The 57,671-nt window shown below is 48.4% G+C and carries 53 protein-coding genes (1 of these 53 running past the window's edge); 20 read left to right on the forward strand and 33 right to left on the reverse strand.

Features of this window, described 5'->3' with window-relative positions:
• Together DWB84_RS06460 and DWB84_RS06465 are read right to left on the reverse strand one after the other, a co-directional pair.
• On the reverse strand, nt 1–349 hold a 349-nt coding region (locus DWB84_RS06460; RefSeq protein ID WP_187408973.1), incomplete at its 3' end, for a hypothetical protein.
• A 10-nt stretch (nt 350–359) separates the two neighbouring features.
• A complete protein-coding gene (locus DWB84_RS06465; RefSeq protein ID WP_187408974.1) occupies nt 360–1,532 on the reverse strand; it encodes a hypothetical protein in 1,173 nt (390 codons plus the stop codon).
• Nucleotides 1,533–1,966: 434 nt separating this feature from the next.
• Between DWB84_RS06465 and DWB84_RS06470 the strand changes: the two genes are divergently transcribed.
• A complete protein-coding gene (locus DWB84_RS06470; RefSeq protein ID WP_187408975.1) occupies nt 1,967–2,314 on the forward strand; it encodes a hypothetical protein in 348 nt (115 codons plus the stop codon).
• 141 nt (nt 2,315–2,455) lie between these two features.
• Here DWB84_RS06470 and DWB84_RS06475 read toward each other — a convergent pair whose 3' ends face one another.
• Nucleotides 2,456–3,952 (reverse strand): carbohydrate-binding domain-containing protein, encoded by a 1,497-nt coding sequence (locus tag DWB84_RS06475; RefSeq protein WP_187408976.1) that lies wholly within the window; start codon nt 3,950–3,952, stop codon nt 2,456–2,458.
• A gap of 152 nt (nt 3,953–4,104) precedes the next feature.
• Here DWB84_RS06475 and DWB84_RS06480 point away from each other — a divergent pair, with 152 nt between their 5' ends.
• The 5 genes from DWB84_RS06480 (at nt 4,105) to DWB84_RS06500 (ending at nt 7,943) form a co-directional block, all read left to right on the forward strand.
• A complete protein-coding gene (locus DWB84_RS06480) occupies nt 4,105–4,530 on the forward strand; it encodes a hypothetical protein (protein ID WP_187408977.1) in 426 nt (141 codons plus the stop codon).
• An 11-nt stretch (nt 4,531–4,541) separates the two neighbouring features.
• Nucleotides 4,542–5,141 (forward strand): hypothetical protein, encoded by a 600-nt coding sequence (locus DWB84_RS06485; RefSeq protein WP_187408978.1) that lies wholly within the window; start codon nt 4,542–4,544, stop codon nt 5,139–5,141.
• A 240-nt stretch (nt 5,142–5,381) separates the two neighbouring features.
• Nucleotides 5,382–6,605: a lytic polysaccharide monooxygenase gene (locus DWB84_RS06490; protein ID WP_187408979.1), complete on the forward strand. Its 1,224-nt coding sequence runs from the start codon at nt 5,382–5,384 to the stop codon at nt 6,603–6,605.
• Nucleotides 6,606–7,188: 583 nt separating this feature from the next.
• Complete coding sequence (locus DWB84_RS06495) at nt 7,189–7,653, forward strand: hypothetical protein (RefSeq protein WP_187408980.1); 465 nt, start codon at nt 7,189–7,191, stop codon at nt 7,651–7,653.
• On the forward strand, nt 7,650–7,943 hold the full coding sequence (locus DWB84_RS06500) for a hypothetical protein (protein WP_187408981.1): 294 nt from the start codon (nt 7,650–7,652) through the stop codon (nt 7,941–7,943). Before DWB84_RS06495 ends, DWB84_RS06500 begins: the two co-directional genes overlap by 4 nt.
• Nucleotides 7,944–8,608: 665 nt before the next feature.
• Here the strand turns inward: DWB84_RS06500 and DWB84_RS06505 are convergent.
• Complete coding sequence (locus tag DWB84_RS06505) at nt 8,609–9,145, reverse strand: hypothetical protein (protein ID WP_187408982.1); 537 nt, start codon at nt 9,143–9,145, stop codon at nt 8,609–8,611.
• On the opposite strand from DWB84_RS06505, the gene DWB84_RS06510 reads away from it, so the two are divergent.
• Complete coding sequence (locus tag DWB84_RS06510; RefSeq protein ID WP_187408983.1) at nt 9,132–11,525, forward strand: RICIN domain-containing protein; 2,394 nt, start codon at nt 9,132–9,134, stop codon at nt 11,523–11,525. The genes DWB84_RS06505 and DWB84_RS06510 overlap by 14 nt on opposite strands.
• 229 nt (nt 11,526–11,754) lie before the next feature.
• Here the strand turns inward: DWB84_RS06510 and DWB84_RS06515 are convergent, their stop codons facing one another.
• Both DWB84_RS06515 and DWB84_RS06520 read right to left on the reverse strand, forming a co-directional pair.
• Nucleotides 11,755–13,677 carry a family 43 glycosylhydrolase gene (locus DWB84_RS06515; RefSeq protein ID WP_187408984.1) on the reverse strand — a complete coding sequence of 641 codons (1,923 nt, stop codon included), beginning with the start codon at nt 13,675–13,677 and terminating at the stop codon, nt 11,755–11,757.
• Nucleotides 13,678–13,693: 16 nt separating this feature from the next.
• The gene (locus tag DWB84_RS06520; protein WP_187408985.1) at nt 13,694–13,915 is read right to left on the reverse strand and encodes a hypothetical protein; all 222 of its coding nucleotides are present in this window, start codon (nt 13,913–13,915) and stop codon (nt 13,694–13,696) included.
• 361 nt (nt 13,916–14,276) lie between these two features.
• Here DWB84_RS06520 and DWB84_RS06525 point away from each other — a divergent pair, with 361 nt between their 5' ends.
• The 3 genes from DWB84_RS06525 to DWB84_RS06535 all read left to right on the forward strand — a co-directional run bounded on the left by DWB84_RS06525 (nt 14,277) and on the right by DWB84_RS06535 (nt 16,334).
• Entirely contained in the window at nt 14,277–15,188 is a 912-nt protein-coding gene (locus DWB84_RS06525) for an alpha/beta hydrolase (protein ID WP_187408986.1), read from the forward strand.
• Nucleotides 15,189–15,287: 99 nt separating this feature from the next.
• A complete protein-coding gene (locus DWB84_RS06530) occupies nt 15,288–15,794 on the forward strand; it encodes a hypothetical protein (RefSeq protein ID WP_187408987.1) in 507 nt (168 codons plus the stop codon).
• Nucleotides 15,795–16,124: 330 nt separating this feature from the next.
• Nucleotides 16,125–16,334, forward strand: a complete 210-nt coding sequence (locus tag DWB84_RS06535; RefSeq protein WP_187408988.1) for a cold-shock protein — start codon at nt 16,125–16,127, stop codon at nt 16,332–16,334.
• A 146-nt stretch (nt 16,335–16,480) separates the two neighbouring features.
• On the opposite strand, the gene DWB84_RS06540 is transcribed toward DWB84_RS06535, so the two are convergent.
• The gene (locus DWB84_RS06540) at nt 16,481–18,025 is read right to left on the reverse strand and encodes a glycoside hydrolase family 11 protein (RefSeq protein WP_187408989.1); all 1,545 of its coding nucleotides are present in this window, start codon (nt 18,023–18,025) and stop codon (nt 16,481–16,483) included.
• A gap of 62 nt (nt 18,026–18,087) precedes the next feature.
• The gene (locus DWB84_RS06545; protein WP_187408990.1) at nt 18,088–19,584 is read right to left on the reverse strand and encodes a glycoside hydrolase family 11 protein; all 1,497 of its coding nucleotides are present in this window, start codon (nt 19,582–19,584) and stop codon (nt 18,088–18,090) included.
• 570 nt (nt 19,585–20,154) lie between these two features.
• On the opposite strand from DWB84_RS06545, the gene DWB84_RS06550 reads away from it, so the two are divergent.
• On the forward strand, nt 20,155–20,397 hold the full coding sequence (locus DWB84_RS06550) for a hypothetical protein (protein WP_187408991.1): 243 nt from the start codon (nt 20,155–20,157) through the stop codon (nt 20,395–20,397).
• 970 nt (nt 20,398–21,367) lie between these two features.
• Here DWB84_RS06550 and DWB84_RS06555 read toward each other — a convergent pair.
• A complete protein-coding gene (locus DWB84_RS06555; RefSeq protein ID WP_187408992.1) occupies nt 21,368–21,553 on the reverse strand; it encodes a hypothetical protein in 186 nt (61 codons plus the stop codon).
• On the opposite strand from DWB84_RS06555, the gene DWB84_RS06560 reads away from it, so the two are divergent.
• Nucleotides 21,528–22,649, forward strand: coding sequence for a malectin domain-containing carbohydrate-binding protein (locus DWB84_RS06560; RefSeq protein WP_187408993.1), 1,122 nt, complete (start codon nt 21,528–21,530; stop codon nt 22,647–22,649). The two genes, DWB84_RS06555 and DWB84_RS06560, sit on opposite strands and share 26 nt — an antisense overlap.
• Nucleotides 22,650–22,777: 128 nt before the next feature.
• Here the strand turns inward: DWB84_RS06560 and DWB84_RS19340 are convergent, their stop codons facing one another.
• The 4 genes from DWB84_RS19340 to DWB84_RS06580 all read right to left on the reverse strand — a co-directional run bounded on the left by DWB84_RS19340 (nt 22,778) and on the right by DWB84_RS06580 (nt 28,603).
• The gene (locus tag DWB84_RS19340) at nt 22,778–23,164 is read right to left on the reverse strand and encodes a PPC domain-containing protein (RefSeq protein WP_370589697.1); all 387 of its coding nucleotides are present in this window, start codon (nt 23,162–23,164) and stop codon (nt 22,778–22,780) included.
• A complete protein-coding gene (locus DWB84_RS06570) occupies nt 23,077–24,663 on the reverse strand; it encodes a S8/S53 family peptidase (protein WP_187408995.1) in 1,587 nt (528 codons plus the stop codon). The genes DWB84_RS19340 and DWB84_RS06570 overlap by 88 nt, the downstream gene beginning before the upstream one ends.
• A gap of 460 nt (nt 24,664–25,123) precedes the next feature.
• Nucleotides 25,124–27,163: a glycoside hydrolase family 97 protein gene (locus DWB84_RS06575; protein ID WP_187408996.1), complete on the reverse strand. Its 2,040-nt coding sequence runs from the start codon at nt 27,161–27,163 to the stop codon at nt 25,124–25,126.
• Between the two features lie 285 nt (nt 27,164–27,448).
• Nucleotides 27,449–28,603: a glycoside hydrolase family 5 protein gene (locus DWB84_RS06580; protein ID WP_187408997.1), complete on the reverse strand. Its 1,155-nt coding sequence runs from the start codon at nt 28,601–28,603 to the stop codon at nt 27,449–27,451.
• 443 nt (nt 28,604–29,046) lie between these two features.
• On the opposite strand from DWB84_RS06580, the gene DWB84_RS06585 reads away from it, so the two are divergent.
• A complete protein-coding gene (locus DWB84_RS06585; RefSeq protein ID WP_187408998.1) occupies nt 29,047–29,367 on the forward strand; it encodes a hypothetical protein in 321 nt (106 codons plus the stop codon).
• 27 nt (nt 29,368–29,394) lie between these two features.
• On the opposite strand, the gene DWB84_RS06590 is transcribed toward DWB84_RS06585, so the two are convergent.
• From DWB84_RS06590 to DWB84_RS06620, 7 genes are all read right to left on the reverse strand, one after another.
• Nucleotides 29,395–30,708 (reverse strand): HlyD family efflux transporter periplasmic adaptor subunit, encoded by a 1,314-nt coding sequence (locus DWB84_RS06590; RefSeq protein ID WP_187408999.1) that lies wholly within the window; start codon nt 30,706–30,708, stop codon nt 29,395–29,397.
• Nucleotides 30,709–30,739: 31 nt separating this feature from the next.
• A complete protein-coding gene (locus DWB84_RS06595; protein ID WP_187409000.1) occupies nt 30,740–32,932 on the reverse strand; it encodes a peptidase domain-containing ABC transporter in 2,193 nt (730 codons plus the stop codon).
• On the reverse strand, nt 32,932–34,116 hold the full coding sequence (locus tag DWB84_RS06600) for a hypothetical protein (protein WP_187409001.1): 1,185 nt from the start codon (nt 34,114–34,116) through the stop codon (nt 32,932–32,934). The genes DWB84_RS06595 and DWB84_RS06600 overlap by 1 nt, the downstream gene beginning before the upstream one ends.
• Nucleotides 34,117–34,175: 59 nt before the next feature.
• Nucleotides 34,176–34,388 (reverse strand): hypothetical protein, encoded by a 213-nt coding sequence (locus DWB84_RS06605; RefSeq protein WP_187409002.1) that lies wholly within the window; start codon nt 34,386–34,388, stop codon nt 34,176–34,178.
• 394 nt (nt 34,389–34,782) lie between these two features.
• Entirely contained in the window at nt 34,783–37,383 is a 2,601-nt protein-coding gene (locus tag DWB84_RS06610) for a glycoside hydrolase family 9 protein (protein ID WP_187409003.1), read from the reverse strand.
• 310 nt (nt 37,384–37,693) lie between these two features.
• Nucleotides 37,694–38,101 (reverse strand): hypothetical protein, encoded by a 408-nt coding sequence (locus tag DWB84_RS06615; RefSeq protein WP_187409004.1) that lies wholly within the window; start codon nt 38,099–38,101, stop codon nt 37,694–37,696.
• A 67-nt stretch (nt 38,102–38,168) separates the two neighbouring features.
• Nucleotides 38,169–38,762 carry a hypothetical protein gene (locus tag DWB84_RS06620; protein ID WP_187409005.1) on the reverse strand — a complete coding sequence of 198 codons (594 nt, stop codon included), beginning with the start codon at nt 38,760–38,762 and terminating at the stop codon, nt 38,169–38,171.
• A gap of 343 nt (nt 38,763–39,105) precedes the next feature.
• On the opposite strand from DWB84_RS06620, the gene DWB84_RS06625 reads away from it, so the two are divergent.
• Nucleotides 39,106–40,161, forward strand: coding sequence for a glycoside hydrolase family 43 protein (locus tag DWB84_RS06625; protein WP_187409006.1), 1,056 nt, complete (start codon nt 39,106–39,108; stop codon nt 40,159–40,161).
• 77 nt (nt 40,162–40,238) lie between these two features.
• On the opposite strand, the gene DWB84_RS06630 is transcribed toward DWB84_RS06625, so the two are convergent.
• From DWB84_RS06630 to DWB84_RS06660, 7 genes are all read right to left on the reverse strand, one after another.
• Entirely contained in the window at nt 40,239–41,321 is a 1,083-nt protein-coding gene (locus DWB84_RS06630; RefSeq protein ID WP_187409007.1) for an acyltransferase, read from the reverse strand.
• A 479-nt stretch (nt 41,322–41,800) separates the two neighbouring features.
• Entirely contained in the window at nt 41,801–42,721 is a 921-nt protein-coding gene (locus tag DWB84_RS06635) for a hypothetical protein (RefSeq protein WP_222868069.1), read from the reverse strand.
• 19 nt (nt 42,722–42,740) lie between these two features.
• Nucleotides 42,741–43,571, reverse strand: coding sequence for a hypothetical protein (locus DWB84_RS06640; protein WP_222868070.1), 831 nt, complete (start codon nt 43,569–43,571; stop codon nt 42,741–42,743).
• A gap of 20 nt (nt 43,572–43,591) precedes the next feature.
• Nucleotides 43,592–44,017 carry a DUF6152 family protein gene (locus tag DWB84_RS06645; RefSeq protein WP_187409008.1) on the reverse strand — a complete coding sequence of 142 codons (426 nt, stop codon included), beginning with the start codon at nt 44,015–44,017 and terminating at the stop codon, nt 43,592–43,594.
• 24 nt (nt 44,018–44,041) lie between these two features.
• A complete protein-coding gene (locus DWB84_RS06650; protein ID WP_187409009.1) occupies nt 44,042–44,632 on the reverse strand; it encodes a cytochrome c in 591 nt (196 codons plus the stop codon).
• 7 nt (nt 44,633–44,639) lie between these two features.
• Complete coding sequence (locus DWB84_RS06655) at nt 44,640–45,119, reverse strand: hypothetical protein (protein WP_187409010.1); 480 nt, start codon at nt 45,117–45,119, stop codon at nt 44,640–44,642.
• A gap of 4 nt (nt 45,120–45,123) precedes the next feature.
• Complete coding sequence (locus DWB84_RS06660; RefSeq protein ID WP_222868071.1) at nt 45,124–45,666, reverse strand: hypothetical protein; 543 nt, start codon at nt 45,664–45,666, stop codon at nt 45,124–45,126.
• A gap of 192 nt (nt 45,667–45,858) precedes the next feature.
• On the opposite strand from DWB84_RS06660, the gene DWB84_RS06665 reads away from it, so the two are divergent.
• Together DWB84_RS06665 and DWB84_RS06670 are read left to right on the forward strand one after the other, a co-directional pair.
• Nucleotides 45,859–46,113, forward strand: a complete 255-nt coding sequence (locus DWB84_RS06665) for a DUF2164 domain-containing protein (RefSeq protein ID WP_187409011.1) — start codon at nt 45,859–45,861, stop codon at nt 46,111–46,113.
• A 146-nt stretch (nt 46,114–46,259) separates the two neighbouring features.
• A complete protein-coding gene (locus DWB84_RS06670; RefSeq protein ID WP_187409012.1) occupies nt 46,260–46,853 on the forward strand; it encodes a hypothetical protein in 594 nt (197 codons plus the stop codon).
• Between the two features lie 25 nt (nt 46,854–46,878).
• Here the strand turns inward: DWB84_RS06670 and DWB84_RS06675 are convergent, their stop codons facing one another.
• Nucleotides 46,879–48,228, reverse strand: coding sequence for a GGDEF domain-containing protein (locus tag DWB84_RS06675; protein WP_187409013.1), 1,350 nt, complete (start codon nt 48,226–48,228; stop codon nt 46,879–46,881).
• A gap of 381 nt (nt 48,229–48,609) precedes the next feature.
• Here DWB84_RS06675 and DWB84_RS06680 point away from each other — a divergent pair, with 381 nt between their 5' ends.
• Nucleotides 48,610–49,197, forward strand: a complete 588-nt coding sequence (locus DWB84_RS06680) for an outer membrane beta-barrel protein (protein ID WP_187409014.1) — start codon at nt 48,610–48,612, stop codon at nt 49,195–49,197.
• 79 nt (nt 49,198–49,276) lie between these two features.
• On the opposite strand, the gene DWB84_RS06685 is transcribed toward DWB84_RS06680, so the two are convergent.
• The 4 genes from DWB84_RS06685 to DWB84_RS06700 form a co-directional block, all read right to left on the reverse strand.
• Nucleotides 49,277–49,717 (reverse strand): hypothetical protein, encoded by a 441-nt coding sequence (locus DWB84_RS06685; protein ID WP_187409015.1) that lies wholly within the window; start codon nt 49,715–49,717, stop codon nt 49,277–49,279.
• 22 nt (nt 49,718–49,739) lie between these two features.
• Nucleotides 49,740–51,170, reverse strand: coding sequence for a GMC oxidoreductase (locus tag DWB84_RS06690; protein ID WP_187409016.1), 1,431 nt, complete (start codon nt 51,168–51,170; stop codon nt 49,740–49,742).
• Nucleotides 51,171–51,451: 281 nt separating this feature from the next.
• Nucleotides 51,452–52,777 carry a sorbosone dehydrogenase family protein gene (locus DWB84_RS06695; protein ID WP_187409017.1) on the reverse strand — a complete coding sequence of 442 codons (1,326 nt, stop codon included), beginning with the start codon at nt 52,775–52,777 and terminating at the stop codon, nt 51,452–51,454.
• Entirely contained in the window at nt 52,774–53,202 is a 429-nt protein-coding gene (locus tag DWB84_RS06700; RefSeq protein WP_187409018.1) for a DUF2231 domain-containing protein, read from the reverse strand. Before DWB84_RS06700 ends, DWB84_RS06695 begins: the two co-directional genes overlap by 4 nt.
• A 246-nt stretch (nt 53,203–53,448) precedes the next feature.
• Between DWB84_RS06700 and DWB84_RS06705 the strand changes: the two genes are divergently transcribed.
• On the forward strand, nt 53,449–53,997 hold the full coding sequence (locus tag DWB84_RS06705; RefSeq protein ID WP_187409019.1) for an SRPBCC domain-containing protein: 549 nt from the start codon (nt 53,449–53,451) through the stop codon (nt 53,995–53,997).
• A 593-nt stretch (nt 53,998–54,590) separates the two neighbouring features.
• Here DWB84_RS06705 and DWB84_RS06710 read toward each other — a convergent pair.
• A complete protein-coding gene (locus DWB84_RS06710; RefSeq protein WP_187409020.1) occupies nt 54,591–55,499 on the reverse strand; it encodes a DMT family transporter in 909 nt (302 codons plus the stop codon).
• Nucleotides 55,500–55,772: 273 nt separating this feature from the next.
• Between DWB84_RS06710 and DWB84_RS06715 the strand changes: the two genes are divergently transcribed.
• Nucleotides 55,773–57,335 carry a carboxylesterase/lipase family protein gene (locus DWB84_RS06715; protein ID WP_187409021.1) on the forward strand — a complete coding sequence of 521 codons (1,563 nt, stop codon included), beginning with the start codon at nt 55,773–55,775 and terminating at the stop codon, nt 57,333–57,335.
• A 21-nt stretch (nt 57,336–57,356) separates the two neighbouring features.
• A protein-coding gene (locus DWB84_RS06720) for a hypothetical protein (protein WP_187409022.1) crosses the window boundary here: on the forward strand, nt 57,357–57,671 show its start. It continues 1,098 nt past the right edge of the window; 315 of the gene's 1,413 nt are visible here — the first part of the coding sequence; it begins with the start codon at nt 57,357–57,359; the stop codon falls past the right edge of the window.

The raw sequence follows: 57,671 nt of genomic DNA on the forward strand, positions 1-57,671 counted from the left end.
CGAGCACAGTAACAGCCATATGCAATTCCGCTTTACACCCAGTCATCCATGGGCCCCAAAAGGCCCACGTGCGACTCAACGGTGTTGCAAAGCCCCAATGATCGTTGGGCATATTGGTGGAGTTGAAGTGTCTTAGTTTGGAATCCGCTAGAACGTCATGACCCGGCAAGACTCGGGTTTGTTCCACTGACGAAAAGTGTGGACTATGCCTAGGCGCTTTAAAGCGCAACCGGTTGCCGGCAAGATGCAGAGTAGTCCAAGGCGCCCAGGAAAAGCTGGGCCCTTGGGGTACGCAGTAGTCTTCGCGCTTGCGCCACTCCAGCGGCGGGTATTTGAAATAATTACGCATGCCATCAACCTCAGCGCTTGAATTTGTGGCGCAAATCTTCCACGAGGCTTTGGCCCAGCGCGTACACCACACCACCACCGCTAATGGCAGCTACAATGCCGCCCAACATTGGCATGGACACCCCCATTGCCGCTGCCCCAGCCCCCGCTAACCCAACGGGACCCGCCGCTTTAACCAAGCCGTTAATCCAAGCCTGAGCATGGTAGCCCGTGTTGTAAGGGTCGTCGCTATTTTTCAGTCTCAGTCCCGCCACACTGAGCTGACTTACAGCGCCTTGTAGATCCCATCCCGTATCGGCAAAGCTTTCGTTTAATGTCAGCTCCAGTTTGTGCGCCAGTCGCAAAGCGTCGCCGGGCGAGGTGCGAGGATGATAGAGATAGGCGGTATGTCCTTTCAGCGTAATGCCTTTATCCACCAAAATTTGCATGGCTTGGGTCAGCACCACCGAGCCGCCTTTATCTGCCATCCATATCACCCCTTTGGTATTTTTAGCCTGAGCCATACTGGCGGCCAAATGCAGAGCGGAGGCACGGCTGCTGTTTTCCTTAAGGGCGTTATAGCGGATCATGCCACCCAAGCTCTTTTTTCCGGGAGTAAAGTGCAGGTCGTTTTCTCTATTGCGGGTATTGGCGGCGGCGATACCGAGGTGTTTTATTGCCTGAGGCATAACATTTCTAGCTGCATGATCGGCGCTTTTGTATCCCGAATCCGCAACGGCTACTAGGTGGCCTTCTTGAGACGCAACCTTGCCACCCTCAACGTATTTTGTTCTCCATGCATTATTCTCCGTATCAAACCGCGCCCGATACAGCCCCATCCGCGTCTGGTCGCGAATCTCCTCAGTCGCCTCATAATAATTCGCATCCAGTACCAACTCCGTCACGTGATATTGGCCGACAATGCCGGGATAGACGGTTGCTTTTAAACCCGGGAGAAAAACATAGAAGGCTTGTTCGCCCACAGCATTTTTAGGGCTGCCAAAAGGGCGGCAATAGACATTGTTTTTCCCCTGTAAGCCGGTGGTTAAAGCCTGCAGCTCTTTCACCGCAATGCGAGCCCAGTGGTTGCCGCGCAGTGCGGCCTGTTCTAGGCGTCTGTAGGTGTTGTGAAGGCCTGGGTGGATGGTGACGCGTCGGCCAGCGGCTGCGCCGGCGATGGTGGGGTAGTCCTTATAAAGGCTCATAACTCCTTGCTCCTATTTCATAGTCTGTGTCTCTGCAGCATGCTGCGGTTAGCTGCCGCTGGGGATGGTAAGGGAATTTTTCGCGAGTGTCATGAATGAAAAGCTCAATCTGACGGATCGCCGTTTCCTCTGGCCCCATTTGTGGCGAGATATTGTTCAATATTCCCCCGCAGGCCGCTTGTCATGCTGCAGTGTCAGCCCATGCGCAATAAGGGGTAATCATTAAATTGGTTAACTTGGTTTGCAATAACAAAGGGGGCGGGGAACACTTTATGGTAAGACCCCTCTGCATCGAATATGCTGGCGCTATATCACGTTACGGCTCGCGGCGGAAAAATAGGTCAGGGGAAAAGATTCTGCCTATAAATTTGGCTCTGCAATACAATTGGAAAGTAAGGAATAAATGTCAGTAATTTAGGCAGTGGACCGCGACTATGATTATCAGAGAAATTAGGCGCGCCATTGCGAATGAATACGCTTGGCCCGGCCAAGTTAGTGCAGATAAAAAAGCCGTTAAACTAGACAATATTACAAATTACATTGGACATTATGTGACGAGCGCTGGGTTGGAATTTTGCGTGAGCGAGGCCAAAGAAGGTTTAATGCTCGCGTATGAAGGTCAGCCGCCGCTATTCATTTATCCGTCATCGCCAGTTGAGTTTTTTACACCTGCACTAAATGTTGTTGTTCGTTTTGAGCTTGATAATAGCGCGCATGCAAGTGCATTAGTCATTCTTCAAAATGGAAATCAAATGAAAGCTTATCGTGCGGAGTTGAATTGAATAAAAGGGTCAGATTATTCGACGAAAAAGGGATTTATTTTGGGTGTATTGAGAAAGAGGTGAGCGAAATCCGATAAATAAATCTGGCCAAATTTCAATAAATAGGGGCGAGCCGATTTTTCGGTCGCCCCCTTTTTTTAATCAAGGCACCAAATTAGCAAAAAATTGAAACACGTCCGGCAGCACCAGCGGCACCATGCCGGCGTGGTCGGCGTTGACTTCTTTATAGGTGACGTCAAATTCCCGCGCTTTAAGCCAGTCGCGCAATACTCGGCTGCCGGTCAAAGAGGGCGTGGCGCCGGTGCCTTCGGTCACGAGTAGCGGCATGGTGCTCAGGTTTTCCCAGGGGTAACCCTGCTCCTGCACAAAGGGGCCGGACATAGGCGCCAAACCTGCCCAGTAGCTGGAATATTTCGCGCCTATGTACCAGGTGCCGCCGCTGCCCATGGAGTGCCCGGTCAGGAACATGGCTTTGTCGTTAATTGGGTATTCGCCGCGCACCAATTCAATAACGTTGATAACGTCTCGCTCGCTGAGGGCTTCTGCGGCTCGTCGCTCCTGGGTGATGCTGGCGAGCATATTCGCCGCCTCCTGGGGTTGGCCAAACACGGCTGGTAGGCGAAGCATGGTGCCGTACGCGCCGCCGTAGCCCAGCGCCGACGCCAAAATAAAGCCATGTTGCTCCGCCAGCCTCGCCATTTGCCGGTTATTTTGATCGACATAAGAGTTTTCATCGTTGCCCGCGCCGTGCAGGAACACCACCAAAGGCAAGGCGCTGACGCCGTCCCAGCTGCTCGGCACCACCAAGCGATAACCCACCTGCGCGTTGACCTCTGGGAAGTAATAACTGCGTCTTTGATCACCCTTCGCCCGCCAACCTGAAGCGCCTGGTCTCAAAGTGTTTTGCGCAAACGTACGCGCTGCCTGAATTTGTTGGGCGGAGTCCAGCATGGTGCCAAATGCCACTGGCGTGGGTGCGCTCAGTTCACCGGTGTAATTACCAATATGCAGCCAATCGATCTTCGCGCCGGGCAGGTCGCCAACGCTAAGGCGAATAACCTGCAATCCAGGCTCTAAATGAATAGCGCCCAGAGCAATCGTTCTAAAAGCGGCATCCTCGCCCGAATAAGGCACTGCTACAGTTAACAGATGTGTGTCGCACTGGCTTAGCTCCAGTGTGCGGCCAGCGCCCGCCGCGCCAACTTTTGCGACCACTTGGTATTCGCCTGCAGCCGCAACATTAACGGTGTATTCCAGATACTCGCCCGCATCCGTGTTGACCACCGCATAACCCCCGTTGATTGCGGCAATATCCACCGCCGTATCCCGATAGGCGCCGCCCTGGTTCTGCGGCGTGGAATCATAAAAGCCTTCCAGGTCGAAATTTTCCGCTTCCACGCGTCCAGGCAGCTCAATTGGTGTGCCTTGCCAAGCGTTGGCAGCGACACCTGGGCACGCATGATTCGATCCACCTGAGCTGGAAGACGAGCTTGATGAAGATGAGCTGCTGGAAGACGAAGAGCTGCTTGAAAAGGAGCTGGAAGAAGTGCCGCCATCACCGCCGCAACCGCTCAGCGACAATATAAAAGCCAACAACAAGGGCGACGCGCGACCTCGAAATGTGTGGAGATATGTCATGCAAAATTCCTTTATGGTGAGCGGCACGGAGATAAAGAGGGATTGTAAAGGTCGGCACAATCGGGTTCAGTTACGCAATGCACAGGCTTTAACAAAATATTGAAGTTGAGTGTTATCACGGGTTATGCCACGTCCAAGCAGGAGATCAGCAATTGAAAAATAAAACATTATGTGATGTGGTCGAGGCCGGGCCGGAGCAGTTGGTTATTAAATTAGCGCGTTCAGATAAACCAGTTGTTGTGCCCGGATCAGTGTTGGAGGCTCAATTGGAGCTGCAGAACGGTTGGGTGCTGATCCTTACGACGGAAAACTCTCCTTATGATGAGGCGCTGCATCTAACTCTGTTGGACAAGAATTTTGATGTTCTTGATCAGGTTGAACTGTCTGAAGATATGACGCCGGGAATTGTTAAAGACATTAAGATTATGGACGGTGAGCACCTTCAATTCATGTTTAATCGAGCGGAGCCATATGTTTTGGGTGTTGATGTAAAAGGTTTTTTGTTGCCCAAAGGTTCTGGGTGTTTGAAGAGAGATTTTGCGAAAAAGTTTGGCAAAAAATATTTGTATATTGAATAGGAATCAGAGGTGTGGGGGCGTTCACTCTGATTTTTTTGGCCGTAGGGCTGAAGGCCCGCAGCTTCCATCATAAATTTGAGGAGTTTAAATTCTATGCATTGGCGAACACATCCACATCTACAAAACAAACTTCATCCTCTGATCTGCAAGTCATAATTCATGAAGGCGGGCCGCGTGTCACGCAAAAATATCCGGAAGCGGTTTGGGTCTCAATTACAGCGTGTGAAAATAATGTATTTCAAGGGCGCGTCCTCAACGTTCCTTCGCAATTAGATTCCATAAAACAAAATGACATTATCAGTTTTCTTGCGAATACCGGCGGGCAATATGCGGTAATGACCACCGCGAAGTACCTGCGCGAAAGACCACAGTGGAAAATACATCCGTGTTCAAAATGCGGTTTTTCAGAATTATTCGATGTACCTTCGGATCTGGTTCGTGCAACCTTTCCATCTTTGTCTGATGATGCATTAATCGATGCCTTCACTACATTCTGCCCACTGTGTGATGGAACGCCGGTTGTTGAGCCACTCCGCTCGCTCCGCTGGTGGCAATTTGCAGCTGGTCGGCAATCAGGTGAAAACGAAGGTGGAAATGCAGATAAATATTAGGAAATTAAGTCAAAGCGGAAATGTAAGTACCAACTTTTATGCTGCTCCGACTGCATCGTAATCAGCGCACAACCTAAATCACAACAGCGAAGAAACTAATACCGCAATAAGATCTCCAAGTCCTCTGGTGCACTGCGTCAAGGTAGATAAATTTTCCAGCAGTTATAATAAAAATTCTGCTTAGACGCAAAAAACTGAAATCCAATTCGGTTACTACTTAAATTAAAGCTAGAGGTATTTATGGCTCGATTATCCTTAAAGAATAAGATAAGTGCGGCTGCAAGTGTCGCTGCGCTTGCGGCATTTTCAACGACGGCTTTCGGCCATGGATTAATGGTGGATCCACCTGCGCGCAACGCATTTTGTGGTTATTTGGAAAAAGCGGATCAGGCGGTAACCCCGGCTTGCGTGGCTGCGGCGCAGGCCGATGCCAACGGCATGTACCAATTTATGAGTGTCTTGACGCACGACATAGGCCGCATGGGGGGAACATCGAAGAATGTGTGCGGGTTCGACAGTGAAACTTGGCGGGGCGGTGCGACGCCTTGGGATCATCAGTTCGATTGGCCAACAACCGCAATTGGTAGTGGCCCCTTGACCATTACCTGGGATATTTCATGGGGTCCACACTACGACGACACTGACGAGTTTCGCTATTGGATCACCAAGGCCGATTTTAATTATGTAGTCGGCGGTAATTTAACGTGGGACGATTTTGAAAGCTCGCCTTTTTGTGTACTCAAATACAGTGATACCAATCCGGGTGCAAATCCGGCGGTAGTCGCTGATAAAGCAAAAAGTTTATTTCATACAACCTGTACTGTGCCGGAGCGCTCCGGGCGCCATATTATTTATGGTGAATGGGGTCGCAATCATTTCACCTACGAGCGTTTCCACGGCTGTATGGACGTAGTGATTAATGGCAGTGGTGGCAATCCAGGTTCGTCATCCAGCAGCTCCTCGTCGAGCTCCAGCAGTTCCTCTTCTGCTAGCAGTTCATCATCGAGTAGTTCGTCATCGTCTGGAGTAGCGAGCAGTTCCAGTTCTTCATCGTCCAGTTCGTCGAGTTCGTCTTCATCGTCCTCAAGTTCGTCATCAAGCTCAAGTTCTTCTTCGAGCTCGAGTTCTTCTTCAAGCTCTGGCGGCAGTGGTCTTGGAGGTCTCGCTTGCGATTATGTGATCTCGAACGAATGGAACACGGGATTTGTTGCTGAAGTGCGCTTGACCAATATCGGAGACTCGCTGATTAATGGTTGGAGCGTGAATTGGACCTATAGTGATGGCTCCGCCATAACCAACAGCTGGAACACCACCCTCGCAGGCAATAATCCCTATACCGCGAGCAATGTCAGCTGGAACGGCAATATCCTGCCAGGCCAGACCGTCACCTTCGGAATGCAAGGCAATAAAGGAAGTGAAAATGCGGAATTACCGCAACTGCAGGGAGAGCTCTGTACGCGATAAAAAAACGCCCGGCGAAGCAATTCGCCGGGCTTGTATTCGGTAAATAAAACTCCCGCCTTTTCTGCTTATTTCTCTGTTTTTGCTCGGCCAAGATTCGCAATTAGATTCCATAAAGCAACACGATACCATCAGTTTCCTGCGAATATCGGGTGCGATATGCGGTAATGACCACCGTGACGTATCTGCACGAGAGGTCTTAGTGGAAGCTGTATTGAAAATGCGGTTCACAGAATTATCGATTCACCTTCCTGTCTGGTTCGACACACCTTTTCATCTTTGCCTGATGAGGCGTTAATGTAGAGCTGCTCCGCTTGCTCCGGCGGTGGCATTTCGCTGCTGGCCGGCAATCAGATGGAAATCAAGATTGAGTTATAGAATGACGGCTGGCTGAGTTGATCAACGGAGGAAGAGGACTGAAAAGAACTTGTTTTAAGTGGGCGTTTAAGTGGGCATATACGCTTGCGTAGGGGAGGAGCTTTTGGAAAAGGTTATACGACGGTTGGTTGAGAGGTAAAGGCCATGGAACTATTGGATTTAAGTTGCATTCGTGACTGAATTTATCTGGATAAATAAGGAGTGAACTGTGGAGCAATTTAAAACATTAGAGGATTTGAGGGACTATATAAAAACCCTGGGTAATTTTTATGCTCGTCCCACAGAACGAGGGGCGCACCCGACTTTATATCTCAATTCGGGAGAAAAGGGGGTCATACAGGGAGTGCGTAAGCGTGATTACATGTTCTCAGCTGATGAGCAATGGGTTCTTCCCTACAGCAATATGGGTTTATCGTTTTCTGCGCACTGGCAACATTTGAAGCGTATTTACAGGCTCAAACAGAAAGTTACCGGAGGAAAGCAGATAGATGTTTTTTGGGTGCTGGAAAAGGCAGATATTCCAGAGGGATTGGAATTTCAGCAGGATCCAAAAGATTCGCAACACTATCTTTTGGTGGTAAAAGAAAAGATGCATGTTAGCGAGCTTGTGAGGAAGCTCAAATGGATAGCAGATAGAATGTCTAAGATTACCAGTGCGGAGAAGGTCTTATGATCGAATATAGATTCCCAGAAGAAAAGTCCATCCTCTTGCATTACGCCGAAAAGATGCAAGCAGAATTGGCAAAGCAAATAATTTTGAAAGGAAGCGTGGCTGATAAAAAAGAGGCTAGGGTGCTGTCTGAGTTTTATTGGTGTATGGTTGATGCGGCCGTGGCTGATGAAGGTAACGGGATTCCTGTATTAGAAGCAGAAGGTGTTTCTGCTTGGATGGAATATATCTTCCATTCTTTAAATGGCTACTTGGTAAGCAATGGATATGCTGAAGAATGGGATGCTGAATAGGGACGGTGAGGCCGTTGGCCTCGCCTTTTGCGTTGGAAGTTAGGTTGTGTAGTTTAAGAGCTTGCTATGAAAATCTTGAGCTTTCTAGGGGTTAATAATTTTTCAGAAAAATAGGGGCGGTGAGAAAGTTATGCTAAGAGATGTGTGATCAATTAGCACGAGCCTCCGTCTGTCGGTTACGGATGATGGAGCATTAGTGCACAGCTCGAACCCGGATAAGTTTGTTAAGAAAAAAGGAGAATTTTTGGAGGCTTTGACAGAGACTAGTGTCTCAATACTTGAAAAGTATGAACTAAATATCGAACAGGAACTAATTTTGAGGAGAAATGGCGCTAGCCTGAGCAGACTTAAGAGCCTATTCAATTGTGATGATGTTAAAAGTGCTATTCGATATTTTTCTGGCGCAATCGAGCAGGCAACCGATTTAAATAGAGGGGCTGTGGACAATATAAGGTGGACCGAAGATTATATACGAAGGCTGGTCTATAGTAATTTGATTACTTCATTGGAAACTTTTCTTTCAGACTTCTTGCTTGCCTATGTGCGTTGAGATTCCGATAGTTCACAGAAATGGTGTTAGAGAAGGATGTAAAAATCCAGAGGTATTTTCTAAATATGATGTTTTGGAGTTGGCAATAATGATACAGGATTTTGTTATTGATATTTTAGAAAAATAATTGCAAGAAATCTAAATGAATGAAAATCTTGATTGCCCAATAGACCTTGTTGCGGTAGTTGTGGCTAGCGCCTATGTGACCTCGTCCGTCGTTATTTCCAAAATAGGCACATTCCGAACATACCTGCTCCGCTAATTTTTGAAATGTTTTCCTCATGGTTGCTTCCGGGATGCACAGGATGTGAATTGCATAGCGAAACCGAGATTGTAGGCCATGGGATAATCCTCCAATACGAATAACGGACCGTTTGGAGCGAACAATGAAATCCTTGAATCTGGCACTTGCGGCTTTGGCGGTGGTGCTTAGCGGGTGCGGTGGCACCGCTGGCTCATCTTCTAATAGTTCATCCTCCAGCAGCTCGTCTTCTAGCAGTTCATCATCCAGTAGTTCATCTTCAGCGGCTTCTTCTTCAACGAGTTCTTCGTCGAGCAGTTCCAGTTCGTCCTCTTCATCGGGATATGCCGCCAGTGCCAGCGACGCGCTCACTACTGAGGCTTTGTCGGACCGTTCGGTGGTATTCGACACAAGCGCGCCGGGTATCAATAAATCCGTTCCCATCTGGGGTTTGGATACGGCCTGGGTGAGCGAAAGTAATATTCGGCGCGGGGTTGCTTTTATGGGCGCTGAGCGGGTGGATGTGGTGCGCGTGTCGTTTACGCCTACCGCCGCGCTGGTGAATGGTCAATTGCAGTCGGAGCAGTACGCGTTGCTGAATCAGCGCCTGGATTATGTGGATTTGGTCGGGCCACATGCGGCAGTGATGTTGAATGCGGACCCGCCGAAGGTGGATCCCTGGTTCAAGGATTCCAATGGCAACACCATAGCGTCGCGTTGGGCGGAGTTGATGGATGTCACAGCGCGCCGGGCAGAAGAGCGCGGTCGCACGGTGATTGCTGCAGCGCCGTTTAATGAGCCGGATTACTCAACCCATCAGGGCTCCATGCAGGCCTTTTACGATGTGGCGGGGGAGCTTGCGCAGAAATCCCGCTTTCGGAATGTACGTATCACTGGCGGTAATACCTTAAGCGCGGATGCGGCTGCTCCCTGGTACAACTTTTTGAAAGGCCGTTTGCACGAGGGCAATACCCATCAGCTCAATGGTAGTTTTGCCAACTACGCGGGGTTTTTCCAAACGGTGGTGGCCAATGGTCACCGCGCCGTGAATGACGAACTGCACAATGTGATGGAAGCCATTGTGGGCGTTGAATACGGCATGCAAACCGGGATTTGGTGGGGCACGGCGGAACGCGCGCGAGGTGAATTTGTAAAAGCCAGCGACGGCAAACGACTGGCTTACGCAGAGCACCGCCCCAACTGGACTGCAGCCGCTGTATATCGCGCACCTGATGGTCAGGTACAGGCATTTGCGGGTGCCTCGGAAAGACAGGCTACAGATACGACCTACCGTTTTGTGGCGAAAGATCGCGACGTATTTTTTGACGGTCACGGCCCGCAGCGCGAATACAACATTTTTGTGCCGGGCGGCACCGGCTATTGGGAAAACCAACCCAACGCCGAAAAAGTGGTGAATATCACTTGGGGTGAAGATATCCAGCCGCCCATCAACGGGCGCTACATTCTGGTCAATCGCAACAGTCAGAAAGTATTGGAAGTCGCGGATAACAGCACTGCTGATGGCGCCAATATTCAGCAGGGCAATTACACGGGCGCGGGCAATCAGCAGTGGAATATCGCACCGCTGGCACCGCGCAATGGAGGTGACTACAGCTACTTTAGTTTGAAAGCAGCGCACAGCGGCAAAGTGCCGGATGTGTTCGATTTTTCTTTGGCGGACGGCGGCAATATCGCGCAGTGGAGCGATTTGAACGGCAATAATCAGCATTGGTATTTGGAATACGCGGGCGATAACTGGTTTTATGTGTGCAGTCGTCTGAGCGCAAAATGTTTGGATGTGGAGGGTTCCAATACCGGCCACGGCGTTAACGTGCGGCAGTGGAGTCGCAACGGTGGAGAAAATCAGCAGTGGCGCTTGCTGCCGGCAAATGCCCCGCTGGAATTTAATCCGCCCAGCGCGCCTACCGAACTTGCGGCCAGTGCCAATGCCCATTCCATCCGTTTAAGCTGGCGTGCCAGCCCGGAAGCGGATGTAGCGGGCTACACAATTCTGCGCGCGGAATCCGCCGCAGGTCCCTACAACACCATCGCCCGGAATGTTGACGCAACTGCGTTTGTCGACAACACCATTAAGCCGGGACAAACCTATTTTTATAAAGTGCGCGCCGAAGATAAGTCGTTAAACCGCTCTGCTGCGACCACTGCAATTCAGGCGCAAGCGTCGGGTGGCCGCGCACTGCTCGCGCATTTGCGTTTCGACGGCGATTTATCCGATAGCAGCGAAAACCTGCATCACGCTGCCGCCAGAGGTACGGTGACCTTTGCGGCTGGCAGAAAAGGCAATGCGATCCAGCTCAACGGCAGTGACAATTTTTTGAAATTATCCAGCACCATTTCTCATCAGGACGCCATTACCGTCACAGCATGGGTTTATTGGAATGGCGGCAATGCGTGGCAGCGCATTTTCGATTTTGGCAACAGTGAAACCGAAAACGCATTTTTAACCGCTGCCGCAGACAACGGCAGACTGCGTTTTGCCATCAACCGCGGCGAAGGTGAGCAGCGCCTCAACGCTGGCACTCTGCCAACACGACAGTGGACGCATGTTGCGGTTATGTTGGATGCATCCGGCGGACGACTGTACGTCAATGGCAGCCTGGCGGATCAATCGAGCGCAATTACCGTAAAACTCACCGATTTTAATCCCGTCATTAACTACATCGGCCGCAGTCAATTTCCCGATCCTTTATTCAACGGCATGATTGATGATTTTCGGGTGTATAACTACGGTTTGAGTGAGGCGGAGTTGGCGGAAGTTATTGCGCAGTAACAAGTTTGGAATGAAGTGCAGATAAAACTAAATAAGCCTCGTCGCCACTTTGATTTTAAGTTTCGCTTTTAAGGATAAATAACATGGACAAAAATATTTTATTTCTTCTTTTTGTGGCGGTCGCCTCGCAGCGTCGGTAGCAATATCTAAGTCGCGGCGGTGATGCTATAGAGAGGAATCCCTAAATCTGGTCGCCGCTCAAAGCGGCGACCATGTCAACCGCTATACCTTATTCAAACTTCCACCAGTTGAATTTAAACAGATTGTCGCCGTTGCCATTGAACACCAGGAAGAGATCGTGGGTTCCGCTTGCGCCGCTCATCGGGCAGGTTACGGTGGTCCAGGACGAGTAACCGGAGACATCACATCTTCCCAACACTGGGCCGTTTAAGCTGTCCAGGCGCAGTTCGATGCTCGCATTGCCGGTCGCGGACGATACTCGTGCTTGGAAGGCTGTCACGCCGCTGCCGAAATTAACGTTCTTAACACTGATGTAATCGCCTCCACTGATGCGCGTGACGTTCTGGCCGCCGCCGGTGTCATTGCAGTTTTCTGTTTTGACGCCGGAGGCGAAGGCGATGGTTTCCGCCTCAACTCGCGCAAACGGGTTTAGCTTGGCGATGGCTTCGGGACCTTCGCCGTCGATCGGCAGTTTCGGAATACTACCGTCGGCGCCGTAGGTAAATTCCTGTACGGCTACAGAACGTTTGAAGTTATTGCCACCGGGCAGCGAGCTGTTGTGATAGAAAAAGTAGGAGCGTCCTTTGTAGTCGACAATGCCGGGGTGGTTGGTATAGGTTCTGCCCGCATCCATTATGTCGCCTTTGTAAGTCCACGGTCCCGTTGGTCTGTTACTGGTGGCGTAACTGATTTTCTCGCTGCCATTACCGCTGGCGGCGTAGATCATGTAGTAGATCGAGCCTCGTTTATAGAGCCATGGTCCCTCGACGAAACCGGATAGGCTGGCGGTCTGGATGCCGCCCGAGTAGCTGATTATGTCTGAGTTCAGTCGCACGTATTGCAGCGTGCCGTTGCCCCAATACATATAAGCCTGTCCGTCATCATCGATAAAGACGGTCGGGTCGATGTTGCTGGTTGGTCCGCGCGCCAGATGCGTGCCAAGAGGGTCGCGGAACGGGCCGATTGGACTGTCGGCAACGGCGACGCCGATTCGGGAGCCGGAGTTGTTGTTCAGTGGCACATAGAGGTAATACTTGCCGTTTCTTTCGATGGCTTGCGCCGCCCAGGCGCTGTCATTGCCCCAACTGAAGGTGCGGTAGCTGGCCGGGGAGCCATGGTCGGTCCAGTTCACCATGTCCGTCGTGGAGTACACCCGCCATTCGTTCATGGTGTAGAAGTTGTTCACCGTGACGTCTTCGTCATGGGTGGTGTAGACGTACAGTGTGTCTCCGAATACCACGGGTGCCGGGTCGGCTGTGTAGTTGGTTTGCACGAAGGGGTTTGTCCCGCGCGATAAGGGACCTGCATCCGGGTCGAGCGCGCCGTCCTGGGAGTAGATGGCAAAACCGCTGAGAGTGCCGTTATCGACGGTGGCTGTCAGCTTGATGCTAAGGTATCCATCACTCACGGTTACGCCTTTGATTAGTCGCGAGTAAGCGGTGTCGTGACCGGCGGTGGCGAATAGATCGAAGTCGCTAAAAAGCGTTTGGTCTTCTACGGTAACACTGAAAATGCGCGCAGCAGCAGTGGTTTGAAACAGCTCGTTAAAATACAGCTCAACATCGTAAGTCGCTGCTATGACCGGTATTTCATAGGAATAATTGCCGTAGCGCTCGGTCTGATACAAGGCGTCGTCATCGGTACCGGCAATGGGGTCAGTCGTTGAATTAACGGAACCCCCGCGATAATACTGATCCGCTTTAAAAGGCACGCCCGCAACCGTTATGGCGCTGCCGCCTGAGTTTATGGCCACCACCAGATCGCCCTGCGCTGAGCTGCCACTTGAACTCGACGAGGACGAGCTACTAGAGCTTGAAGAGCTGGAAGAGGAGCTGGATGCGCTGGTAGAACTGGAAGAGCTGCTTGAACTGCTACTTGAATTGCTATTGTCGCTGCCACAACCAACAAACCACATGCTGGTGGCAACAAGCGCAAGGGATAAGACCCGTTTGTTTGTTATTGATTTTTTCATGATGTAATCGCTTAAATTATTTATTGGTGTATTGAGCGACGATTACCCGTGGGGCGATATCTCCCAAATAAGAATATTTAAGAAAAATCACCAAGGTAATATGCTTCCCCAGTCGCAATGATGCAGCGTGATTCACTGTGACATAATTCCAGTTTTTATCGTTTGCTCTGGATTTATAAGGGTTTTTGTATTGGTGCTGGAGAGTTTTTTTATCATTCTTTCCGTCTTGCCAATGCATGCAAATTACCATTTGCATTCTTTATTTTTATTTAACTAACTGCACAATTAATAAAAAAATTTGCATTCTTTTAACCAGTTCCGTCCTTACACTATTGTCGAATTGCTTGCACCCTGTTCCGTCTCCCAGGTGACCGGTGTGGATTCTGGCTTGGTTTCTAATGGAAAGTATCAATTCGCGCTTGTGCAGCCATTGATTCATGCGGCGCAAAAATCCGGACTAAGGTGGTGTCTGGCTGTGGTGTTGCTAGTTCTGGATTGCCTGCTAGCCTTGGATAAGGCTTAAGGAGTCGGCCAATAGGGCGTCGTCTCTAAGAGCTTGTTTTGAAAGATAAAAATATAGACTGACAAAGGGCTAATTTATGTTGCGATCACTTGCATTGGTCTTTCTGGGTGCATTCAGCTTTACCGCTTTGGCTCAGGATAGCGGCACCAGCGCCGCGAACCGACGCTACTTAAATCAAGTATTTGAGACCACCAAATTTACTGGTGATATCGTCTTTGGCGAAAAGATGAATGACCGGGGAAATAAAAAAGAAAAACTCAAACTCAGAGTCTTTGAACCGGCGGGTGATACTGAGCGCAGACGTCCACTGTTTTTGCTTACCCCCGGTGGTGGGTTTGTCGTCACTGATGAAACCTGGATGAATGAGTTCGCCGAGCAAATCGCCAAAGCGGGTTATGTAGTCGCGCTCAACATGTATCGCCTCTCGACCGATATCAATACACCGGAAAATTATCTGAATGCATTGGCCAAAGCGGTAGAAGATCAAAAAGCCGCACTCGATTATTTGATCAAGGATGCGAAAAATGAAAACCGTTTTGGTATAGACCCGACCGCGATTTTTATCGGCGGCCATTCGGCTGGCGCAATTACGTCCATGCACACCGCCTATTTGGATGGGGACGATCCGCTGGAGCCGAAGATGGCGGAATTGTTCCGTAAAAGAAAACTGCTGCGTGATCCCAAAACTCCATCACCATTTAAAGGAGTGATCAATCTTTCCGGCTTGCTCACCAATCTTGCCATTATCGACCGCAACGATGCGCCCTTACTCACGTTGCATGGCGATGGTGATGTGGTGATTAATGTGGACAAGGACCAGAATATTTTTGGTGCGATCGCCATTAATGCTTATGCCGATATAGTGGGCACTCCAAACGAGCTTTATGTCATCAAAGGCGCACTCCACAACGACACGTCCTTATCACCCATATGTGAAGAGTGTATTCCGCTGATCAAGCGGTTTATGTTTAATCAGTTGCAGAGATAATGGCTTCCAGAAAGGGGAGGTACATGTCGTACCCTCCTCGGCCTAAATTGCACCTTCTTTTGCACAGCAGTTTGTATGTATGTACCTTGTGATAGGAATATGAAAGCATTTCTAACGTTGCTCATGACTATCATATGCATCTCATCCTGCGCCACTACAGGCGTTGGCGAGATGTGCGACCCGGCTATCAATGCGGTTGTTACCGACGTCCTTAACCAAAGCCTGGATCCGGATAGCGAAATCCGAATACCCGATCAAGAGTTAGCTTCAAAGTATGGCTTTGCATTCGTTTTAAAAGAAATAGATGAAAACCGATGCAATATCCATGACGCCGGGTTTTCAGAGCTGGCCAAAGAGCAATTTAAACTCGTCAATAAATCTCAGCTCAATAGCGAAGCGAGTAGACGTGATGGGCAGCTGGTATATGTACGTATCGGGTCGGTTGAAATTGATGGGGATGTTGCACATATCCGAATCGGCGCAAGCGTTAATATTTGGCCGAAAAAGAAGGTCGGTTTAATGTGCTGCTGCATCGGTGATATGGTCTTAGACCGGTCGCTGGACGGATGGGTTTTTCGAGAGTGGGGTCTGGTGCTTTGTGGTTGAATGACTGGAAATCCCGGTGGAAAGTTTTTTCTCCAGGTGGAAATATTTTTATGCTAGAAAAATGATCTGCTTTCTCGCTTGATGGCTGTGGAAAGCATAAGAGGGGTGGCAAGCGAAGCGCTCCACCCCAAAGATAATCCATTAAATTTGTTGACAACTGTAGGAAAGAGCGTAAGCTGCCTCCCCAGCAAGTAAGAAAGCTCATATTTATTCTCTTCATCTCGAACCTGCACCACTCGCAATTCGTTCTGTAGTCTATAAGTAGTCTCAACTTCCCTGCCAAATTTCCCGATTTACGGGTTTATATTTTATTTTCTACAGGATTTATCCATGTCTAATACAGTTATTGGAACCGTTAAGTGGTTTAACGAAGCGAAAGGTTTTGGTTTTATTGAGCAACAATCTGGTCCAGATGTTTTTGCCCATTTCAGTGCCATTGTGGCCAGTGGCTTTAAAACACTGACAGAAGGTCAGCGCGTTCAATTTACCGTTACCAAAGGCCAAAAAGGCCCACAAGCTGAAAATATCGTACCGGTTTAAGCGCCATTAATTGGCCGCCCGATTTGGGTGGACCAATGGTTTTATAAAAAAGGCAAGACGACAGTCTTGCTTTTTTTATGCGTGCTTTAATGCATTGAGATTTACCAAAAAAGCCGCGGTATTCACATAGCACCGCCCAAAATGCCCTAAGACGCCATGCGCCGCCGCACCATCAATAAACCGCTGATTGCCAAAAACCACCAGCCGCTGCTACCGCCGCCAGTGCCGGAATCGCCAGAGCTGGATGTGGTTGAAGAGCTGCTTGATGAGGATGAGGAGCTGCTGCTCGATGAGGACGAGCTGCTTGATGAAGGTGTGTCGTCGATTTTGCGCACGAGTATGGAGCTGAGCGTGCCCTGTTGATCTGGCTCCGGAACAGTGCCGCTAAGCCAAGGCCAGAAATCTGGGAATTCGAGGAAAATCGTAAGGCTACCGTCAGTGACGTCCACTTCAAATGGAGCGGGCTTCCAGAGTGTTTGGTATCCCGCTTCTGCATAAATGTCGAGATCCGTAAGAACGGGTTGGCCTTCAATCCTCACATTGAAAATGCGCTTGCCCGCTTCTTGATAGCGAAATTCCACAAAGCCGAGTTCTACAGAAACCCGCTGCGCGCTCATGGGAATTTCAATTGTGAAATTACCGGTGCGGGCGGATTGATAGACCTCGCTGCCGTCGCCTCCGCTCACTGCTTCCGGATAAATATGCGTGATAAATGTGTAGCCATCTGGCGCGTAATAAATGCCGTCGGCCTCAACGTGGTGACCTGCACCACCCACGTTGATTGCGGCGAGTACATCTGGCGGATTGGACGGGTGCCATCCTTTCGTTTCTTCGGTTACCACGCAAGCCTGATCCTTGTTTTGTATGCCCATACCATCGCCATCGGGATCTGCGCTTATGCTGCAGCAAATGGGCACGCCATCCTGCTCACCGCAGGCAGAGGGTTGAGTGACGTCGGTCACTGTGATGTCGACGCTGCCGCTGCTTTGGTAAGCCTCGGTCTCAAAAATCATGAAATTAAAGTCTTCGAATACCCAGCCTTTGGATTCCCAGGCGGCAAAATGATTGGCAACCGTAATGGTGCCGCTAATTTCGCCCCAGGGTTTTCTGGGGTTGCGCACACTGTAGAGCTGGAAGTTGGCTGAGTTCGTGAGATTGCAGCCGACTATGTCATAGGTGGCTCCGTCGCTTTGGAAGCTGCCAGAACTCCAGCCACCGACACCTAGGCATCTCGAGGGGATAGGGGAGCCATAGGTCTCCACAATAAAAAACTCAGTCCGTCGACCTTTAGTTTTGGCCGAGCCATATAAGGCCAAGAAGGTATTTTGGTCAGGGTTTAAGCCGGGATTAAATGTGCCGGAATATTGCAACGCTTTATAGGGGCTGCCTTCTTGCCAACCGATACCTCCAGCCCACCAGAGGACATTATTGTTCCACTGCGCGGTATAGCGGCCTGCTTCACGCAACCCAAAGGTAAGGTTTTCTGGCGCAGTTGCCTGCGCTAACCAGAGATCATAATAAAAACCGTTGTGCATGCCTTTTTCATTGGTTTTTATATCCCTATTGGCATCCTGAGCAATTGCTGAAGATCCAAAAAGCGCCAACGACAAGCCAGACAGAATAATTTTGCAGGAAAAACACACCAGCTTTAGCTTCGAAAAAAATATCGATTGGTGGCGGAAACGGGTCATTGCGTATCCCTCAATTTTATTTTTGAAAATTATTTATATGCGGTGATTTTCCAGATCTTTTATTAATTCACTGTTCGACGTCGGACGATCAATAAGCTGCTGATTATTAAAAGCCACCACCCACTGCTACAGCCACCACTGCTGGAATCGCCAGAGCTGGATGTGGATGAAGCGCTGGAAGAGCTGCTCGATGATGACGAGCTACTTGATGATGATGTGGCGTCGATTTTGCGCACGAGAATGGAGCTGAGCACTCCTGCGTAAGGGTTGGAAATAAGAGCAATAGAGAGGCTGCCGTCAGCCACATCAACTTCAAATGGCGCGGGCTTCCAGAGGGTTTTGTATCCTGCCTCCGCATAAATATCGAGAGCAACAAGAACGGGATTATCTTCAATTGTCACGTCGAATGTGCGCCTGCCGGCTTCCTGATAGGTCGGCTCCACAAAGCCGAGTTCTACCGACACCCGCTGTTCGCTCACAGGGATTTCAATGGTGGAAGGGCCGTTTCGATAGGATTGATAGACTGCGCTACCACCGCCACCCAGTACATCTGTATCACGAATGGAACCATAACCCGGGACTGTCACATCGCTGACTGGTGCGTAATAAATCCCATCGGCTTCAATATGATATTTGAAGCCGCCCAGATTAATCGCGGCCAGTACATCCGGTGGATTCGGCGCATACCAACCCTTGGTTGATTTCGTTACGGTACACACATCACCATCATTTTGCGTACCTATGCCGTCGCCATCGGGATCCGCACCTATATCGCAGCAAATGGGCATGCCATCCTGTTCACCGCAGTTGAGAGGTTGAGTGACATCTGTCACGGTGATATCGGAACTGCCGCTGCCACTGTTAGCCTCGGTCATTAAAACGATGAAATCAGGAGCGTCGAAAATCAGCCCTTTGGATTCCCATGCATCAAAATGGTTGGCAAGGGTAATGGTGCCGCTGACATCTCCCCAGGGTTTTGGAGGATTGCGCACACTGAATACATACACAGTTATATCCGGGGGTAAGCCAGGATATTTACAGGTAATGATGTCGTAGGTCCCACCGTCGCTCTGGAGGCTGCCGTAAAGCCCTTGGCGGAGGGGGAGGCAGGGGACAGGACTATTAGGGCCGTAAGTCTCTACTATGTAATAAAAAGTCGTTAGATTTTCGGGCCAGGCATGTAACGTCAAGTTGGAATCATGCTGGTTGGGGTCTAACCCGGGATTGAATTTGCCGGAATAGCGCAATGTTTTGTTGCGGCCGCCCGAATTCCAACCTATGCCGCCGAGCCATTGGGTCTTTTCGTTCCACTGAGCGGTATATCGGCCCGCTTCACGCAATCCAAAGGTGATATCTCCGTCGTTCCCACCCGATCGATTTATCCAGAGGTTGTAGTAAAAGCCGTTGTGTATGCCTTCCTCTGTGACTGCTAAATTCCTATCTGCGTCCTGAGCATTCCCAGAAGAAATAAAAAATGCCAACAACGCGCTGGAAATCCCGGGAAAATACACCGGCTTTAGATTCGAATGAAATATCGATTTGGGGCAGAAGCGGACCATTGAGCTCCCTCTTTTATTCTGAAATCACGGCTAGGAGGTGATAATCATGCGGCCAAAGCTACTGCTTATGATTCTTCCTGACCAACATTTGCAGCTCGATTCTAACCTTGAGAAGTAATTTCTAACTTAGATTTTCTCTAATTCGTTACCAGTGTCACAGGAGCGGGCTGTGTGGGAAGATAGCGAAATATTCGCTTAGATGTCCTGATCAATGTTCCACCGAAGAGGGAGGTGGACGTTATGTTGCTGGAGTGGATCTATAATTTGACGATGGCTCAGGATTGGGTTTTCCGATGATGGGTATGTCGGCTTGTGTGTTTGACAAAGGAGAAGAAAGCCATAGGGAATGAATCGGAGGTCTCCTCGGCATTGAAAAATAAAAGCCGCTTAGCGGCTTTTATTGTATCGGCTCACAGGTTATTGGGTTTTACACGTTTCGGCGGCTGACTTTTTCTAACGGTCACAGCTGCTAGGATTGTTAAAAGTCACAGAGAGTCTCAGCGGCCGCGCTAGCGAATATGCTGGATCGAAATTTTTGTTCTTGTAATTCTTAAATAAATTGGCTTGAAAATGAAAAAATACATTTGGATGGCAGTGCTGGCAATCCCACCTTTTGTTGCCATGGAATATGGAGCGCCTAAATGGGTGACCTTTGTGTTGTTTGCAGTTTTTGCGTTTTATGTCAGCACCATCGATCCCAAATATCAAAAGTCGGAAGATAAAGCCATTAGTCCTTTTGTTGTTCTTTTCGTTATTGCGGGCGTTGTGGTGGGAGGTGTACTTTTGGCGTGGGGGAGGGCGTTGATGCGTTAGGTTGGGCGTCGAAGCCCTTGCGTCCTTATATTGTTGTAAGATTAAAGGAGACTTTCGGTTTCCTTTGGAGTTCAAGTGTTTTCATGCGGAAGTCATAGAAAAATTCCGCAAGGGTAGCGTCTGACTAAATTCAGCTGGGCGCTCCTTTGAGAATGATGAATTGGCGTTCGTGTTATTAATCGCACACAGAAAATTTGTATGTAGAAATCCCATCAATCCGAAACCAGATTTGTTTCGGTTGTGTGCAATGTGTTCACTGATTTATATATTTGTAAATTCGCTCGAACTTTGGAAAAAAGTTTATAATTTTTCTCTGCAAGATCCATTCTGCACCGAGCAATTCAAGCACCTTGCGGCTTCTATAATGTTTTTTATTGCGGCTCTTTCGAGGAAGTTTCTACCATATTGATCTTTTGGGTTTACCTCGGGAAGTCGAGCAATAAACTCCTTGATTTCATGTTTGCTACGAGAAACTAAAAGTTCCTCTCATTCGTGAGTGTCAGGGGACATTATCAACGGCCAACTGAAAGCCTAAAGTCTCTTCAATTTTACGCAGGTAATCACTCATGGTTCGTTAGCTCGCAAGCCTTCTTTGTCAGTACTTGAAATGATGCGATTCAAAAATGCGTGGGTTGTAGATATGGCCATAATGTAAAGATTCCTAGGGAAGCATATTGTCCAGACTAAAATATTCTGTGTAAAAACTCGGCCTTTCCCCCCAAATTTCCAGTCATATTTTTTTCGTTTTTTGCACCGCCTCTCAGACTCCCGGCGCAAGTTCGCCGATCATATTCATATTACGATAACACTAATTGTCTTTCCGTTATCGGAAGTTCTCGCGCCGGGTGCATATGTGCTCGGGATCACAATAAAGAATACATAAGCGGACTACTTCGGAGGGTTTCACCTTGAAAATCTGTCAATTGCTTCCTCTCTCTTTGGTAACTCTTTTGGTTGCCTGTGGCAGCCCTCAGCCTGCACCGCAGGATGGATCGTCCAGCAGCAGCTCCAGTTCATCGTCCAGTTCGTCTTCCAGTTCATCGAGCTCGTCTTCCAGCTCGTCCAGCTCCAGCAGTTCCTCAAGCTCCAGCAGTTCCTCAAGCTCCAGCAGCTCTTCCAGCTCGGGCGATGTGACTGGCAGCTTGGTGTATGCCATTAATGCCGGCTCATCGACTGCGGTGACATTGGACGGGGTGCGCTTTGAGGCAGATCGCTTCTCTTCCAGTGGCACACCGAACACCACTTCGGATCCTATCTCCGGCGCAAGCAACGCCGCCCTTTACCAGTCTGAGCGTTACGGCACCTTTACCTACAACATTCCGGTCACTCAGGCGACCTACAGCGTGGAGCTGCATTTTGTGGAGATGTTCCACACGAGCGCCAACAGCCGTAGCTTCAGCGTTACCGTTGAAGGCAAGAGCCTGGTAACTGGACTGGATATATATAAAGAAGTTGGTCACGACACCGCTTATATCCTGAGAGCCACCAATATCCCGGTGAGTGACGGTGCTCTGACGATTCAATTCACAACGCAGGTGGACAACGCCACAGTATCCGGTATAGCTGTTTACTCAGCGGATGGCGGCCGGTTTGAAGAGCCGCCGATACCGCCAATTTGTCCTGATTCCGGCCCATGTAAGATTCTGCCGCTCGGCGACTCCATTACCGACGGCATTGGTAGCAGCGGAGGTGGTTACCGGGTGGAATTGTTCCGTCAGGCAGTGGCGAACAACAAAAACATTACCTTCGTAGGCAGCAAAGCCAATGGTCCTACCACTGTGGACGGCAAAACCTTCCCGCGTAATCACGAAGGTTACAGCGGCTATTCGATCAACCAGATTGCCGGTGTTGTGCCAAGCCCCGCGCTCAACAGCGATCCGAACATTATTTTGCTGATGATCGGAACCAACGATTCCTGGGTTGAAGAGAACAACAATGGTCCGCAGGTGATGGCGCAAAGATTGGGAGCTTTGATCGATAAGATCATCAATGCAAAACCCAATGCATTGCTCGCTGTTGCTGTTATTACTCCTCGCTACGACTACGCCAGGCAGTGGGCGGATTCCTACGTCGCTGTGATTCCTGGTGTTGTGCAGGAGCGTATCAACCAAGGCTTCAATGTCATTCTGGTCGACCAGTACAAAGGTTTCCCTTCCAATGGACTGGGCACGGATAACCTCCACCCGAACGATACGGGTTATCGGTTTATCGGCCAGACTTGGTATAACGCCATTAAAGATTATTTGAAATAAGCGGAAACATTTGAGATAAGAGCAGCGTTGCTGCTAAACGTGAAAGGCGACCTTTGGGTCGCCTTTTTTATTGAGAGGATGTAATTTACATCGCATCCCGCCTTTTAAAGCCTAAATTGCCTTTTCCTTTAATTAACTTTCCTGAATAGAGTCAAGCCTAATTTATAATCGCCTGATGTATCCCTATTCGAAAATCGGGAAATTCTAAAGGTATAGTTTCCGGATGTTGGAGCTGTAAATCTAACTAGCTCAAATGAATTATCGTAGGAGAGTGAGGAGCTGACATAGTTATTTGCGGGATCTAGTACCGTTAGGTCAAAATCCGCGCCGATTGTGTGCAAATCGGTTCTGTGTGCATATGTATATGTGCCTCTGGTGCTCCATGCAATGGCGGCATTCACTTCTTCGCCAGCAGCTACATAAAATACTATGTCATTATTAGGGGCGACATAGTGTGGATTGCTGCCGATGAAAAATAATTGTTTGGTGCATCGACTAAATAAAAGTAAACGTATCCAAAATTTGAGTTGTTCAAGAAGCTGAGTCCGCCAACCCCTGTTGAGTCATACCCTCCGTTACTATTGCCCGTTTCGGCGATAGTTGCTGTGGCCATTAGCAGAGACCGCATAAGAAAGGGGGCGTCACGAACTCCGGTCCAAAATCCCGCATAATCTGCAGCAATTCCGGCGGCATGCGGAGCTGCAAAACTAGTCCCCCAGTACCCACTGTACCCGTCGTATGAGTCGTATCCGCAGCCCCATTTGAAGCACAGGCCCATCCCGGGAGCAGTAAATTCTGGCTTGGCTGCCCCGGTTTCAGGATTAATATAGTTTGAAAAATTGGCTACAGTTGCTGTTGCGTGGTTTGATGCACCTACAGATATAACATTATAACCGCGGCTCGGGGTGATAACTCTCCCAACGCTGGTGCCATCGTTGCCTGCTACGCCAAATATGGAAACGTAGTTGTTATAAACATAGTCGTCCCAATCTCGATCCGTGGTTGTGTAGTTATTTGCTGTAGTGACCCAATAAAATGATGCATTCACTATGTGTACCGGAGGGTTTGAGCCGCTTCCATTAAGCTCTGTTGACGTAGGTAATCTCGGAGAACCGGTGCAATACATATAGGCATTTGGCGATACATTTCTAAGCACGTCTAGTACGTATTGGCCGTGAGCATCAGTGACGCCATCTAATCTCGTATAACTAGAGAAGTCCCATGGATTTGCGCATCCATACCATTCAGTGACAAATACGCCAATATTGCTGCCCCAAAACAGTGAATTGCTCAACGCGCGGGGGTCAACATGAGAATAAGGCATTGCATTTGCAATAGCCGATCCGCCCCCCCGATATAAATCTATGAATACGATTTCGTCATCCTTTTCTGCGCTTTGAACAATTCTTTCAAGCTTCTGTTTTGTTACGTTTATTTGGATTGTGTTAACGTCGGTGTTTACCGCAAGCAGTATGGGATTTGTAATCTCGAGACCATGTCTTTTAGCCCAGGCAGTCATGCGGGCTTCTGAGAGAAAAGCTCGATTTTTTCGTCTTTCCGCCCTAATGGCCGAGCGTTTTTGTAATTCTTCCATCTCCTGTTTTGCAGTTAAAGATCTTCCGTTTATAACCCAGCCGGTTTCGGGTTGATAAAACCCGGTTCTGGCTTCATCTTTGAAATCGTCTTCGGGTGTTTTGAATGCGACCCATAATTCTATTTTTGGGGAATCGCTGTTTAACTGTTCAATCACAGATTGACTTAGCTTGGATTGTTTTTTGGCTTTTGATTTTTCGTATAAAGTTTCTGCTTCCTGTGGGGAGAGGACGTTTCCGTTTCCAGTCTTGATTGTCTCTCTGATTTTTCCGTCAGGCGTCAGACTTTTTTCAAAAGTATAGGTCGCGCCTTCAAATTCTTTGGTTTTCCTAAATTTTGTTTGGGTTTCGTCAGCTTCCGATGCAAATGCACTAATGCAAAGAAATGAAGAGACCAAAAGTCCATTAAGGATGTAACGCATATTAAGATCCTCTTAATTTTTCATATGTTTGATGTTTTTATGTCGGATTTGCAAAATTTAGCTTTGGGGGTCCTTGGTTTTAACCTCCTTTGGGTTTGTTGGTGCGGAAAAACTATTTAATGTTGATATTGATAAAAGCCGGTTCGAGGTGTGGATTTTTCTTAAAATTTATGAATGATGAACAAGTATAATAGTTGTCAAGTGAAGGGGTAGCAAGGTTACCGTTGTTGCCAGTTGGGGTTTGAGGCTTGCGCTGGAAAGTTGCAGGTTTTAGAAGGGACGTTATTGATCGTTCAGTTCGGATGGGGTGGGCAAATACGTCGGAGATTATGAGGGTGTGTCAAGTGGAGATGTTAATGTGGCGGCTATGGTCAAGAGAAGTTGGTCGGTGATAGGTCGGGTGGGGTAGGTAAGCGATTCGCGCCTATCGCAATGCAATAGGCGCAGTCTTCAAAGATAGTTACGGTTGCACCGCTCGCAAAACCACAGTCGCTCCGCCAGATGCCGCGAGCGACAATTTTAATGTCTGATTTTGCTTAACGGTTTTTTGCGTTTTCACTACGCTGGAAATGCTTTGGCCATCCTGCCAGATTTCCGCGCTGTAAGTTCCCTTATTTAAAAAATCCAATTTGATTTTTACCTGGCGAGGGGATTCGTTGGTCATGGCGCCTATGTACCAAAGGTTGCCTTTGCGGCGGGCGAGGACGATATATTCGCCGATATCTCCCTGTAAAAATCGCGTTTCATCCCAGGTGCTGGGCACATCGCGCAGAAATTCCAAACCGTCCTGCCATTCGCTTTGTGGCAGCGGCCAAATGCTATCGGTTGGGCTGTCGCTTTTGCTGTAAGTAATGGGCGAATCGGCCAGCATTTGCAGTGGGCTGTCGTATATCACATACATCGCCAACGCTTGACCGCGCGTGGTTTGCACATAAGGCAGGTAGTAACGTCGCACATTGGGCATTTCCGCTGGTGTGGTGTGGCGGAAACCGCCGGGGGTGTAATCCATCGGGCCTAATAACATGCGCGTGTAAGGCAAGGTCACATTGTGGCGGGCGGTAATGCGCGTACTCCATTTATTGAATTCACCGCCCATAACGCCTTCCTGGGTGAGCAAATTCGGGTAAGTGCGATTCATGCCATTGGCTGCCATGGAGCCGTGTAAATCCACCATGATGTGATATTTGGCAGCTGTGCTGAGCAACTTATGGTAGTACTCCACCATTTCCTGGTCGGACCTCTCCATAAAATCCACTTTTATCCCTTTGATGCCCCATTGCTGATAGGTTTTCAGCGCTTCTTCCATTTGCCAGTCCAATTGTTTCCACTGCAGCCACACCCAAACACCCACATTGTGTTCTTTGGCATAGCGCAGAATTTCCGGCATATCCATTTCTGCAATAGGTTTTAAAACATCAGAGCCCGGTTTGCTGCTCAGCGATGAACCTTCATGCCAGCCAGCATCAATCAAAATGTATTCGAGGTTTAGAGCTGCGGCAAAATCGATATATGCCTTGTAGGTGGCGGTATTCATGCCGGGTTTAACGGTGGAATCGCGCAGGGCGACTTTATTATCGTTCCACCAATCCCAGGAGACTTTGCCGGGTTTGATCCAGCTGGTATCGGCAATTTTGGTCGGCTCACCCAATAAATGCACGAGTGGGTAATTGATTAAATCACCCGCGCGATCACCAATTAAAATAATGCGCCACGGCGTGGTGAAATTTTCCGTGAGCTTGCCTTTTACGGCGACCACATCCAATCCGTCGGGACGGCTGTCAAAGCGCGGTGTAAGAACCGATGACACGCCCAAGCGTCCGTCACCAAGGCCGGAATACCAACTGCCGGGGTAATTGCGCAGATTGGATTCGGCCAATGCAAAAGTGGTATCGCCTTTGCCGGTTTTGCAGACAAAAGGATGGTCGAACAGATTATGTTGGCGAATCACAGAAGCTTTTACCGGATCAAATTCGCCTTCGTGTCCATTGGCAAATCGACCCAAATTCAAACCAAAACACTGGTAATCCTGCGGAAAGAAAAATCCGGTCATTTCATATTGGATGCTGAATTCTTCAAACGGATTTTTGATGGGAAGTTCATAACGCAAAGCGACGCCGTGATCGTAGGCGCGCACTTGAATATTGAGAAATTTGGGTTGTTCGCTGGTGCTGGCAAATTCTGCGACTAAATATTCGTAATGATCCACCAGTGTTTTATGCGCACCGACGACCATCTCGTATTGGTCTTTAATGGTTTTGTAGGAATGAGTGAGCAGTTTCATTTCCCCGTCGCCGAGACGATCACCGTCAATGGCAAAACCTAAAGAGGATTCCGCAATAATCACATTGCCATCGCGCTCGACCTGGTAGCGCAAACCGGATTCGGTATTGGAGAGTGAAAGGGTGATTCGTTTATCGGGAGAGGATACCACTAAGGTCTCGGCCAAGGCCGATGATGCGGAGAGGGCGCACAAGAAGGTGAGGTAGCGCAACTGGATCATGATTGATGCTCCGAATGGTGATTTTTATTTTTGGGATGCAAACACGGTAGATCTTGGAAGACATCGCTGCTCACATAATAGTAGGAAATCAGCAATTAGTAATTGGGTAGCGAGAGATTGGTGGGGTGCGCGTAAATATGTTGCGCTACATTGGGGTTTGTGGGCGGGGCTAACGCTTGGGAATTTTGCGCGTCGTTTCCGCTGCTCTAAATCATCGAAATGCTGTCGGTCCCATAAAATAAAAAAGGCCAGCGTAAACTGGCCTTTTCCCAAGATTCAGTGTGATTACTGAAGGTAGGGCGCCAACCAGGACATTTGCGCAGCATCTGCACCGTTGGTGGGTTCGATTGAGTACATGTAATTGCCCCACCATGGACCAGCAGCCCACCAGGTCCAACCAATCCAATAATTGCGGTTGTTGTCGATGTGCTGCAGCGCGCTCTCGATTGCTTGTCGGCAGGTGCCGTTGTTGGCTCCGGCGAATTCACCTAAAAAGCCTTTTTTGTTGTTAGCCGCCAGCCACGCGGTGAAGGCAGCCAATTTTTCTGCGCCGTTGGTGGTAGCACATGTTGGTGATTTACCCGAATGGTCGGCATCAAAATACTGGTGCACTTCAATCGCGTAATTATTACCGGGGTCAACAAAATCCAGCATAACGGTGGCATTCGGCGTTCCATACCAGTTATCACCCCAGGTGGAAGCGCCGGTCCAGGCGTTGCCTGGGACGAGTATCAAATTGGTCGCACCGGTGTTGCGGATCGCACTTGCTGCGGCGTTAGCTGCAGCCAGCCAGGCTTCTGTAGCCATGGTGTGCGGTTCATTCATGATACCGAACACGACGTAAGGGTTGCCTTTGTAGGTATTGGCCAAGCGCGACCACAAATCAGCGAAAGCTGAAGTCGATACTTGCCCAGTGCCTATGACGGTGCCTCTGTAGCGCGCGTAATTGTGCGGGTCCAGAATCACGTACATATTTTTCGCGGTTGCCTGGGTAACAAACTGATTCAGGCGATCAAATTCGGTTTGATTGAAAGCCTGATTCAAAGAAGGTTGCAGACGCTCCCACAAAAAGGGCAAGCGGATAACGTTCATTTTTTTGGATTTGAAGTAATCCACTTCGGTTTGATTGGGGTAGATGTAATGTTCTTCGTAAGTCCCTGGGATAAAAGCCTCACCGAATTCCGCGCTCGCCAGATTGACGCCTTTGAGCATAACGGAGATACCGCCGCCAGAACTGCTGGATGAACTGGAGCTGCTCGATGAGCTGCTTGAGCTGGAAGAACTGCTGGAGCTGCTTGAGGACGAGCTGGAGCTGCTGCTGGAAGAGCTACTTGAACTGCTCGAAGAGTTGGATGAAGAACTTCCGTTGTTGCCTCCGCAGGCAGCAAGTGACACGCTGCACACAAGGAGTGTGAATCGCAACAGGGATTTGCCGATCATGTATATTCTCCTGGGAATGTAAAAGCCCGGAATTTCGTGCATCGATATATGCATCCGGTATAAGCGGTTTATCGCAGAGCCAATTTAAGTGTTTTCCGCTGCGAACGCGTTATAACAAATCCGGATCATAACGCCGCTGAAGAAGCTGGTCCAAACAAGAACTGCCGTTCTGTGATGTGTGGCAAAGTGGGAGTGGGATAGGGGGCGGATAGCGAGAGGGGAGAGCTTCGTGTCGGATGCGTCAAAGAGCTTTGTTGAGAGAATGCCTGTGGCGCTTGTTGGTCCTGGATCGAATTTTTTATTTCGAGTGGTGAAGCACATTCCGTCGTGCTTTCAGGCACGCAAGCCAATCACCTAATTTCAAGTTGGGTTCTATAACGCTTTTAGCCTCCCAGGCTTTAAGTTTGCTAAAAAAGTATTTAAACAATTTGAGGAAAGCGAGAATGAAGGCGGCATTAAATACAATTGATGCGGCGATAAAAAGATTGGTGACGCCAGTTACAATGTTTATTGCAGCCGCTCTTTTGAGCAAGGGTCTAGATAAGCCTGATGCAAATCCGAGCGTGATCAAATTTCTGATGGGGTTGCTGGCTCTATGGGCTCTCGTATATATGTTTTTTTCTGCATGGCAAGCCCTAAATGAGTTTCAAGAGCAAGGTATAGGAAAAATACGAATGGCTTTTATTAGTCCATCATTTCTGCTCGTTTATATCGTGCTATTTTTTTCAGCGTTAAAAATGGGGCTTGATAAACTTGGTGGATAGTATGTGAACGGCTTATAAAGGGTAACTCTAAGCATTCTGATCAAAAGCACTTAACAACTGATAAAAGATCCGCTCAACCAGGCGCAGGTCCTCGGTGACGATTTCAGCCACGCCGATCATTTCGTGTTTAAAGGGCAAGGTTTGGCCGTGGCTGGATGTCAGTCCATTTGGTAGCTCGACGCGCACTTCGTAGTGCATGGATTCGGGGGCCGGGGAGATGTTGGTGATTTCACCGGAGACGATTCCAAATTCCTGGTAGGGAAAGCCATCCAGTTTGATAAATACTCTTTGGCCGACTTTGGCTTTGCCAAAGTTTTTCATCGGTAGAAAAATACGCGCAAAAACGGTTTGTTGGTCATTTGGGACAACGGTAAAAACTGCTTCATTGGCTGCAACCGCTTGAAACGAGCTGCGGTAATTTGCCCACACAATACGGCCATCAATCGGTGAGATAAGCAGGTAGGTTTGCTTCCAGCGGCTGATTTCACCGCGCAATTCATCCAAGGCTGCGGCGAGCGTGAGCTGTTTTTGCTGCATTTCATCCTGGAAGCGCAGTTGAATTTCCAGGGCTTCTTTATCCAGCTGCGAAAGCGTTACCTGGGTGTTGGCTATGGCGCTTCTATGGTTTTTGATTTGGTTGATGACAGCCAAATGTTTGGTTTTTTGTTCATCAAGTTGAAGCATCGAAACCAGTTTTTTCTGCGCCAATGCTTCCAGGCGATTCAGTGCGGCCTGCTCGATTTCCAAGGCTTTTCCTAGTGTTATCAACTGCTCCTCCTGTTGCGCCAGCAGTTTTTGCTGAAGTTGCTTTTCCTCTTGCAGCGCTTGCAAGCGGTGGTCCCTGCTCTGATTTTTATGCAACAGATAATATCCGTTTAATTGGGTTTGAAATCGGCTGAAATAAATTTGCAACTCGCCCAGATTTCTGAAATCCCGCTCCATCGCCTGAAAAAACTGTGCGGCAAATTCCGCTGGGTTTTCTGTTGTATCAAACCGGTCTAACCAAGACACTGCTGCCGCCAATTGGTCGTAGTTGACCGTATTGCGAATGATGGCGACGAGTTCACCGGCTTTCACTGTGTCGGTTTGGCGGTTGACAAGTTGTAATTCGCCATTGGCCCGAGCAATAACCCGGAGCGGCGGCAGCTCTGTTGTTAAGGTAGTAGGGGCGGAAATAATATCCGGATATTTAATAAAAAAACTCATGGCCAGCATCACGGCCATAGCCAATAAAACGATGCTGGAGCCCCAGCGGACAATCCAAGCAGGCATGCGATTCAATATATCCTGCGCGTATTCGCTGCGTTCATCCAAATTGGCCAACTGTTCTTCCAAATTCATAGGGGAAACTCCGTTCGCTGAAACCTGCCTGTTAACCAAGCTCCAGCTGATTTTTAATCAAGGTAAAATACGCCCCTTTTTGTTTGATTAAAGTTTGGTGGTTGCCACATTCCACAATGCGGCCGCGATCCAATGTAATAATCTGGTCGGCGTCGCGCACGGTACTGAGTCTGTGAGCGATCACCAGCACTGTGCGACCTTGGAAAAAGCTATTGAGATGCTCCATAACTTCACGTTCGTTGCGCGCATCCAGGGCGCTGGTGGCTTCATCGAAAAATAAATATTGGGGGTTTTTGTATACGGCGCGCGCAATCAAAATGCGTTGGCGTTGACCACCGCTGAGCGCCAGGCCGCTTGCTCCAATTCTGGTGTTCAGACCTCCCGGAAGTGATTCCACTAACTCAACCAGATTGGAAATTCGCAGTGCTTCGCGCAGTCTCTGGGGATCAATCTGCTCATCGGAATCCGATTCCGTGATATTTCTCAGAATTGTATCGGAAAAAATATACCCGTCCTGCATTACAACCCCGCACTGGCTGCGCCATAAGCGCGTGCTGACGTCTTCCAGGTTGGTGGAGCCGACACATATTTGCCCTTGCTGCGGGGTATAAAATTTCAGAAGCATCTTTAGCAAGGTGGTTTTTCCGCTGCCACTGGGTCCTACTATTGCGGTAACTTTGCCGGCAGGAATTGTCAGCTCTATATCTTCCAGCACGTAGGGTGAATAACCGTTGCCGTAGCGAAAGCTGACCTTATTCCTGAAGATGATGTCTCGTTGTTCCGGCAGGTAATTCACGGCATTTTCGTTTTCATTTTTCTGGTCGTGAATTTCGCTCAGGCGCGAAAGGCTGAGGCGGGCGTCCTGAAGGGACTGAAGAAATCCCATAAAACTATTAATGGGTCCATTTAGTTGGCCGATAATGTACTGTATGGCCAGCATGGTTCCCAGGGTGATGGAGCCGTCAAGTACTGCTTTGGCTGCAATAAAGGTAATGATGATATTTTTCAGTTCGTTGATAAAGTTGCCGCCTATGGCTTGATATTGAAACAACGCCAGGCTTTTTACCGAAATCTTGTAAAGTTTTACCTGAATACGCTCCCATTCCCAGCGGCGGCGCCTTTCTGAATTGTTCAATTTAATTTCCTGCATGCCATTTAGCAGTTGTACCATGCTGCTTTGATTGCCGGATGCCTGATCGAAGCGTTTGTAATCCAACACTTTTCGGCGTTTCATAAACAGCGCTATCCAGGTGATATAAAGCGCAGTTCCCACAAGGAAAATGGTGAATATCAAGGGTGAAAACCAGGCGAGAATGGCCGAAAATACAACAACGCTCAGCAAAGAAAATAGTACGCCTATAGTAGATGAGGACAAAAAATTCTCGATGCGGTCATGGTCCTGTACTCGTTGCAGTAAATCGCCAATGGTTTTGGAATCAAAAAACGCAATAGGCAATTTCATGAGCTTTATCAGGAAGTCTGATATCAACGATATGTTGATTCGCGATCCTACATGCAGCAGTATCCAGCTGCGCAATAAATCCACCGTGGTTTGCGAAAAAAACAGCATGAGTTGGGCTGCCAGCAGAAGGTAGATCAGATTGAGGTTTTGGGTATTTACTCCTTGATCGACCAAAGTTTGCGTAATAAATGGAAAACAAACTAAAGCCAGGCTCGCCACAAATAATCCTGCGATCAATTGTGTCCAGAGGGGAATATAAGGTCGGAAATATGGCCACAATAAACCCAGTCCTTTGCCTCGCTCTTTCAACTCTTCATCTTCAGATTCGTAAAATGTCGGGGTGGCTTCGAGTAGTAGCAGGGTGCCTGCTGTCGTATTGGGATCTTTTCTATTGAGCCATCCGTCGCAGAATTCTTTGTGAGTGTGGCGGACTTTGCCGAAGGCCGGATCTGCTACATATACGTGTTTGGTTGTTATTTTATAGACCACAACGAAGTGGCGTTGACGCCAATGGGCAATGCAGGGCAGTGGAACTTCGTCTTTTAAGGTATCGAATTTAACTTGCACTCCAGCCGTATTAAAGCCGATTTTCTCGGCGGCCTCGGATATGCCACCGAGAGAAACGCCTTGATTGGTCAGCGAGCATTGTTCACGTAAGGATTCTATGGATAAAGTACGACCATAGTATTTGGTGATCATACGAAGGCAAGTGGGGCCGCAATCCATTTGATCCAGTTGTTGATAAGCGACAAATCTATCCATTAATGGCCTCCTGCAAAATTTGCCACAACAAATCGTCGCCAGCTAAAGGCATAGGGCTGGTTTGACAGATCAAAGGTTATGATTTGATCTGCAAATTCGTCTCTAAAGAACTCGTAATAAGAAAAAAATATTTCGTATAGTTTTTTGCCGAGTGGCGCGTATATGTATTCGCTATTGAGATTTTTCAGATCATGCTGGAATTTGCGTAAATAAAACGCAATGCGCGCAAGTACGTGCAGATGATCGTCGTTTGTCGACATCTGGTCCAAGTTGCGGCTTAAGCTTCTGAGTATCGATGTATAGGTGAATAGACCGTGAAACGCCGAATAAACCGATCTTGGATCATTTAAACCGGTTGTCAATGACTTTAGCGGGGTGTCGGGCGCACAAGCCAAAAAGGCATTTTTTTGTAGTGTTGCAGAATTAAAAATAACATGCCCGCATTGATGGGCGAGATCATCCAGATAAAAAATGACATTGGCATCATCTGGAACATTTAGAAATGCTGCACCGTGCACACTCAGTGAGCCGAAGGAATTCGTCAGATCAGCCTGATATAGGTGTATATATCGGGTGCAGAAGCATATCCATTCATGCAATGTGGCATCTTGCTGGGATATAAGCTCCAGCGCACGCTTCACATTTTGATGCTGCTTAAGGTCATTAACTGAAAATCCGCCCACATTTACAGTTCCATTGGCAAAAAATCGCGCGGCAACGGCCGGTGGTTTTCCTTGACCTAAGGTTACATTGGGTGCGATGTGGGTAAGAGTTTCTTGTATAGGGGGATAACATAAGTCCTTGTCTTTTCCATCTGGATGCCAAAGCCATTCTCTGCCTTCAAGAATCAGTGTCCCTGTGGTATTGGCTTCTTTTACACGGAGTATTCCAGCTCGTGGGACAAAAATAACGCCGTCTTCATCTGATCGGGCTTCCGCCGTCCTTGTCGTATCCGCGTTGACCAGCCCTATTAATTGCTGGCTCAATGGAGTGTTGGGTGATGGATCGGTAAACCAGGCAAATAAAGCCGGCTCCAAAAAAATCAGGTCGTCCTCGTAGTCCAAGAGATCAAACCACTGTGGCGCTTTTTTATAAACCAGCGTTTTAATGTGCTGTGCGAGACTGCTTTGTCCGTCGATCATGTGTGGTTCTATTATTTGTCTTAATCGTTGATCCAAGGACATGGTTATCTCCTTCATTAAAAGGAAAAGGCCGGAAGCTGTTAGCTTCCGGCTTTGTACTACTAGAAACGTACGGCGACCGTGCCCAGACTGGCATTTAAGCTCGCTGGATTTATCGCTAATGAGGACAGAAGGCTGTTTTTGGTAATGGGATGGCAACCATTCATAATGCCTCCAGTGATGGCATTGATTGCGTCACCTTCGCTGATGTGCTGCGCACCGCTTTTGAAGTCTGCAATAGATTTTGTTTGTTTGGATTTCCTAAAAAGATTCATACAACTTTCTCCGTTTTTTAATGGGTGATGCTGACTCTTGCTGAGCCAGTGATCCCAATGTAAATCCCGGCTGGCTACGCGCACTGTTAAATATTGCGTTTAATTTTTGTGAAAAATTACCAGAGGCAGAAACCGGTGGGGGAAAAATCGGGGCGGGAAACCTTTTCTCCAGTTTTACGATGCTGGATTGTTGGATGAACTTTTCAAATTGGCTCCGCCACACTCGGCAAAGGAAAACCGCTTTTCCCGCGCGGTGTTTTAAGCCCGGTTCTGCGGCTGGAGTCTGTTCGTCAGGTGGGAGTGGGAATGCGTTTAAAGTGGTGAATAAAGGCCGTTTTAAAACGGCCTGAAAAGCAGGAAGGATTCACGTCCCTGTGGCAAAAATTCCAATGTCTTATTGATTAAGCAGCTTATTCGCAGCCAATGCTAAAAACGCAAAATTGGTTGCGCCACCGCCCAATACATATTCCGACTGCTGCCATAGGAACGGGAATTCCTTCAGCTCCGGGAAATCCGGTGCGATCAGCGCAGTTCCGACGATTACGCCACCAGGCACATAACCGTAATCCATGCGTGTCATGCCGTAGGCAGCACTTTTCGATTTAGCGCCTACACCGGTTGCGTAGGATTGGTTGTTGGAACCGGGGTTGGTGCCGAGCACATAGTTCAAAATATTGAGCATATAGTCTTTGCCAACTTCCTGCGGGAATGCCTTGTGCAAGAAATAGTGCGCCACGCCCTGATGTTGCAGCGGCCAGCCGACGCCCCAGAGTCCCATCTTGAACGATAAACCGTAAGGCGTATCCTTCATGCCTTGCTCAGCTTTTCGATAAGCTTCCGCCGCAGCTTGGCGCATGGATTCCGTTAACTCGGCATCACCCAGATCGTGCACAACGCGAGCAACGAACCAGCCCACTTGCAGGAAGTTTTCCAGAATAAAATCTTTCTCTGAGAGAATATGACTTTTGTACTGTTCTTCCTTGGTCGTGCGGAATAATTCCACTGCAGCGCGCAATTTATTGGCGCGCACCTGATTATTTTCCACGGGGCGTTTAACCGCCCACAGTTCCGTTGCCGCTTTGAGCGCGTCGCGCGCGAGTTGATCGTTGTAGCCGCGCATTGGGCCAACCGCTGCCGCAATATAAGCAATAGCTTCGTATTCGCGCGCTGGATTATCTTCGGTAAATACCCAGCGATCATCAGGCAAAGAAGAATGGGTAGCAGTACGTTGACCGGGTTTTAATTTCGGATCGTAAATCAGATTGTCGGTCTGACCGGAAAAATCACCGCCCATAACGTATTGCGTAAGCGTGGGGACAATAATGCCGCGATACAAACGCCCTAACGCCTGATAACCACCGACGACTGTGAGCAGGCCGTGTTCGATTTGTTGTAAAACGTCGGGTTTGCCATCCGGCTCGCGAATTTCCACCAGGCGCAAGTTCTGATCAATTAGAGTGTTATCACGTGTAATGCCGAATTCGTCGTAAATCGCACTGAGAATAAACACTTCGCCCGCTTGCGATTCGATACGAAAATCTTCATCACCCGCATCGTACCAACCGCCCTTGGTCAATCCCGGTACATGTTCCAGCGGTTTAAAGCGCGTCAATGTCGAAGGGCCTTGCACGTAACCGTCAAAATGATTGATGTTTACGGGTGCCATCAGAGCGTCGTCGCGGTGACTGTCGTCGTGCCAAAGTTTGTATTTTTCTTTGACGCGCATGTGGCCCATTTGAATCGGCAGGAAATAATCCAGCGTAGGCTGCCACACGTTTTGATCGTAAACATTATTGGCAATGCGGAAAGGTTTACTGCGGGTGTCGCCGAGCACCAGCTGATATAAACCTTCGCGCTTTACATCGCTGAAATCGAAGTGGTAATAACGGAAGCGGAGAAAATCACCGTATTCCGCCAGCGGTTTATTCAGCACAACTTCGTGTTGGCCATCGCCGGCAAGACGCAGCAGCTGCATTTTGCTGGGGATTTTGCCATTGGGATCGGTTTCGACCACGGCGACTTTTTTCTGGTTCGGGTGATAGCCGACCATGGAGTGCTGAATCACCGGCGGTGCTACCCAGTTTTTGATGACGTTGGGTTTGATCGACCAATGAATTGCCCCTTTGGTTGTGCCAGCTGCCACTTCACTGCGGACAATAAACCAGCCGTTTTGATGTTGTACGCGACCATCGAGAAGCTGCAGGTTGCCCTGATGGCTCTCGATTACCATGCGCAATTCTTCCGCTTCCGGTGCGATGGATAAACGCTTGCCCACCGCCAGCGGTGCAGGCACAGCCTGATGGTTCTCCAGGGGGATAAAACCTTTTAGCTCACCAGTGGGAACAATTTGCGGCTGGGGTTTGGAACCCGGTTTGACGCTAACCCCATAGGCTTGGCGGGGGAAAATCCCAGTGGCCTCGTCCATATACCAGGACTTGCCGAACAAATCGGTGGGATAAAGTTCCAGATTGAAGCCCACTTGGCCAACCCACTCGGGCGGCAGTGGCTCATTTAAGTCGATGTAAACGTGGACGGCTTCTCCGTCGGTGTTGACCCGCATCTCGTAGGTCAATTCCAGGTCCGGATAATAAATCGGGTTGAAGCCTTTCATTTTTATCCGTTCATCCGGGTACGCGAGAGTTGCGCGGATCTCGCCGAGCTCCCGGTTCACCTCCCGTTTAATCAGCTTGGGCGTCGCTCCCCATTGGCCAGGGGTGGCTTCCAGGCGCAGGTCGCCATTGCTCGCAATGCGGTTGCCGTGGCTGACGATGATGACGCCGCTCTGATGGCTCTCAGGATAGGTATCGGCAAATACCATCACGCCGACGCCCCGATTCTGGAAGTAGTCCTTATCGTTCAACGCGAAGCGGCCTTCCACTCCTTTTGCCGCGAGGGGTTTTGCTTCATTAGTCCCGGACTGAAGCGACTCGCAGCCCACCAGTAACAGGCTGGCTGCACAAGCCGAAAGAAAAAGTGATGAGATTATTGTTTTCATATCTACACCTATGTTGCGGTTAGCGCATCAAGCAGGATAGAACCGTTTCTGCGAATTTCCAGATCATCATCTTCCATATGAGCGGCGATGTCACTGGATGCAATGGTTCGAGTTAAAAAGTGCCGCACGAATTTGCCGCTGTAGGTGTGTCTTTGGAAGGCATAAATTTACTGCGGCGGAGCGGCCTCGCATAAGAAAATGCGTAATGCCCATATTCAAAATATAAGACGTGATTCAAGCCCGGAAGCCTGGCATCGCGCTGTTCTGCAGGAGTGGAGAGAAGCCGAGGCTTTTAAATGCAGTGCTCGGCTTAGATTGCTCTAGAAGAGAGATATTTTAGGTTGGTAAATATGCCGTTGAACTCATCCTTGGACGTCAAATCCTTATTTCCTGAGCACTTGTCCGTATAGAAAAGCCCGCTTGATTCTTGTTTGAGAAACAATAAATAGCTTTTATTGATCTCAAAGTTAAATCTGCAGTTCGTCAGGGAATTGACCACAATTTTTTCAGGTGATGAAGATTTCCACCAGGTGTCAATTAAAATAATGGCTGTGCCACCTTCATCGAGAGGGGATGGTATAAAGTCCTTTACAGTCGCGTAAACCACCATAGAAGAGCTTTTAAAGGTTTGCTCTATGCTCGGCTCCTTGCATCTGCACGCGAATGCAGAAGTGGATAAAAATAAAAAACATAACACCATTAATCGTGCTGCGTTCATGATGGAATCCGCTAGGCAAGAGCTTTGATTTTGAGCTTGGAGTTTCTGATTTGCCCGATGAAATTCTTTAGCGCAACTGCTCTTTGTGCACATGGGTTAATTGGCCCCGGTCTAGACTTGTTATGACGCTAGCCAATGGTCTCAGGGTTGGCACTTGCCCTGGAGGTCTAATGCGTATTTTGTGATTATCCGGATTTGTATTGGGAACCTTGGTGGTTTGATCGTGTGCCCATCGGCGAATATATAGCTTGCATTTGGGCCCTCTTGCCTGAAATTCCACATAGGCCGACGTATTATTGCCTAGAGTTTTAAATAAATCATAGCCGCTGATTTTCCCGGTATATCCGAGCGCACTGGCTATTTGCTGAAGTTCGCCCTTCCAATTGTCTCTGACTGGCAGAGAGTAACCGCGTTGGTTATTGCCGACAAATGTGACTCCGTATAAGCGTGTGCCCGGGCTGTTAAGCCCTCCATGCTCATCAATAAATTGTCGAAATACGTCGGCATTGGCTGCCCAATCGCCGTTGCCGCTCCCTCCGGCGATATGAAAACCATAGAGACCTGCAGAGGTTTGATAAACAACAGCGTGACATCCTTGAATGCTCGGAAAGCCAATGCAGTTGGAATCAAAGCCAATTTCATGTTCGAGTAGGTATATCATTTTTATTTTCCTATGGTCTGACGCGAGAGACATGAATGATACGCCAGCTTCGCTTTGACAACCAAGAATTGGTTAAATAATGATTCAAACTATAAAAGCAGGTTATGCGCGGAGTCCTCCGTGAGACTAGAAACAATCAAACACCTGTAAACAATCAAACACCTGTAAACAATCAAACGCCTGTTTTAGTTGTTTGAAAATTAGAGAAGTGAACCGAAAACTTATGGTCAATGAATCTGCCGAAAGCGTGAGGCAGACCTCACAGAGGGCTTGACAGTAGTTGGAGCCAGCACGCGATAGATCGGTCATTATTACTGATTACTCCAGCAAATCTCGGTGGGCCATGAAAATTATAATCCTGCTTTCAGTGCTTCTTGCTATTACCGCCTGCGGCGGTACGCATAACGGTTCCAGCAGCAGTTCATCCAGCAGTTCGTCCTCGTCGTCATCCAGTAGCACCAGTTCGTCCTCCAGTTCATCTTCCTCGTCATCAAGCTCTTCGGGAATGCAGGAGGGTGATGGTGAACAGTGGAATTTGAGCGGAAATCTCGGCGCCCACGATCCCACCATTATTGAAGAGGACGGCGTTTGGTGGGAATTTCAGTCCGGTTTGGGCATTTATGGCAAGCGTTCTGCGGACGGTAACCATTGGGAGCCACTGCCGTCGATTTTTGACAATAAATTAAGCTGGTGGGCGAATTATGTTCCCAACCAGGATGGGCGCGATGTATGGGCGCCGGATATTCACCACTTCAATGGACGGGTATGGATGTATTACTCCATTTCCACCTTTGGTTCACGCCAGTCGGCGATTGGATTGGCCTCTGCATCCAGTATCGCGGTTGGAGACTGGCAGGATGAAGGTTTGGTGACCAATACCACTAGCGCAAACGACTACAACGCTATCGACCCCAATTTATTTATCGATCCACAGGAAAATCCCTGGTTGACCTTCGGTTCCTGGAACAGCGGAATTAAATTGACGCGCATAAATCCCACGACCATGAAGCCAACCGGACAGCTCTATTCCTTGGCGTGGCGCGACGGTGGTATAGAAGCGCCGACTTTGGTGTATCGCGATGGCTTTTATTATTTATTTGTCTCCGTGGGAGCCTGCTGCGCTGGCGTGGATAGCACCTATCGAATAGTGGTCGGCCGCTCGCAACAAATTACCGGACCTTACGTGGATAAGAATGGCATCAATATGATGCAAGGCGGCGGAAGTTTGCTGAAAGGTAACGACGGCCGCTGGATTGGGCCAGGCGGACAGGATATTCACGTTCACGAGGGGCAATACATTATCGCCTATCATGTATACGACGCTAATAATAATGGTGCTGCCGTGCTTCGCGTTGCCACTTTGGGATGGGATGAACAGGGATGGCCATTTTTGAAGTAAGTGTATGGGGCCTGCTGATCTTCGAATTGTTATTTGGGGTGAGAGGGTTTTTGCCTCCACCCCTAAATTAACGCTATTTATTTCACCTCATAATTCTTTTTTAATTTCAAAAAGAATCGCTCGTAGGTATTGAAGCTGATATATGCAACGAGGGTTGAAAGCACAGTCATAATCAAGAAGAACGTGAAGCGTGAATTTGACAAGTCGGGGCTGGGAATGAAGGATAGGATTTTGCTGGTGACCCCCCATAATTGGAGATGCAAAATGTATATCCCATAGCTCACGATGCCAATTAATCTCACCCAGCTCAATGCCAACACCGGCTTTAGATAATTATCTTCGTTCAGAACGCAGGCAATCAGAAATGCCGCCATCAGCAAATGGACGGATAGTTGTGCAACCCCCACAATGGGGCCTGACTGAAGCCCAATGAACCCAACAGTGCCGAGCAGAAAAAATACGGCAACCAGCGGATTGGCATACAGTTTTGCCAGCTTTTCATAAATCGTTTTGGTATTTAAAGCTACGGCTACCAAACAGCCTAATAGTATTGTTCTGTAGGGTACCAGAATTTGATTGATGTCATACGCTTTAGCTCCAAATAGACCGAGCGCGCAACAGATTGAAACGACTAAGATGCCTACTATGGCCAGAGCCGGGCGATAAAACCCTAGAGCAAGGATCAACGCCGGCCAGACAAGATAAAATTGTTCTTCTACAGCCAAGCTCCACGCAGGGTAAAAAATCAGATACTCATCGCTGGGCATCCAGTTCGAAACATAAAATAAATAATAGGGTAACGAGGAGAGCATGGCTTCAAGATTCGGGCTTTGAGTGACAAACGCCCATAAAAGTAATGCGAGCAAATAGCCGTAATACAACGGGAATATTCTTAATGTTCGCCGTACGTAAAACTTGCTGAGTGATATTTTGCCAGTCTGTCTTTTTTCTTTGATTAATAGATGCGTGATCAAAAAACCGCTCAGAACGAAAAACAGGTCTACACCCAAATAACCGCGTCCAAACAGCTCCCAATTCAGAAAAATCTGTCCGGAAGAGTGGTGCCACAAAACAGCCAGGATGGCGATGGCTCGAATGCCATCAAGCAATAGGAAATGCTTTTGGGATTGAAATCCTTCAAAACTTTGGATGGTTCTCATTAACAGTCGATCCGGTTCAGTGGGGCAGGGTGTATGTCGGATAACACATCAAAGCGGAAGCTTATGGCATAGTGCAGGGAATGCCGCCATCGGTGTGTATACGGCGCCAGAGTTACCATCAGATACTATCTTTGTCAACAATGCTCCGTTCCGGTTGCTGCTAAGGACTCATCGTTATTCTAAAAAGGTTGATTTAAGGCAGTTTCTGGCAGATCGAAGCTCGCGTCATGCATAAGGCGGATCTCTGCTTCTTAAATGAAATGCACCCCCTTATCTTAGTTAAACCAACTTGCGACATTGGATAACCTGGGGAACTCCTCGGTGCAGATCAGGCAAATAAAAACGCCCGGACTAGCCGGGCGTTTTTATGAGCGGATGGATGGAGAGAAAAGGTAACGCGGATTTGCACCACCGCGGATTTTGTCTAAGGATTAGCAGAGGTACCTGTGTGAGCACCTCCAGATGTTTTTGCAGCGGGATTAAAGCTTCGCCGCCGGCATCCCAAAGGCACCGTTATTTTCCGTACAAATTCTTTCGTAATGTTCATGAATTAGCTCGCCGGCTGGATGGTTGGCGGGTTCTACTTCATAGTGCCAGCCGTGCGGTTGATCTTCCTCCGTGTAGCGGCGTGCGGGAATGGTTACGGTAAAAGGACGAGTGTACACGGCGGGATCATCAAAAACGGCCACATAGTTATAGCGTTTGCCGTCGTCGCTAAAAATATAGCGCTCCTGAATTTTGGCATTTTCGCTGACGAATTCGCCTGATCGACCAAACAATGCTTTGCCGTTGTGATTATAGACATCGACAATTAATGTATTTCCCTCCCAGCGCCCGCGCGAATCGCCGTTCCAGAGTTTGATATTTTCGGGTAGTGGTGGTTTGTTATCCAAATGGATAATGCGTGTTCCGGAATTAAATTGAATCAGCACATATCCGGGATATTGGCTGATCTCATAGCCGTGCCAATAAAACGATTTGGGAATTCCCGCCGGCGCGCAGCGCGCGAGCGGTTCTATATATTCTTCTTTGACCGGGTTGTGAAAACCGATTTGAAACTCTTTGACCTTTTCCAAGGCCCAGGGCTGCAATGGTAATTGGCCGTCAGCGGGGTCACTGACACGGCTGGGCGCACGTTCATGGCGCGGACGAGAATCTGGCCGGCGTGTTGGATCGTTGGGTATACCACCTTGTGGGTCAGTGAAATTGTTGTGGTTGGCGATGGTATTGGACCAGTGCCCCTGAACATCGGGTTGCCCATCTGGCAAACGCGGACCTTTCCACTCGCCGGACTCGATAATCGGAAAGCGGGTTTCAATCGGAATACCGCCTTGCGCATAGCTAATCGCTGGCAGTGCTACGCCGCTGAAAAAAATCGCCAAAATTGTTCGCAACTTCATGATTTCTCGACCTTTGATTTCAGTTTTGCGCATGCGGCGGTTTAGGGGGATAAAATTCGTCATAGTCCAAGGTAAAACGATAATCTTCGATCAGTTGGAAATCTTTTTCCCGGTGGCGGTGCAATATCACGCTGAGTGTCCAGGGGCGGGAAAAGACTTTGGGATCTTCTATAGTTGCGCGATATTCAATGGTGTTTTTATCCAAAAATTGCCACTTTTCGATCACGTGTAACTGATCGCTGTGGTAATTGCCCGCGCGGTCAAACCAGGTTTTGTCATTAAAATGTTTGACGTCCACTACTAGCGTGTCACCTTCCCATGCACCGCGGGAATCTCCCATCCACCAGTCGTACGGATCTTGGGGATGATCAGTACCATTGGTAAAAATGGTTCTGACGGAATGGCCGAATTGGTGGACGATAATCAGATCTTTTTCACGCTGAAAAATCTGAAAGGGTTCGGGATAATAAATTCCTCGAGGCACACCCAGCGTCCAACCTTTGAGTGCGGGGTCGAGCTCGTGGCGCCGTTCAAAATTAATTTTCTTTTGCTCTAGCGCTTCCGGCAGATAGGGTAAATATTTACCTTCCACAACACCTGTACTTGGCGGCGCATCGCGGCGATTGGCATGGGGTTCAAGATCGTAATCCGCTGCCGAGGTCGTCTGCCAAATACCGGAAAAATCCGGCTTGCCATTGGCCAAACGTGGGATATCCGTCTCCACATTTTGGCTGATTTTGCCGACTTCAGAAGACTCGCTTTTTGTGCAAGCGGAAATCGCAAGCGTCAATGCCGTCGCGACGATTAAATATTGGCTGCGGTATGCCAAACCTAACAACAATGTTTTCAAGTTCGCGTCCCCAATGTTGATTACGGAGTCGAGGGGGCAGGTTGGGCGGCGGGCGCATCTGGCGCACCTCCCGTCACAAAGCTTTTGCCATCTGCGAGCGTCACCGACACGGCGTAACCAAAATTAAGGCCGTTTTTTGCCCTATATCCTTTTACGGTCACTTCGGTTCCTATGGGCAGGGTCGATTTCGTCAGGCCTTTTTGCTTGAGGCTGAATGGCGAACCAAATTCAAATCCCCAGGTGGCTTTTTCGCCATTTTCTGTAGATACATCGAAATACAGCCAACTGTGCGGATTGACCAATTCCAATTTGCTGACAACACCTTTTAATTCGATGGGTTGATTGGCGTCGAATTCGGCGCTGAAGGCGTGGTGGGCGGAACTGTTGATGGAAAAAGATGAAACAATTCCCACCAATGCGAGTTGCAGTAGTTTGTTGTATGGCATAGGACATACCTCGTAAATAAAAAGTTACTGAAGTACCACTCCAGGCGGTGCGTCTCCGGGGTACCAGAATTGTGAATGGCAAGCCTCGCAGGTTGCTTCGATAAAACTGCCGGCTGCCTCCAGCGCATCCACATCGCGTTGTTTTATGGCATCGACCGCCAGTTGTGCGGCGTCGTGTAGAGCAGCTGCGCGAGCAACAAAATCCGGCCAGTGCGAATGGATAAGATTTCCTATTTGATCGGCATGCAGCTCTGTGGGATAAGTCGATGTGCTCGAATTTTCATGGGCCACTTTTCGCCCAGGAATAATCAGCAGGTTGTAGACTTCCCGCAGCAAAATAGCGTGGTGATATAAGGTCTGCCAATCTTCCTCGGTTTCCGGGCGAACTTCGGTTATGCCTTCGGCGCTAATCGTTGTGGAAATGGAATTCCACAGTGCATCTACGTTGGGGTCGATTACGCCTAGCATAATTTCCTGCAGGCTGGCGGTGGGACGAGCTGGTAGCTGCTCAGTGTTGGTTTCGGCAGCCACCAATGGGCCGCTTTCATGCGAACCTGTGCAGCCTGCCAACGAGCAGATAAAAACCAGCGGCAAAAAAGTGTGTTTTAATTTCATATCAAATTTACGCCGCCAAAAATCCAATAGCTCGACCAGCCATACCTACTGCAAACCACAACAAAGCCATAAATAGTGCGATTATCTTTGCCAGCCATTTTTGTGAAAATTCTTCTTTAGCAATCCGTGCCAGAAAGCCATAGTGAAATGCCAATGCAACAGGCAATAAAATCAGCTTTAACTGAAATGCTGGATTTGGCTGATATAAAGTGGCGCTCGGTATCAACATAAAAAGGCCGGAGAACACAACAAACAATAATCCGGTTGCCACATAAACTCGCGATTTGCGCTCCAGCTGTGCTGCGGAATAATCAACAAGGCCCGTTCCGGCAATGCGCAGCGCTACTAACAAAGTGGGAGTTAAAATCAAAACAATTCCACTGATATGGAATAGTTGCGCGGCTATGCCGAAAACCAAGGGCGCGTTGCCAAATGCGATGGCAATATCACTTCCTTGAACAGCTTTAAATAAGTCGATAGTTGTCATGCGATCAGAAACTGCCATCAAAGTAAGGAATCAAGCGGCCTAGTACGACCACTGTGCTCCATGAAGCCAGGGAAATAGCACCGGCAATTTTGGCTGACACAACAGGATCTTTTCGACCTGTCAGATAATCCTGATCCCGACCAAATTTCCATTCAAACCAAATAGCATTTAACGCCGCGAGCAGAATCACCAAAAGCTTCAAAGGAAATATGAATGTGGCCAGCAGTTTTGGACCCAATGCAAACATCAGCAAAATACCGGTCACAAAGGTCGCGGTAAATCCGCCAATCATCCACGGCCTTAATTGCTTCAACATCTCTCCTACGGGTAAGGAAGGCAGGGCAATCCCCAGTAAGCGGAAATCCACCAGCACAATAAGACCAAAGGAGAACGCTAGGCTGAGCAGGTGAATACCTTCCACCAGTGGATAGACATAAAGAGATTCCGCCAGGGCTGTGCCCAGGCACGACTCGTACATAGCTTGGAAAAGGTCGTGCAGGTTCATGTAATGGCGAACGGTTACAACGGGAGTTATCCGCAGTAGCAACTGCTATACCAGGATATGCCGCAGCTAGATAAAGATGTTTTTCGTTGATTTTGTAAGCAATGCGCTTGAGATCTTGGAAAAACTGTTGCAAATTGCACAGAGCGGTTGTTGCAAGCAAGCCTGGGGCGTTGAATTTGTAACAGTTAGACGGCCGGAATATTAAAACAGAATGTAACCAAGGCTGGGTATTTTATGAGTGCCATAAAGTTCAACAAAGATGAAAAGGCTATTATCGTAAGAAAGATTCAGCTCTATTTTACTGAAGAGTTGCGACAGGACATCGGGCAGTTTGATGCAGAGTTTTTACTTGATTTCTTTTCAGAAGAAATTGGGTCGTTTTACTACAATCGCGGTCTGTATGATGCGCAGGCGATTCTCTCCAAAAAAATGGATGATATTTCCGAAGCGATTTACCAACTGGAAAAGCCGACGGAATTTCGGCGATAAGAAAGCATTGGCGATGTGCAGAGGCTCGTGATTTTCCGGCTAGCAACAAGCGAGCTTTATATCAGGCAAGGCCTGCGGCATATTTATATTTCATGACGCGATTGGTCGTTGCTAAAGAGCCTCATGCAAATCGTTGTTATTGAGTCATGATTGTAGAAACACGAGTTAACATAAAAATTCGCGGAGAATCTATGAGAAGCAGAGCAGTGGTGTTATCTATCTTATTGGCCTTGGTCATCAGGGATGTGTCGGCGTCTGATCATTCTGGCCACGTTGATGCTAAACCACATGAGATTAAAGCTTTGCCAGCCTCGGATATCGCCGGTTTGTTGGCCGGCAAGGGTATGGGCTATGGCAAGGCAGCGGAATTGAACGGGTACCCGGGGCCTAAGCATGTACTCGAACTCAGCAAAGAACTGTCACTTACGCCGGAGCAACAGAAAAAAACGCAAGCTATTTTTGCGCAAATGGAAGCTGCGGCAAAAAAACTGGGCGCTGAACTGGTCGCTGCGGAGGTGGCTCTGGATCACGCATTTAAAAACAAAACGATCAATGAATCGAGCTTATCAGAGCACACCAGAAAAATTGGTGAGATTGAAGCGCGTCTACGCGCCGTTCACCTGGCCGCACATTTGCAGCAAGCAAGCGTTATGAGTGATGTGCAGATCAAACAATATATGGTATTGCGAGGCTATGAGGATGCGGGCGCACATGGACATGGGAAGCATCATCACCATTGAGCGGAAAAGCCTAGCCTGTTGAAATTCAGTCCTTAAAGAAAGTGCAGCAGTTTCTTCCTTTTTCCTTGGATTGATATAGGGCTTTATCCGCGCGTTCAAATGCGGCTTCGAAGTCTTCATCAATATGACTGCGGGTTATGCCAATGCTAATTGTGACAAGGATAGGTTCTGGGTCGCCGTCATTAAAGATTGGACTTGAAGCGACTTTTTCCCGCAGCTTCTCTGCGTAGATCAGCAAATTTTCGGGAGATGCATCGCGGGTAATGATGACGAATTCTTCGCCACCCCAACGCGCGATTTGATCATATTCGCGTGATACTTGCTTCAGCGCTTGCGCCACATTGATTAAAACTTTATCGCCCACCGCATGCCCGTAGGTGTCGTTGAATTTTTTAAAGTGATCAATATCGATCGCGATAATGGCTAGACCCTGTGGATTTCCAAATTCTCGTTTCTGGCTCACAATCTCCTGCACGGCGCGCCGGTTCAAGAGTTGGGTAAGCTCATCTTTATAGGCTTCAGAACGCAGCTGACGGTTATATTCGTTTAATTCATCCAGAGATTTCTGCGCAGCACGCTGGCTCTTGTAGAGCGTGTAAACCCGGAAGGTTCCTTCCAGCCCCAATAACGACGCAAATGCGATGATGATGGTTAAGTAGAAATTTTCTTTGCTGACCCGGTCGCCAACAAATTTTACCGACTTAACTTCGAGATAATGTTGGGTGTGCGGATGCTGTTCTTTGATTTCGACCGTGATCGCCTGCAAGCGGTCGAAGCGGGTATGGGACTCTGTGCGATGCAGGGCAAATTGATTAATCCACCAGTCGGCGACTTTGAATTCCTGAAGGCGGGCGAACACAGGTTGATGCAGTTCGGAGGTGGCTATACCGACACTTTGCGGGCGAAATTGACGGCCGGGATCGGGCAGGTCCAACGCGGGCTCGTGATTGTGGAGCGATAAATAGATGTACTTGGCCGGGCCTCGATAATCGATATCCACCCAGACTCCGGTGTAGCTGCTGACATCCCGGGTAATATCAGGAGAGATTCGGGTGGCAAGTGCTAGATCAGAGAGCAATAGACTATGGTTTATCACATCATGATCGACGAATACCCCAGCATTGCCGCAAAGATTGAAAGTGCCTGCATCACCAATCGAGCATTCGAGTGCAGTGTGAGCTTCATTCATATATTCAAAGCTGGAGTTGCCGCCGGAAGCTGCATCAGTAAACGCCCCCCACCAAACTTGGGAGCCGGGGTAGATGTCCAGTTTCTTTTGCGGGATGTAGGGGAAGGAGAACAGGGCGAGACAGCTGGCAAGCGCCAGCGCGATTTTCGCGGCGTTCAGGTGGCGTGATGGGGGTTTCTGCTTCATCTGACTTTATTTTGTTATGCGCTGGTCGAAGTATAGTAAAAGAAACCCTAAGCGACTTGTTATATGAGCTGATAAAACCATGAGGGTTTGGAATAACCAGGGGAACCATAGGTGGGAGGTGCAGCCTAATACGCTTGCGCGCGAAGTGAGCTATCAATGGATTGTAGGTAGGCATTTGGGGGCGGTATTTGGGGAACCCCGTTACATTATTGTTGGTCCAGGCATTGAGCCGCAGTCCTTATTTTCCCTCAAGCACAAACCGAATCAGATCACACTAAAAGTATGCTGCTGCATGAACAAATTGTTTATAGCACCATTTTTCTTTATTTTGGAATATGTTATTTAAATCAAAATAAAAACTGCGCACATAAGGAGATATGAGTGTTGAAAAAAGCATCATTTGGTTTTGCACTGTTTTGTCTTGCCAGTTCTGCGTTAGCGCAGTGGGAGATTTCTGCAGGGTATTCAAGTTTCGATTGGGATCAGACTAATCATCATATGGATGTCGGTGCAGTGGTGTTTGGTGCCGGGTATCAATTTCCACTGAATGATCGATTGACGTTGGTTCCTGCGATACGGGTAGGCGTGGGAGTAACGGATAAGAAAATACCTTTGTATATAGGCTCTTCGCAAAACGGAGTGCCAGAGCAAACTGTAGTATCTGCAAAATCAGAGATAAACGAATATTACGGCGTGCAACTGCGCGCGCAATTCCATTTGGAGAACAGTTTTTATCTCTTCGCTATGCCGTCATATTCATCAATCGAGTACAAAATTTCTACTGACGATCTTGTCTTGGGTCGAAAGGCCCCGAGTATTTATTTCGATGAAAAGGGATTTGGAATTAGTGTTGGAGCGGGTAAGAAGTTTGGTGACTCGGTTAGCGCCGAGATTTCATACGAAAAGGCTAAATTTGGCAATTGGGGAAAGACAGATATACTGAGCGCTCAATTGCGTTATGGATTTTAACCACATTTCCGGTAATCATTTCTGGCTGCGTTCAATACTTGAGCGCAGTCGAATTTTGTAGGCTTGGCTTAAATTTTTGCTAAGAGGTAAAGAACCTTACACAGGGTCTTCGATAGGGATCATAAAATCCTAGGTAATTGACTGGAATGTCTGTTCTTGCCCCGTTTTGAAAAAAGTCGGTGGACAATAAAAACGCTGATACTATGTTATTTTCCATCCGCCTCCACGAATGTCCCATGGGTAAAAGCTGGTATGGCGTCACTAAGGAAAATAATTCGGCGAAAGTTCCAAGCAGACGTAGACGACTTGCATAGTCCTTGCGTGTTTGGATGTATTCCACACTGAATTGCTCGAAAACACCCGGTGCGATCCTGAGAGGACGTAAGCGATTGCGCAAAAGCGCCACCACTATGTCTGTCTCTTTTGCGGTTCGCCACGACGCAAATAGCGCAGAACTTGCAGCAATTAAACCCACCCCGGAAAAAATCAGCCATTTTCTTCTTGTCAGTGAGCCAGACATGGTGCCTCCTGCTGTTGGAGTGTCAATTTAAAAGCAAATGGGCGCTGCGTAGTGAAAGGGCGGCAAGAATAAGTGTTGGGTTGGCGGCGGGACAGGTTGGAAAAGCTCCAGCCCCCAGAGCCATAAGATTCCGTACACGATGATGAATAAGTTGAGGGTCAAGAACGCTGGTAGTGGGATCGTTTCCCATGCGGGTAGTGCCGTGAATGTGGGCTGACCCACCGAGATTTTTGTCATCATGCGAGTTGATCACATAGTCCTCGACGGGTAATCCCTCGAATAGTGCTTCAGCCCTGCGTTTGATATCCGCGATGCCTCGCCGCATATAATCGGAGTGTGCTGCATATTCCACTTGCATGCGGCCATCGGCGCTTACAGTTACTCTGTTGTCTGGTGAAGGAATGTCTTCCAAGACAAATTTAAGAAGGCCTACATGGCGCCACTTGCCAAATTCAGCGCGCAACCACGGAATGTTGTAATTCTCTACCAAGCAGCCTGGGATTTGCCCTCGATTGGGTTCATTCACAAACATGCTGCCAAGTCCGGTTACTCGTTGACCACCATCATAATTTTCGACTCCTTGAAGATTGGCGCGCACATCTACGGAAATTTGTTCATTCAGATAACGACCCAGTGCGTAATCATCAAGACCGGAATTGAGCAATATATAGGGAGTTGCGATCGCATGTGCGCCCACGGCGACAAGGTCTGCGAAAGCTTCATGTTCCTTTCCTTCACGAATATATGAGACGCCTTTGGCCACAGAATTTTCGATGATGACTGCTTTGACGTCCGCGCCAGTAATCAAGGTCACGCGAGAATCTTGGTAGATATCTCGCATGTAGATATCTACCTGGAATTTGGCGCCGATTGGACAAACGGAGCAAACGCCATTATTACAGCAAGGGGGGCGCCCAACTGAAACCTCAGGTGACCGCGCGCTGGGCATGGCCATGTATTGATGCCCGTATTTGGCCTGGAACAAACGATCCAATGCATTGAGTCGATGAGGAGGTGCAGGATAGGGACGCGAACGCGGATACTCTGCCGTTTCAGCACCGGAAATTCCCATAATTTCTTCTGCTTCTGTCAGATATGGCTCCAGCTCATCATAATCGAAGGGCCAGTCTTCGCCGACGCCGTGCAGTGTGCGTGTTTTAAAGTCGCTTGGATGCATCCGGGGAGTGTTCCCTGTCCAGCAGGAGCCGCCGCCAAATGCAATATTCTGCACCCACTGTTTTTGCGGCGTGAGATTGTTCAAGTCTTTCGCAAAATCGTATTGCGTATTTTGAACGTTCTGAATTTTCCAACTGTAGGGGATGTCGGTGCCTTTTTCCAAAACAAGAATCCGTACATCTTCGCTAGCCCGAGCGAGATACTTTTTTAGGAAAAAAGATGATGCGAATCCGGTTCCGACAATAATCGTGGTGTAAGTGTCGCGATGTGAATTCATGTCTTGCGTAGTCCGAAGCGTTCGAAAATAAACGCAGCCTTGCGAGAGGCGAAGGAGGGTCTCATTCTAACGTGTTTTCAAAAAAATAGAACAGGCAAGATTTTGGAAATAAAATTTTTTAGTGATAACGCGTTAATTTTTTGATTTTATGCGGTTTTTCAAGCTTCGATAGGTTCGGCTAGGCGAAGAAATATTCTGCATTTGTGGGAAAATGCTGTCAGGAAAGTCGGATGCGACAATCGCTAAATCCGCTTTCTCTCAATATTCTGTTAAAGATGCGCCTATTCGTTGGTTGAACGCGCCACGCGCCATATAACATTAGCAAGATCATCGGCGACGATCAGAGCTCCTTTGGGATCGACGGTAACGCCCACAGGCCGGCCGCGTGTTTTACCATTTTCATCGCGAAATCCCGTTACAAAATCAATGGGTGCACCAGCGGGACGGCCGTCTCGGAAGGGAATAAATACAACTTTGTAACCCACTGGATTTTTACGGTTCCAACTGCCGTGCTGGCCGACGAAAACACCGTCAGCAAATTCTTCGCCCATGGATGATTCCGAAAAATCGACACCAAGCGCTGCTACGTGCGAGCCCAGCGCATAATCGGGTGCGATGGCGGATGCGACTTTTTGTGGGTCTTGCGGGCGTACGCGCTCATCGACATTTTGTCCCCAGTAACTGTAGGGCCAGCCGTAAAATCCGCCTTCTTGAACAGAGGTGAGATAGTCGGGTACTAAATTTGGTCCGATTTCATCGCGCTCATTCACTACCGCCCATAAGGTTCCGGTATTTGGCTGGATCGTAAGAGCTGTGGGATTGCGCAAGCCGGTAGCATAAGGACGATGTGCACCGGTTTCGGCATCGATTTCCCAAATCATTGCCCGATTTGCTTCAGCCGCCATGCCTCTTTCGGTGATATTGCTATTGGAGCCAATGCCAACATAAAGAAAACGGCCATCGGCACTGGCCGCAAGTGACTTTGTCCAGTGATGATTAATTTCGGAGGGTAAATCGGTGATTTTTGTCGGCGGGCTACTGGCCTGAGTTTGCCCTTCGCGATAATCAAAGCGCACCAAGGAGTCTTGATTTGCGACGTAGAGGTTATTGCCCACCAATGCCAATCCATAAGGTGCATCAAGATTTTCTGCAAATACGGTTTGCAATTCATAAGTGCCGTCACCATCGGCATCGCGTAGCAAAGTTAATCTATTGCCTCCTTTTACCGGGGTTGTGCCTTTGGCTTTTATATATCCGGCGATAATATCTTTGGGTTTAAGTGCGGGTGCGTGTCCGCCTTTGCCTTCTGCGATCAATATATCTCCGTTGGGCAGCACCAGCGTTTGGCGAGGGACTTTGAGGTCGGTAGCGATTGCCGCGACCGTAAAGCCCGATGGCACCGTAGGTAGTTGATCTTTCCAGGGTGTCGGCTCGGCAATTGTCATATTGGGCAAGAGGCCGCGCTGGGGTTTAGGAAGCGTGGGGCTCGGGCCGTATTCTTCGGGATCGGGATCTTGGTCGACACATCCACCTAGTAGTGCAGATAGTGCGATTCCTGCGATGACTTTAAATATGTCTTGGTGTAGAGATAAAAATCTTTTTTTCATCTGATACCTCCGACACCAAATTTAGCGAAGCCAATCCATGTCGATGCACAAGCGAGTAGAACGACAATTATCGAAAAGATTATTCCCTCGGGCATAGTTGCCCATGCATCTTTAGCGTGAATGAGCGAGTTGATAAAGCCAAAAATCCATGTCAGCAATAGTAAGAAGGGATAAATAAATGAGAGCCCGCTTCGCTGAGGAGATTTAATTAGACGGATGATGGACAATACTAGTGCAATTCCACCAAACACAAGCCCTCCAAAAATCAACCAGGAGGCGAAATTGGACCACTGTATTTCGTAGCTGGAGGTATAGGCGTAGTCGCTGAGCAAAGCGCCTAAAAATAATGGGATGGTGCTGGCAAGCAAAACGCCGTGGATTGGATGAAGAACCCATAAACCAGTTCGGTCGCTAGCGACAGCCATTGGTATTTCTCCTTGCAGGAGTTCGAGGAATGCTGAAAGTGTGTATGGCTCCAGGGAGGGTGTCTGTTTGAAGAGGCACATAGACTTGGACTAGTTGATGCATAGGACCAAACGTCTCGCTGAGGAGCAAAAACGGGTGACTCACACACACGCCAGTAGTGACAGGGTGGTAGTTCGAAGCCTGATCAATTAAGTTAAGTTTGTTTCTTCAATAGGCATGGGAGTCAAAAATTCTGAGGAGGGCTTATGCTCAGTGGTTGGATGTGTTGGGTGTATATGTCGATATCGCTGTTGTTATTGACGGTTGTAGGGTATACGCAGGAAAGTAACTTGCAGGAAAACAAACAGGAGCAATCTATGAAAGCGAGCTCTGTTCAAATCACATGGGAATTTGACGCACCACCTGAGCATGTGTGGGCCGCCTGGACAAAGCCAGAGCTGGTTCGTCAATGGTTTGGCTCTGACCCTGAGGGAAAGGTCATAAAAGAAGATATGGATGTGCGAGTTGGCGGGCAATTTGAAGTCACTTTTTCGGATAGTGATGGCACTCATCATACCGCACATGGGACTTATCGACATGTGGAGCCATATAAACGACTGGAATTTTCATGGGGTTGGAAGAGCGAGCCAGGTGTTGAAACACAAATTAAAGTTTTGCTTTTGCCCAGTGGCGATGGCACAAAAATGGAGTTTGAACATGGCAATCTCATTCAGGCTTCAAGCCATGATTATCAAACCGGTTGGCGTAGTACTTTTCAAAAAATCGCAAGCGCGTTGGCGGCAAACTCGCAGTGACCTTCAAAATATAGGCTGATCAGCAAGAGCATGAATATATTTCAGTTCTATTCGCCAAATCGAGTGACTTTTTTCATGCTCTCGCATGCAGTTCGCAGCACTGCCCGGGAGTCATTGGCTCCTTGGCCGAGCGAGCGACAGGCATTTTCCATAAGGTTGAGCGCAGTATGCGGCGCGAACATATGCGGGCCTCTGAGCTCGATAAGCAACTCCTGAATCTTTTTATCATTCCTGGGATTTAGGGCCGTCATAATTGCTGGCCATTGGGCTTTCGTTGCTTTCAATCTTTGTATGATCTCCAACAGGTTTTGTGGGGCGTGTCTGGCGGTGCTGCGCCTTAGATGGAAGTAGATTCCGCAAGAAACGACAAAAAGCAGAGCACAAAGCAATAACAAAATTATAGTAGGCGTCATGATTTGACTCCGGGAGTATGCAGGGCCGATGAAATCGATTTTATTATAATCTTATCGATTTTAGAGCGTTTGATATAGAAAATCCTTGAATCGATTAGCTAATCACCAACTAACTGACTTTTCTTTGCCCTCATTTGTCTGCACTTCAAGTGCATTGTGATTGTTATAGGTTGCAACAGCCTACTTCCGCCCCACCAAACTAACCCCACCGATCACAAGCCCCGCGCCAATAAGCTGACTCAGTGTTATGGCTTCGTCAAGAAACCAGGCTCCGAGAAACACCGTAATCACAGGTCCTATGCTTCCCATAATGGCGGCTTTGCTGGCGCCTATGGAGGCTATGCCTTTGTTCATCAGGAATGAGGGAATCACGGTAGAAAAAAAGGCGAGCGCCAGCGCCAGCCAATAGACGGGGTGAGGTTGGTTTAATTCTCGTAAATCGATAAAGATAAGATTGTGAATAATCACGCCCACCGACGCCGCCAGCATGCAATAGGTGGTAAAGGTTAGGGAGCCGACTTCTTTGGCTTTTTCACTCGTCATCACCACGAAAAATGCATAGGTAATGGCGCCAGCAAAAACGAGCAGTCCCCCTTTCATGGTGTTGGAAAAATTCTGCTGCAATTGCAACTCGTGGAGAAAAATAAAGATCATCCCAACATATGCCACAGCCATGGCCAGTTTTTCTTTTGTAGATACGACTTTCTTTTTCCAAACCGCAAGAATCAAAACCACAATCGTCGGGTAGATGTATAACACCAACCGCTCAAGTCCCGCGGAGATTGTCTCCAATCCCCAAAAATCCAACAGGCTGGACAGATAATAGCCTAACAATCCTACGCCTACGATTTGAATTAGATTTTGCCGGCTTAGCGCCATTTGCGATCGCTGATGCAGCCAGAGTGCCATTGCCAAATAAAAAGGCAGAGCAAATAACATTCTGAGCATTAACAGCGGTGCTGCGGTTATGCCATACGCATAGGCGAGCTTGATAAAAATGCCTTTGCAGGCAAAAAAGAACGTGCCCAGCAAAACGCAAGCAATGCCGAATTTGGATTGGGAGGTAAAGCTAACGGAGGATTCAGACATGACAAGGCCGACTTCATAACGGACGCATGCAGACTAGGAGATTCATCTGTAAAGGTCAAATGGGAAGGGGAGCAGCCTGCGCCTTGGCTCGTATTGCTTAGTTGGACTTATACTCAATCTATTGCTGGGGTGTGCTAATTCGGGGAGAGGCGTGCTGTTAAGGATAGGGAAGTAGCAGCACTGGGGTTGACTAAACTGCACCGCCCATCCATGGTGTGATAATTGATGAACGCAGCCTATTAAAACGACAAAGCTATAGAACGAGAAAACTATATGAAACAGCATGTTCAACGGAGTCATTGGTTTTTATTGTGGGCGGGACTGGTTGTGGGACTTGCGGCCTGCAGTTGGGTTGATCGCCCGCAAAAGCCGGTGGTGAAAACTACCTATGGTTATGTTGCTGGCAGCCTTAATGACGGTGTCTACAGTTTTAAAGGAATTGCCTACGCAAAAGCCGAGCGGTTTATGCCGCCACAAGAACCCGAGAATTGGCAGGGGATAAGAGAGCAGAACCAATTTGGCCCTATTGCTATGCAGGTTAATAGCTGGTCACCTGAGGAAGCCATGGATGAGCATAAGTTATTTACCGTAAACGTCTGGACGCAGGGATTGAACGACGGAAAAAAACGGCCCGTTATGTTTTGGTTGCACGGCGGTGGATTTAGTGTCGGCGCAAGTGATGACCCGATTACCGATGGAGAAAATTTGGCCAGAAAAGGCGATATAGTTTTAGTCTCCGTCAATCACCGTCTGAATATTTTGGGTTTTCTCGATCTTTCCCATTTGGGCGAAGCTTATGCCGATTCCGCCAATGTCGGCATGTTGGACATAGTCGCTGCTTTGAAATGGGTAAATAAAAATATTGAGCAGTTTGGTGGTGATCCGGAAAACATCACCATTTTTGGTGAGTCCGGCGGTGGCGGGAAAGTGGGGACGCTTATGTCTATGCCAGCTGCGCAGGGTTTGTTTCATAAAGCGATTATTCAAAGCGGAACCTTGATCAATGTGATGACCAAGGAAAAATCCACCTCAATCGGCAAAGCACTGTTGGAGGTTTTGGGATTAACCAGGGAAACCGCACATCAATTGCAATCCATGCCTTATAAAGAGCTGGTGGAAGCGGGTAATAAAGCCCTGGAAAAAACCGTGGGTCTGCGCAAGCCTGGCACTACGACCATGTTCGGATTTGGCCCAGTGCCGGATGGGGTCAATTTATTGCAACAGCCATTTACCCCGGACTTTGCCAGCATCTCCGACTCTATTCCCTTGATGATTGGCACAACCCTCAACGAGCTGGTGAAAACCGCGTACGATGAATCTGAGCTGACTTTGGACGAGGTGAAAAAACGCCTGGAAAACATCTATGGAGATAAAACCGAGGAATATATCCAGCTCTTTGCCCAGACTTATCCGAACTATACACCACAAGACCTGCTTTCCATCGACACATTGTTTCGGCCGAACACCATTGTTGTCGCCGACGCGCGTTCGGAAAAAACACCTGCTCCGGTCTATTCTTATTTATTGACATGGAAAAGCCCGGTTGAAAACGGCAGCAAAGGCTCCTTCCATGGTTTGGATATTCCTTTGGCGTTCAACAATATTGAATTGGGAAAACATTGGTCGGGCGACAGCGACGAAGCTTATAGATTGGCAGATGCTATGAGTTCTGCGTGGATTAACTTTGCCAAGCGCGGCGACCCTAATAATCCCCTGCTGCCAGAGTGGAAGCCCTATACACGAGCAAACGGTGTGACCATGATTTTCGATGTTGCACCGAAAATTGCGCACAACCATGACAGGAAGTTAATGGAATTGATTAAATCCGTTAGGTAACGTCGATTATTTGGAGCTGCTGTGTTTTCACTTGAGCGCAAAAGCGATTACCGGTTGCAATTGAGCCGAACTCTGAAGGAACCTGGCCATTATAAGGCAGAGATTTATCTCTTTACTCCTTATGAGGGTGCTTTCTCGGAGTGGACGCTCACTGAAAAGCAATTTTACTTTTCCTCATTGGAGCACAACTTTCGCTTGCAGGGTTTGCCCGATCTGGATCGGGCCACCAAAACCGACGGCTCTTTTTCGCTGCTATCGCCTCACTATGAAATTATTCACGGTTCATGGCTGTTTCAATACAGGGCTACCATGGATCGCCTGCGCCTGCAAATGCAG

It is taken from the genome of Saccharophagus sp. K07 (genome assembly GCF_014336955.1).
GTDB lineage: Bacteria > Pseudomonadota > Gammaproteobacteria > Pseudomonadales > Cellvibrionaceae > UBA5868.

Bases quoted from the DNA above. Each gene is read 5' to 3' on its own strand.
- DWB84_RS06685 (WP_187409015.1), bottom strand. From the start codon at position 49,717: ATGTCTGGCTCACTGACAAGAAGAAAATGGCTGATTTTTTCCGGGGTG.
- DWB84_RS06555 (WP_187408992.1), bottom strand. From the start codon at position 21,553: ATGGCATACACCAAGCTGCCAGTCACATCGCCCGAGCTGGAAGAGCTG.
- DWB84_RS06705 (WP_187409019.1), top strand. From the start codon at position 53,449: ATGCTCAGTGGTTGGATGTGTTGGGTGTATATGTCGATATCGCTGTTG.
- DWB84_RS06590 (WP_187408999.1), bottom strand. From the start codon at position 30,708: ATGAATTTGGAAGAACAGTTGGCCAATTTGGATGAACGCAGCGAATAC.
- DWB84_RS06700 (WP_187409018.1), bottom strand. From the start codon at position 53,202: ATGGCTGTCGCTAGCGACCGAACTGGTTTATGGGTTCTTCATCCAATC.
- DWB84_RS06600 (WP_187409001.1), bottom strand. From the start codon at position 34,116: ATGTCCTTGGATCAACGATTAAGACAAATAATAGAACCACACATGATC.
- DWB84_RS06710 (WP_187409020.1), bottom strand. From the start codon at position 55,499: ATGTCTGAATCCTCCGTTAGCTTTACCTCCCAATCCAAATTCGGCATT.
- DWB84_RS06530 (WP_187408987.1), top strand. From the start codon at position 15,288: ATGAAAGCATTTCTAACGTTGCTCATGACTATCATATGCATCTCATCC.
- DWB84_RS06540 (WP_187408989.1), bottom strand. From the start codon at position 18,025: ATGACCCGTTTCCGCCACCAATCGATATTTTTTTCGAAGCTAAAGCTG.
- DWB84_RS06715 (WP_187409021.1), top strand. From the start codon at position 55,773: ATGAAACAGCATGTTCAACGGAGTCATTGGTTTTTATTGTGGGCGGGA.
- DWB84_RS06595 (WP_187409000.1), bottom strand. From the start codon at position 32,932: ATGGATAGATTTGTCGCTTATCAACAACTGGATCAAATGGATTGCGGC.
- DWB84_RS06615 (WP_187409004.1), bottom strand. From the start codon at position 38,101: ATGAACGCAGCACGATTAATGGTGTTATGTTTTTTATTTTTATCCACT.
- DWB84_RS06570 (WP_187408995.1), bottom strand. From the start codon at position 24,663: ATGCGTTACATCCTTAATGGACTTTTGGTCTCTTCATTTCTTTGCATT.
- DWB84_RS06500 (WP_187408981.1), top strand. From the start codon at position 7,650: ATGATCGAATATAGATTCCCAGAAGAAAAGTCCATCCTCTTGCATTAC.
- DWB84_RS06605 (WP_187409002.1), bottom strand. From the start codon at position 34,388: ATGAATCTTTTTAGGAAATCCAAACAAACAAAATCTATTGCAGACTTC.
- DWB84_RS06575 (WP_187408996.1), bottom strand. From the start codon at position 27,163: ATGATCCAGTTGCGCTACCTCACCTTCTTGTGCGCCCTCTCCGCATCA.
- DWB84_RS06625 (WP_187409006.1), top strand. From the start codon at position 39,106: ATGAAAATTATAATCCTGCTTTCAGTGCTTCTTGCTATTACCGCCTGC.
- DWB84_RS06670 (WP_187409012.1), top strand. From the start codon at position 46,260: ATGATTGTAGAAACACGAGTTAACATAAAAATTCGCGGAGAATCTATG.
- DWB84_RS06665 (WP_187409011.1), top strand. From the start codon at position 45,859: ATGAGTGCCATAAAGTTCAACAAAGATGAAAAGGCTATTATCGTAAGA.
- DWB84_RS06475 (WP_187408976.1), bottom strand. From the start codon at position 3,952: ATGACATATCTCCACACATTTCGAGGTCGCGCGTCGCCCTTGTTGTTG.
- DWB84_RS06635 (WP_222868069.1), bottom strand. From the start codon at position 42,721: ATGAAGTTGCGAACAATTTTGGCGATTTTTTTCAGCGGCGTAGCACTG.
- DWB84_RS06620 (WP_187409005.1), bottom strand. From the start codon at position 38,762: ATGATATACCTACTCGAACATGAAATTGGCTTTGATTCCAACTGCATT.
- DWB84_RS06545 (WP_187408990.1), bottom strand. From the start codon at position 19,584: ATGGTCCGCTTCTGCCCCAAATCGATATTTCATTCGAATCTAAAGCCG.
- DWB84_RS06585 (WP_187408998.1), top strand. From the start codon at position 29,047: ATGAAGGCGGCATTAAATACAATTGATGCGGCGATAAAAAGATTGGTG.
- DWB84_RS06690 (WP_187409016.1), bottom strand. From the start codon at position 51,170: ATGAATTCACATCGCGACACTTACACCACGATTATTGTCGGAACCGGA.
- DWB84_RS06465 (WP_187408974.1), bottom strand. From the start codon at position 1,532: ATGAGCCTTTATAAGGACTACCCCACCATCGCCGGCGCAGCCGCTGGC.
- DWB84_RS06650 (WP_187409009.1), bottom strand. From the start codon at position 44,632: ATGAAATTAAAACACACTTTTTTGCCGCTGGTTTTTATCTGCTCGTTG.
- DWB84_RS06630 (WP_187409007.1), bottom strand. From the start codon at position 41,321: ATGAGAACCATCCAAAGTTTTGAAGGATTTCAATCCCAAAAGCATTTC.
- DWB84_RS06580 (WP_187408997.1), bottom strand. From the start codon at position 28,603: ATGATCGGCAAATCCCTGTTGCGATTCACACTCCTTGTGTGCAGCGTG.
- DWB84_RS06490 (WP_187408979.1), top strand. From the start codon at position 5,382: ATGGCTCGATTATCCTTAAAGAATAAGATAAGTGCGGCTGCAAGTGTC.
- DWB84_RS06550 (WP_187408991.1), top strand. From the start codon at position 20,155: ATGAAAAAATACATTTGGATGGCAGTGCTGGCAATCCCACCTTTTGTT.
- DWB84_RS06655 (WP_187409010.1), bottom strand. From the start codon at position 45,119: ATGACAACTATCGACTTATTTAAAGCTGTTCAAGGAAGTGATATTGCC.
- DWB84_RS06645 (WP_187409008.1), bottom strand. From the start codon at position 44,017: ATGCCATACAACAAACTACTGCAACTCGCATTGGTGGGAATTGTTTCA.
- DWB84_RS06535 (WP_187408988.1), top strand. From the start codon at position 16,125: ATGTCTAATACAGTTATTGGAACCGTTAAGTGGTTTAACGAAGCGAAA.
- DWB84_RS06695 (WP_187409017.1), bottom strand. From the start codon at position 52,777: ATGAAAAAAAGATTTTTATCTCTACACCAAGACATATTTAAAGTCATC.
- DWB84_RS06470 (WP_187408975.1), top strand. From the start codon at position 1,967: ATGATTATCAGAGAAATTAGGCGCGCCATTGCGAATGAATACGCTTGG.
- DWB84_RS06675 (WP_187409013.1), bottom strand. From the start codon at position 48,228: ATGAAGCAGAAACCCCCATCACGCCACCTGAACGCCGCGAAAATCGCG.
- DWB84_RS06520 (WP_187408985.1), bottom strand. From the start codon at position 13,915: ATGCATTGGCAAGACGGAAAGAATGATAAAAAAACTCTCCAGCACCAA.
- DWB84_RS06525 (WP_187408986.1), top strand. From the start codon at position 14,277: ATGTTGCGATCACTTGCATTGGTCTTTCTGGGTGCATTCAGCTTTACC.
- DWB84_RS06610 (WP_187409003.1), bottom strand. From the start codon at position 37,383: ATGAAAACAATAATCTCATCACTTTTTCTTTCGGCTTGTGCAGCCAGC.
- DWB84_RS06515 (WP_187408984.1), bottom strand. From the start codon at position 13,677: ATGAAAAAATCAATAACAAACAAACGGGTCTTATCCCTTGCGCTTGTT.